The organism is Collinsella sp. OM06-18AC, from assembly GCF_003438785.1.
Lineage (GTDB): Bacteria > Actinomycetota > Coriobacteriia > Coriobacteriales > Coriobacteriaceae > Collinsella.
This window is the reverse complement of sequence record NZ_QSTX01000003.1, coordinates 113199-170869: the sequence shown is the minus strand read 5'-3', so window position 1 is coordinate 170869 and position 57671 is coordinate 113199. Positions and strand designations below refer to the sequence as shown.

Annotated in this window: 47 protein-coding genes (2 of these 47 cut by a window edge); 15 read left to right on the top strand and 32 right to left on the bottom strand. The window is 58.6% G+C overall.

Features of this window, described 5'->3' with window-relative positions; genetic code table 11:
* Positions 1-16, top strand: the end of a protein-coding gene (locus DXB86_RS03200; protein ID WP_117654964.1) for a GyrI-like domain-containing protein. It extends 623 nt beyond the left edge of the window; the window shows 16 of its 639 coding nt (coding positions 624-639); its start codon lies beyond the left edge, outside the window; its stop codon occupies positions 14-16.
* A 185-nt stretch (positions 17-201) separates the two neighbouring features.
* The gene (locus DXB86_RS03195) at positions 202-1446 is read left to right on the top strand and encodes a chloride channel protein (RefSeq protein WP_117736147.1); all 1245 of its coding nucleotides are present in this window, start codon (positions 202-204) and stop codon (positions 1444-1446) included.
* A gap of 69 nt (positions 1447-1515) precedes the next feature.
* Here the strand turns inward: DXB86_RS03195 and DXB86_RS03190 are convergent, their stop codons facing one another.
* The 6 genes from DXB86_RS03190 to DXB86_RS03165 form a co-directional block, all read right to left on the bottom strand.
* The gene (locus DXB86_RS03190; protein ID WP_089572342.1) at positions 1516-2190 is read right to left on the bottom strand and encodes a TIGR00266 family protein; all 675 of its coding nucleotides are present in this window, start codon (positions 2188-2190) and stop codon (positions 1516-1518) included.
* A 166-nt stretch (positions 2191-2356) separates the two neighbouring features.
* Positions 2357-3736 carry a cell wall metabolism sensor histidine kinase WalK gene (locus tag DXB86_RS03185; RefSeq protein ID WP_117736123.1) on the bottom strand — a complete coding sequence of 460 codons (1380 nt, stop codon included), beginning with the start codon at positions 3734-3736 and terminating at the stop codon, positions 2357-2359.
* The gene (locus tag DXB86_RS03180; RefSeq protein WP_117563860.1) at positions 3733-4422 is read right to left on the bottom strand and encodes a response regulator transcription factor; all 690 of its coding nucleotides are present in this window, start codon (positions 4420-4422) and stop codon (positions 3733-3735) included. The genes DXB86_RS03185 and DXB86_RS03180 overlap by 4 nt, the downstream gene beginning before the upstream one ends.
* 228 nt (positions 4423-4650) lie before the next feature.
* The gene (locus DXB86_RS03175; RefSeq protein ID WP_233504128.1) at positions 4651-5229 is read right to left on the bottom strand and encodes a methylated-DNA--[protein]-cysteine S-methyltransferase; all 579 of its coding nucleotides are present in this window, start codon (positions 5227-5229) and stop codon (positions 4651-4653) included.
* Positions 5230-5684: 455 nt separating this feature from the next.
* A complete protein-coding gene (locus DXB86_RS03170; RefSeq protein ID WP_117736121.1) occupies positions 5685-6710 on the bottom strand; it encodes an aspartate-semialdehyde dehydrogenase in 1026 nt (341 codons plus the stop codon).
* Between the two features lie 173 nt (positions 6711-6883).
* Positions 6884-8272: an aspartate kinase gene (locus DXB86_RS03165; RefSeq protein WP_117736120.1), complete on the bottom strand. Its 1389-nt coding sequence runs from the start codon at positions 8270-8272 to the stop codon at positions 6884-6886.
* A 104-nt stretch (positions 8273-8376) separates the two neighbouring features.
* On the opposite strand from DXB86_RS03165, the gene thrC reads away from it, so the two are divergent.
* Entirely contained in the window at positions 8377-9894 is a 1518-nt protein-coding gene (thrC, locus tag DXB86_RS03160) for a threonine synthase (RefSeq protein WP_117736119.1), read from the top strand.
* A gap of 201 nt (positions 9895-10095) precedes the next feature.
* Positions 10096-10977 carry a homoserine kinase gene (gene thrB / locus DXB86_RS03155; RefSeq protein WP_006234874.1) on the top strand — a complete coding sequence of 294 codons (882 nt, stop codon included), beginning with the start codon at positions 10096-10098 and terminating at the stop codon, positions 10975-10977.
* 258 nt (positions 10978-11235) lie between these two features.
* Here thrB and yihA read toward each other — a convergent pair whose 3' ends face one another.
* The 11 genes from yihA to pflB form a co-directional block, all read right to left on the bottom strand.
* The gene (yihA, locus tag DXB86_RS03150) at positions 11236-11826 is read right to left on the bottom strand and encodes a ribosome biogenesis GTP-binding protein YihA/YsxC (RefSeq protein WP_055252447.1); all 591 of its coding nucleotides are present in this window, start codon (positions 11824-11826) and stop codon (positions 11236-11238) included.
* A 38-nt stretch (positions 11827-11864) separates the two neighbouring features.
* On the bottom strand, positions 11865-12605 hold the full coding sequence (gene mtnN / locus DXB86_RS03145; RefSeq protein ID WP_117736118.1) for a 5'-methylthioadenosine/S-adenosylhomocysteine nucleosidase: 741 nt from the start codon (positions 12603-12605) through the stop codon (positions 11865-11867).
* Positions 12606-12683: 78 nt separating this feature from the next.
* A complete protein-coding gene (locus DXB86_RS03140; RefSeq protein WP_117736117.1) occupies positions 12684-13175 on the bottom strand; it encodes a serine hydrolase in 492 nt (163 codons plus the stop codon).
* Positions 13176-13222: 47 nt separating this feature from the next.
* Positions 13223-14041: a pyruvate formate-lyase-activating protein gene (pflA, locus tag DXB86_RS03135; protein WP_117736116.1), complete on the bottom strand. Its 819-nt coding sequence runs from the start codon at positions 14039-14041 to the stop codon at positions 13223-13225.
* A 174-nt stretch (positions 14042-14215) separates the two neighbouring features.
* Entirely contained in the window at positions 14216-15070 is an 855-nt protein-coding gene (locus DXB86_RS03130) for a DegV family protein (RefSeq protein ID WP_117736115.1), read from the bottom strand.
* Between the two features lie 266 nt (positions 15071-15336).
* Positions 15337-16779 carry a glycoside hydrolase family 32 protein gene (locus DXB86_RS03125; RefSeq protein ID WP_117736114.1) on the bottom strand — a complete coding sequence of 481 codons (1443 nt, stop codon included), beginning with the start codon at positions 16777-16779 and terminating at the stop codon, positions 15337-15339.
* Positions 16780-16878: 99 nt separating this feature from the next.
* Positions 16879-18330 (bottom strand): PTS transporter subunit EIIC, encoded by a 1452-nt coding sequence (locus tag DXB86_RS03120; protein ID WP_117736113.1) that lies wholly within the window; start codon positions 18328-18330, stop codon positions 16879-16881.
* Positions 18331-18375: 45 nt separating this feature from the next.
* Positions 18376-19758: a family 43 glycosylhydrolase gene (locus DXB86_RS03115; RefSeq protein WP_055252441.1), complete on the bottom strand. Its 1383-nt coding sequence runs from the start codon at positions 19756-19758 to the stop codon at positions 18376-18378.
* A gap of 184 nt (positions 19759-19942) precedes the next feature.
* On the bottom strand, positions 19943-20953 hold the full coding sequence (locus tag DXB86_RS03110; protein ID WP_117736112.1) for a LacI family DNA-binding transcriptional regulator: 1011 nt from the start codon (positions 20951-20953) through the stop codon (positions 19943-19945).
* Between the two features lie 302 nt (positions 20954-21255).
* Positions 21256-21507, bottom strand: coding sequence for an autonomous glycyl radical cofactor GrcA3 (grcA3, locus tag DXB86_RS03105; protein ID WP_055252439.1), 252 nt, complete (start codon positions 21505-21507; stop codon positions 21256-21258).
* Positions 21508-21592: 85 nt separating this feature from the next.
* Positions 21593-23644, bottom strand: coding sequence for a formate C-acetyltransferase (gene pflB / locus DXB86_RS03100; protein WP_055252438.1), 2052 nt, complete (start codon positions 23642-23644; stop codon positions 21593-21595).
* A gap of 537 nt (positions 23645-24181) precedes the next feature.
* Between pflB and DXB86_RS03095 the strand changes: the two genes are divergently transcribed.
* From DXB86_RS03095 to DXB86_RS03085, 3 genes are read left to right on the top strand one after another with little or no spacing between them, the layout of a single operon-like run.
* Positions 24182-24631 carry a MarR family winged helix-turn-helix transcriptional regulator gene (locus DXB86_RS03095; protein ID WP_117736111.1) on the top strand — a complete coding sequence of 150 codons (450 nt, stop codon included), beginning with the start codon at positions 24182-24184 and terminating at the stop codon, positions 24629-24631.
* On the top strand, positions 24628-26994 hold the full coding sequence (locus DXB86_RS03090) for an ABC transporter ATP-binding protein (protein ID WP_117736110.1): 2367 nt from the start codon (positions 24628-24630) through the stop codon (positions 26992-26994). Before DXB86_RS03095 ends, DXB86_RS03090 begins: the two co-directional genes overlap by 4 nt.
* Entirely contained in the window at positions 26994-28850 is a 1857-nt protein-coding gene (locus DXB86_RS03085) for an ABC transporter ATP-binding protein (RefSeq protein WP_117736109.1), read from the top strand. Before DXB86_RS03090 ends, DXB86_RS03085 begins: the two co-directional genes overlap by 1 nt.
* Positions 28851-29408: 558 nt before the next feature.
* On the opposite strand, the gene DXB86_RS03080 is transcribed toward DXB86_RS03085, so the two are convergent.
* Positions 29409-30440, bottom strand: a complete 1032-nt coding sequence (locus DXB86_RS03080; protein ID WP_117736108.1) for a 3-deoxy-7-phosphoheptulonate synthase — start codon at positions 30438-30440, stop codon at positions 29409-29411.
* Between the two features lie 344 nt (positions 30441-30784).
* Here DXB86_RS03080 and DXB86_RS03075 point away from each other — a divergent pair, with 344 nt between their 5' ends.
* The gene (locus DXB86_RS03075) at positions 30785-31435 is read left to right on the top strand and encodes a GNAT family N-acetyltransferase (RefSeq protein WP_117736107.1); all 651 of its coding nucleotides are present in this window, start codon (positions 30785-30787) and stop codon (positions 31433-31435) included.
* Positions 31436-31808: 373 nt separating this feature from the next.
* Here the strand turns inward: DXB86_RS03075 and DXB86_RS03070 are convergent, their stop codons facing one another.
* From DXB86_RS03070 to DXB86_RS03055, 4 genes are all read right to left on the bottom strand, one after another.
* The gene (locus tag DXB86_RS03070; protein ID WP_199410969.1) at positions 31809-32978 is read right to left on the bottom strand and encodes an ATP-binding protein; all 1170 of its coding nucleotides are present in this window, start codon (positions 32976-32978) and stop codon (positions 31809-31811) included.
* Positions 32979-33229: 251 nt separating this feature from the next.
* Positions 33230-34606, bottom strand: coding sequence for an MATE family efflux transporter (locus DXB86_RS03065; protein WP_117736106.1), 1377 nt, complete (start codon positions 34604-34606; stop codon positions 33230-33232).
* Positions 34607-34710: 104 nt separating this feature from the next.
* The gene (locus DXB86_RS03060) at positions 34711-36339 is read right to left on the bottom strand and encodes an amidohydrolase (RefSeq protein ID WP_158550994.1); all 1629 of its coding nucleotides are present in this window, start codon (positions 36337-36339) and stop codon (positions 34711-34713) included.
* 315 nt (positions 36340-36654) lie between these two features.
* Positions 36655-37647 (bottom strand): helix-turn-helix transcriptional regulator, encoded by a 993-nt coding sequence (locus tag DXB86_RS03055; protein WP_117736105.1) that lies wholly within the window; start codon positions 37645-37647, stop codon positions 36655-36657.
* A gap of 128 nt (positions 37648-37775) precedes the next feature.
* Between DXB86_RS03055 and DXB86_RS03050 the strand changes: the two genes are divergently transcribed.
* Positions 37776-37967: a hypothetical protein gene (locus tag DXB86_RS03050; RefSeq protein ID WP_117640166.1), complete on the top strand. Its 192-nt coding sequence runs from the start codon at positions 37776-37778 to the stop codon at positions 37965-37967.
* A gap of 36 nt (positions 37968-38003) precedes the next feature.
* On the opposite strand, the gene DXB86_RS03045 is transcribed toward DXB86_RS03050, so the two are convergent.
* The 5 genes from DXB86_RS03045 to ptcA all read right to left on the bottom strand — a co-directional run bounded on the left by DXB86_RS03045 (position 38004) and on the right by ptcA (position 44171).
* Positions 38004-39413 (bottom strand): APC family permease, encoded by a 1410-nt coding sequence (locus DXB86_RS03045; RefSeq protein WP_117654946.1) that lies wholly within the window; start codon positions 39411-39413, stop codon positions 38004-38006.
* Positions 39403-39585: a hypothetical protein gene (locus DXB86_RS09885; RefSeq protein WP_117637033.1), complete on the bottom strand. Its 183-nt coding sequence runs from the start codon at positions 39583-39585 to the stop codon at positions 39403-39405. Before DXB86_RS09885 ends, DXB86_RS03045 begins: the two co-directional genes overlap by 11 nt.
* A gap of 367 nt (positions 39586-39952) precedes the next feature.
* Positions 39953-41158: an agmatine deiminase family protein gene (locus tag DXB86_RS03035; RefSeq protein ID WP_117635777.1), complete on the bottom strand. Its 1206-nt coding sequence runs from the start codon at positions 41156-41158 to the stop codon at positions 39953-39955.
* A 367-nt stretch (positions 41159-41525) separates the two neighbouring features.
* A complete protein-coding gene (locus DXB86_RS03030; protein ID WP_117583531.1) occupies positions 41526-42965 on the bottom strand; it encodes an APC family permease in 1440 nt (479 codons plus the stop codon).
* A 132-nt stretch (positions 42966-43097) separates the two neighbouring features.
* Entirely contained in the window at positions 43098-44171 is a 1074-nt protein-coding gene (gene ptcA / locus DXB86_RS03025; RefSeq protein ID WP_117736104.1) for a putrescine carbamoyltransferase, read from the bottom strand.
* Between the two features lie 329 nt (positions 44172-44500).
* Here ptcA and DXB86_RS03020 point away from each other — a divergent pair, with 329 nt between their 5' ends.
* Positions 44501-45466, top strand: a complete 966-nt coding sequence (locus tag DXB86_RS03020) for a response regulator transcription factor (RefSeq protein WP_158555268.1) — start codon at positions 44501-44503, stop codon at positions 45464-45466.
* 327 nt (positions 45467-45793) lie between these two features.
* Here DXB86_RS03020 and DXB86_RS03015 read toward each other — a convergent pair whose 3' ends face one another.
* Together DXB86_RS03015 and DXB86_RS03010 are read right to left on the bottom strand one after the other, a co-directional pair.
* Entirely contained in the window at positions 45794-47995 is a 2202-nt protein-coding gene (locus tag DXB86_RS03015) for an FtsX-like permease family protein (RefSeq protein ID WP_117736102.1), read from the bottom strand.
* Positions 47985-48770: an ABC transporter ATP-binding protein gene (locus tag DXB86_RS03010; RefSeq protein ID WP_117736101.1), complete on the bottom strand. Its 786-nt coding sequence runs from the start codon at positions 48768-48770 to the stop codon at positions 47985-47987. The genes DXB86_RS03015 and DXB86_RS03010 overlap by 11 nt, the downstream gene beginning before the upstream one ends.
* 140 nt (positions 48771-48910) lie before the next feature.
* Between DXB86_RS03010 and vsr the strand changes: the two genes are divergently transcribed.
* From vsr to DXB86_RS02995, 3 genes are all read left to right on the top strand, one after another.
* Positions 48911-49900 (top strand): DNA mismatch endonuclease Vsr, encoded by a 990-nt coding sequence (gene vsr / locus DXB86_RS03005; protein ID WP_117736100.1) that lies wholly within the window; start codon positions 48911-48913, stop codon positions 49898-49900.
* Positions 49901-50397: 497 nt separating this feature from the next.
* Entirely contained in the window at positions 50398-51327 is a 930-nt protein-coding gene (locus tag DXB86_RS03000) for an AraC family transcriptional regulator (protein ID WP_158555267.1), read from the top strand.
* Between the two features lie 56 nt (positions 51328-51383).
* On the top strand, positions 51384-52007 hold the full coding sequence (locus DXB86_RS02995; RefSeq protein ID WP_089572377.1) for an HAD family hydrolase: 624 nt from the start codon (positions 51384-51386) through the stop codon (positions 52005-52007).
* Between the two features lie 322 nt (positions 52008-52329).
* Here DXB86_RS02995 and DXB86_RS02990 read toward each other — a convergent pair whose 3' ends face one another.
* On the bottom strand, positions 52330-53187 hold the full coding sequence (locus DXB86_RS02990) for a class II fructose-bisphosphate aldolase (protein WP_022095149.1): 858 nt from the start codon (positions 53185-53187) through the stop codon (positions 52330-52332).
* 334 nt (positions 53188-53521) lie between these two features.
* Between DXB86_RS02990 and DXB86_RS02985 the strand changes: the two genes are divergently transcribed.
* Positions 53522-54325, top strand: coding sequence for a DeoR/GlpR family DNA-binding transcription regulator (locus DXB86_RS02985; RefSeq protein WP_117736098.1), 804 nt, complete (start codon positions 53522-53524; stop codon positions 54323-54325).
* Between the two features lie 66 nt (positions 54326-54391).
* On the opposite strand, the gene DXB86_RS02980 is transcribed toward DXB86_RS02985, so the two are convergent.
* Both DXB86_RS02980 and DXB86_RS02975 read right to left on the bottom strand, forming a co-directional pair.
* Entirely contained in the window at positions 54392-55552 is a 1161-nt protein-coding gene (locus tag DXB86_RS02980; protein WP_233504127.1) for an FprA family A-type flavoprotein, read from the bottom strand.
* A 129-nt stretch (positions 55553-55681) separates the two neighbouring features.
* Positions 55682-56668 (bottom strand): LacI family DNA-binding transcriptional regulator, encoded by a 987-nt coding sequence (locus DXB86_RS02975; protein WP_117736097.1) that lies wholly within the window; start codon positions 56666-56668, stop codon positions 55682-55684.
* 383 nt (positions 56669-57051) lie between these two features.
* Between DXB86_RS02975 and DXB86_RS02970 the strand changes: the two genes are divergently transcribed.
* Positions 57052-57671: the 5' portion of a galactokinase family protein gene (locus DXB86_RS02970; RefSeq protein ID WP_117736096.1), read on the top strand. The gene runs 586 nt beyond the window's last position; the window shows 620 of its 1206 coding nt (coding positions 1-620); its start codon is at positions 57052-57054; its stop codon lies beyond the right edge, outside the window.

Genomic DNA, 57671 nt, shown 5'->3' with positions numbered 1-57671 from the left:
CAAGCGCGCTGAATAGCGTGGGGCGTCATTTCACGCGCTAGGTTTTAAGCCGGCCAACCAGCCGCCTCCTAGGCCGTCCGGTAATTATCTTGACGCGGCCCGTCGCATCTTATAAGTTTGTTTTGCTAAAGCTGGAAAGCCTCTCAACGATGCGCAACTCCAGCTCTTTTTCTATCAAGAGAGCAAGTGTCGGAAAGCAAAATGTCAGAAAGCAGCGCTTCGAGCAGAATCAAACGCCTGGTCAACACCTATAGCGGTCTCGTGCTCATGGGCGCCGTCGGAATCCCTATCGGCGTTATCGTTGGCGCCATCTGTGCCCTTTTTGGTCGTGTGCTCCTGGCAATCGGCGCCTTCCGTGACGAGCACATCGTACTGCTCCTTCCCTTCCTCGCCCTCATGGGCTTGGCCATCGTATTTGCCTACCTCACCTGGGGCAAAGGCACCGATCGGGGCATGAGCTTAGTATTCGACGTAGGTCACGGACGCGAGGACGCCATCTCCCCGCGTCTGGTGCCGCTCATTATGCTGAGCACGTGGGCCACGCATCTCTTTGGCGGCAGCGCGGGACGCGAAGGCGTAGCCGTGCAGATCGGCGCAACCGTCTCGCATTGGATCGGCCGACGTCTACCTTTCCGAGAACCCGGCAACACGTTTTTGCTTATCGGCATGGCCGCCGGCTTTGCCGGACTCTTCCGAACGCCCCTCGCCGCCACGGTCTTTGCGATCGAAGTACTGGTCGCAGGACGCATGGAATACCGCGCGCTGTTTCCCGCGCTTACAGCCTCGCTCGCCGCAAGCATGACCTCCGGCGCTCTGGGGCTCGAGAAGTTTGAGGTCGCCGTTACCGCCTCGTATGCGCTCGACCTCCCCGGTCTTGGACGACTGGCGTTGTTGGGTATCGCGTTTGGTATGGTAGGTGGAGCTTTTGCCTGGTGCCTTGCCCATGCCAAGACCCTTGCAGCGCGGCTGCTCCCCAGCCCTTACATACGCGTTGCCGTTATGGGCCTTGCGCTGTCGGCGATTCTGTTCGCGCTGTGGCAGGGGCGATACTGCGGCCTTGGCACCAACCTGATATCCGCGGCACTGGGTGACAACGGTGAGGCGTCGATCATGCCTTGGGACTGGGCGCTCAAATTCGTACTCACCATCGCCACGCTTGCCGCAGGATATCAGGGTGGCGAGGTGACGCCGCTGTTCTCCATCGGAGCCAGCCTGGGTGTCGTACTCGCCGGGATTCTCGGCATGCCCGTCGAGCTCTGCGCCGCGCTGGGATACGCCGCCGTCTTTGGCAGCGCCACCAATACGCTGCTCGCGCCCATCTTTATTGGCTGCGAGGTCTTTGGCTTTAGCAGTCTGCCGACGTTCTTTATTGTCTGCGTCGTGGCCTACCTGTTCAACATGGATAAGTCGATCTATGCGCTGCAGGAGCACAGCCGCACCCGATAAACAGGGCGTTTGCCACCAAAAAACGCGCACGACAGGCCGGGCCCGCCGCGCGCGTCATCCTATACACGATTAGTTATTGTTGTTGGTCATCGAAGCCACTGCTGCCGCAAGATTGGAAATGGGCATTGTCTGCAGCCAGATGCGCCCCGGACCGGTGAGCACAGTGTTGAACACGCCTTCACCGCCAAACATGATGTTTTTGACGCCCTTGACCATCTGCGCGTCGATGCTCACCGTCTCCTCAAAGCCGGCCACGTTGCCGGTATCTACAATCATTTGCTGGCCAGCAGCAAGCTCGTACTCAACTAGGTCGCCGTCGATCTCGGCAAAGGCAATACCCGAGCCCGTGAGCTTTTGCATGATAAAACCCTCGCCGCCAAAGACGCCGGTCTTTGCCTTCTTGTTAAAGTGGATGCTCAGCTCAACACCACTTTCCGCGGCAAGGAACGAACGCTTCTGCAAAATCCAGCTCTTACCAGGACCAATCTCGATCGGTATAATGCGGCCGGGGAAGCAAGAGCCAAACGCAATCATGCCATCGCCGTGCGCGGTCCAAATGTTTTGGAACAACGCCTCACCCGAAAAAGCCTTAGAGAACATCTTGCCTATACCACCGCCCGAGGTGGACATCTCCATGTTGGGGGTCATCCAGACCATGGCACCGCTTTCGGTGATCATGGATTCGCCGTCGCTAAGGTTGCACGTAACAACCGGGAAAGCCCCTCCGCCGATCTCGTACTGCATGACCGTCTCCTTTCCTTCGGGAGCCGAACAACGATGTCCATATTTTAGCAGTTAGAGGTGCGTTTATTTGGGTCGGTGGCGTTCATGGCGCCGATCACCGCCAGCCTCCGCTGCCGTCTGCACAGATAAAACCTGCCAAAATAAACCTGTCCCTTTTTGGCAGGTCTTAGAGGCGGACGGTGAAGGTGATCTGATGATCGTGGCCGGATACGGTGGCTGATCCGCCATGGGCTTCGGCGATGGCGCGCACGACGGACAGCCCCACGCCCGAGCCACCTGTCTTGGAGCTGCGCGACACGTCCGCACGATAGAAGCGGTCGAACAGCCGGTCCAGGTCGCCCTCGGGCAGCTCATCAACAGCATTCGATACGACAAGCTCGGCCGAGCCTTTGCCCGCACCGCGCGAAACGGCACGCAGGCTCAGCTCGATCACGCTGTCCTCGCTTGCGTAGCGTGTGGCGTTGTCCAGCAGCAGCTCAACAACCTGCGCCACTGCCGCGGCATCGGCATGGGCCCGCACACCGCTCGCGATCGACGTCGACAGCCGCTTTCCGCGCGAAACCGCCACCGATTCAAACGGCGCCGCAGCCTTGTCCACGGCCTCCGAAAGATCGATCGATGTCATGGTAAAGCCCGCCGAGCCCTCGTCCATACGTGCCAAAAACACCAGACGCTCCGTGAGCGCCGTCAGCCGCGCGACCTGCTCGTGAATGCTCTGCGTCCACTCGCTCTCGCCGCTCTCGATCTCTTGGACCTCGTTGGCGGCGTCAATCACGGCCAGCGGCGTTTTGATCTCGTGGCTTGCATCGGTAATGAAGCGCTTCTGTTTGCTATAACTCTCGACCATCGGCCGAATCACGGCACCCGAGGCGACCGTTACAATTGCCAGCACCGCCAGCCAGCCAATACAGCTGATTGCCACACTCGCGTTCAAAAACGAATGGAAACTTGCAAGCTCGCGCGAACAGTCCACGAACACATAGGTAGTCTTTTCGCCTTGAGCTGTGGTCGTATAGCGGTAGTTACCAGAAAACCCAGAGGTCAGGCCCTTGGAATCCAGCCCCATGGCAATACGGGCGGCACGCTTGGCGCCCACCGCGGCAATGCGGGCGGTATTGACATCGACCACCTGCCCTTCGACAAGCGTCACCGTAAAGTAGCGCGTGTCGAAGGGAGACTCCGCCGTCATGCCTTCAAAATGTCCGGCGTGCACGGCCGCCCGGTCACCTGCAGCGGCCTTACCGGCGCCCACATCCTGGCCGGGGTCGGTCTTAGGCTCATCTGTCCAATCGATGCCATCCTTGCCTGCCAGGATATAGTCCAGTCGTGCATCGGCCATCTTGCAAACATGCGAATAATTGACAATGTTGATGCCAGCGATGATGAGCGTGAGCACCACGGTCACAGCGCCCATGGCAACGAGGATGAACTTACGACGCAGGCGACGGCCCATTGCACTGGCAGCATCGGCGCGCCCCGGATTACCCGAGCCCACACCCATGCCGAGCTTCGCCGCCATGCGCTTGCACCACGTGCGCACGCTCACGCCCGTTCTCCTTCCTCGACAACCTCGAGCGAATATCCCTGGTTGCGCGACGCGCGGATGGCAACGTTGGCACCAAGCGCCGTCAGCTTTTTGCGCAGGTACGAGATATAAACCCACACCACGTTGGCGCCTTCGGGCGCGTCCTCACCCCAAACCTCGAGCATCAGACGTTCAGTGGGCATGCGCGTGCCGGCGTTGCGCATAAAGAGTTCCATAAGCTGAAACTCGCGATTGGCCAGGTGCTCCTCGCCCAAAGGTCCCACAAGCGTGCAAGCCGCCGTGTCGAGGCGCACGTTACCCACGCTGAGCGTCGTGGCGTCAATTGCCGTCGCGGCACGCGTCATGGCACGAATACGCGCAAGCAGTTCCTTGGCGGCAAACGGCTTGGTCAGGTAATCGTTGGCACCGGCATCCAGGCCCTCGACCTTATCGGACACCTCGCTTTTTGCCGTGAGCATGATGATGGGCAGTCGCTTTCCGGCGGCGCGTGTACGCTTGAGCACCTCGATGCCGTCCATGCCGGGCATCATGATGTCCAGGATTGCGGCGTCGTAATCGTTGGTGAGTAGATTCTCGAGCGCCGTCAAGCCGTCGAGGGCGGTGTCGACCTCGTAGTCGCTATGTTGAAGAATCGCGGTGAGGGCGCGGGAGAGACCAGGTTCGTCCTCGGCAAGCATCAGCTTCATAGTTGCTCCTTTGGCGCATGGAAATACAGGTTTCGATACTGCCGATAATAGCGCACCGAAAGCTGCCTTAGCACAGCCCTAGCGGCTCAACCTGCGCGTTTTCAAATACGCAAGATATGGCTTAGCCAAACTTAAAGCGCAGATGCCAAGCGTCTGGACGCATGCCGGCCGTAGAAGGACGGAGGCTCGTCCTTTCGCGGCGTCCTAGTTATGCAAAGCGTTCGAGCGCTATTCCTCGTACGCGCCCTCAAGCCGAAGCAGCCACTCCTTGCGATCAAGGCCGCCAGCATATCCGTTGAGCGATCCGTCGGCCGCGACCACGCGATGGCATGGCACGATAATCGAAATGGGGTTACGCGCAACCGCAGCCCCCACCGCGCGAGGAGATACAACGGGTGCCTCGTTTCCCGGCACATGATGTCGAGCCGCAACACGCTGGGCGATCTCGCCATACGTAGCGACCTCGCCACGCGGGATAGAAAGCAGCTCAAACCAAACCTCGCGCTGAAACGCCGTGCCAATCAAATGCAACGGCGGCGTAAACCGAGGCTCCTGCCCCGCAAAATAAGCATTCAGCCAAGCCCAAGAACGCTCAAGCACCGAAGAAGCCGCGCCATTTGCCGGACTCACCGGCAACATGCCACCGGTACCGGAAACCGCGTCGGCGCCTTCAACATGTTCGGAGTCTTCCCGGAGAAGCGTGGAACCAAAGTGCTCCTGCCCCTCAAACCAAAGCCCCGTCAGACCGCGGCCATCAGCGGCAAGCAAGATTTCGCCCAAAGGCGAAGCAAATGTCGTCGTGACCACCAGCGGCTCCTTTCAAAACTCCGCAACATAATACCGCGAATTGTGCAGACAACCCCAATCGACCCCAAAGTCACCCAAGGCAGCAGGCGCGACAGCGCCCCAGCTGCCGCACGACCCCAAAGTCCCCGCAGGCAGCAGGCGCAACGCGCCGCAGCTGCCGGCCGCGCTCCGCAGCCCCCCCAAGGCGGCAGGCGCAAAGCGCCGAGGCCGCCGCCGGGACTAGGGCCCGCAACAACCACGTGCCCCCACATCAGCCCAGCGGCCCCAACCAGCAACGGCTCCATCGCAGGCCGCTCGCAGCCGAGTCGCCGCAGGCGGGGGCCGGGCTTAGTTTTCAGAACACTCCGCAGACCAGTGTGGCGCCTTGTCCGCAGCTCCGAAGGAGCAGGACAAGGCGCCACACATGGTCGAGGACGTTCTGAAAACTAAGCCCGGACCCCGCCGGACAGGTCGCACTACTCGCAGAGCAGCTTAGCGATCTGGACGGCGTTGGTTGCCGCGCCCTTACGGATTTGGTCGCCGCAGCACCAGAAGGTGATGCCGCGCGCGGCCTCGGGGTTCGAGATGTCGCGACGCACACGGCCGACCCAAATCAAATCCTGGTCGGAGGTGTCCATCGGCATGGGGAAGCGGTCGTGTGCATCCTCGGCGCTCATGTCGTCAACCAGTTTCACTCCCGGAGCGGCAGCCAGCGCAGCACGGGCCTCTTCCACCGTGATGTCGCGCTCAAACTCGAGCGTAACGCTCTCGGAGTGCGAGCGCAGCACGGGCACGCGCACGCAGGTGCAGTTCACGCGCAGCTCGGGCAGGTGCATGATCTTGCGGCCCTCGTTCTGCAACTTCATCTCCTCGGAGGTAAAGCCCTCCTCCTTGACACCGCCGATCTGCGGAATCAGGTTGCTCGCCAGCTGGGCGGCAAACGCGCGCGGCTCGGGAATCTCCTCGCCACGGCCCAGGGCGGCAAGCTGAGCCTCGAGCTCGGCCATACCGGGAGCGCCAGCGCCCGAAGCTGCCTGATACGTGGACACGATCATACGCTTCACGCCAGCAAGCTGGTGCAGCGGCCACGTGGGAACCAGGCCGATGATGGTCGCGCAGTTGGGATTGGCGATAAGGCCGTGATGCCACTTGATGTCGTCGGCATTGATCTCGGGCACGACCAGCGGCACCTCGGGATCCATGCGGAAGGCGTGGCTGTTGTCGACCACGACGGCGCCGCGCTTGACGGCCTCGGGCAGTAGCTCCTTCGCAATATCGTCGCCGGCGGCGCCGAGCACGATGTCGCAGCCCTCAAAGGCCTCGGGGCAAGCCTCCTCAATCACAACCTGCTCGCCGCGGAACTCGACGGTCTTGCCCGCAGAGCGCGCGCTCGCTAGCAGCTTGAGCTTGCCGACCGGAAACTCCTGCTCGTTGAGGCACTCAAGCATCTGGGTGCCCACGGCTCCCGTCGCGCCCAAAATAGCAACCGTGCACTGTTTCATGCTTCCCCCTTTAAAGGCTGTGGCTTTTGCCCGCACGCCGAGCAGGCCGATTATTGTTGCCAGTGTATACAAGAACAGGGCGGGCACGAAACCCGCCCCGTCGAAACGAAACCGAAACGAAACGCCCCGCCGTAGTTTTTGAAGCAAGTCCCAAAAATCTACTGGGATAGCAGCTACTTGTGGAGCGCGGCCGGAGCGGGATCGACCGGCACGGGAGCCTCCAGGTCGGAGACCTTCACAATGCCGTTCTCGTCGGAGAAGGCGCGGTAAATGGTCCGAATCGCCAGGTCGAAGTCCTTCTCCTCTACGCCGATAATGATGTTGATCTCGTCGCAGCTCTGCGAAATCATACGTACGCTCACGCCGGCCTGACCAAGCATGCCAAACAGATGGCCCGAGATACCTGCGCGGCCGCGAAGGTTACGGCCGACGGTCGCGATGAGCGCCAAACCCTCGACAACCTCGATCTCGAGCGGCTCGACCTCCTGCTGAATGTCGCCCACGAGCGAGTACAGCGAGTCGTGCACATCCTGCTCCTGCACCACGGCGCCAAAGCGGTCGACGCCGGTGGGCATATGCTCGACGGAAACGTCATAGCGTTCGAACACCGAAAGTGCACGGCGCATAAAGCCGACACGGGGCTTGGTGCGGTCGCGGGCAACGTTGATGGCGACAAAGCCGCGCTTGCCGGTCACGCCGGTAATGATAGGCTCCGCCTCACCCTCGTCAGCCGTCTCGCTAATGATGGTGCCGGGGTCCTGCGGCGCATTGGTGTTCTTAATGACCAGCGGAATACCCGCCTCGCGCACGGGGAACACGGCCTCCTCGTGCAGGACGCTTGCACCCATGTACGAAAGCTCTCGCAGCTCCTCGTAGGTAACGCGGGCGATGGGCTGAGCCTCGGGCACAATGCGAGGATCGGCGGAATAGAAGCCCGAAACGTCGGTCCAGTTCTCGTACAGATCGGCGCCCAGGCACTTGGCCAGAATCGAGCCGGAAATATCGCCGCCGCCACGATCGAGCAGCTTGATCTGGCCCTCACGCGTCGCGCCGTAGAAACCGGGCATAACAAAGCCGCCCTGCTGACCGTACTCCTGCACCAGCTCGGAGGTGCGGTTCATGCTGAGCGTACCGTCGTGATGGAACGCCACAACTGTCGCGGCGTCCAGGAACGGTAGGCCCAGGTACTCGGCCATCAGGCGAGCGGTGAAGTACTCGCCGCGGCTTACGAGCTCCTCGGTGGAGTAGCCACCGGAGCGAGCACGCTCGGCAAAGGCCGCAAACTCTTCGCGGATGGGATAGGTGAGCCCCAGCTCGTCAGCGATATCAAAATAGCGCTGGCCAATGTCCTCGAGCAGCTCCTCGCACGACACGTGGTACTTAACGTGCGCGTTAACCAGGTAGAGCAGGTCAGTCACCTTGGTGTCGCCCTTAAAACGGCGACCGCAGGCAGAAACCACCACAAAACGGCGGGCCGGATCGGCATCGACGATGGCCTTGATCTTCTTAAAGTGTTCGGCGTCGGCGACCGACGAGCCGCCAAACTTGGCAATCTTAATCATGGGCTGGAGGTTACCTTTCTAAAAAGCCTCTGCGAACCTATTTTGCGCGCTCTGATACCATGGTTACACCGATTGGGACTAAGGCATCCGAGGAGCAGTGTTATATGGGAACTTATCATAGTACACGAGGACGCACTTTATCGTGCTCAAGTAAGGTGGCAATCCGTACCGGCATCGCTCCCGACGGGGGTTTGTTTGTCTCGGACGAGCTGGGCACCCAGCAACTCGATATCAGCTCGCTTGCAGATAAATCGTACTTTGAAATCGCTCAAGATGTGTTGGGAATGTTACTGAATGATTACACGGACGAAGAAATTTCGGCCTGTGTGAATGAGGCCTACCGCGGTACATTTGCGAGCGAAGAGGTCACGCCGCTCGTCAAACTCGACGCCGCACCGGGCGCCGACGCCCCTCAGACCTATGTGATGGAACTCTTTGGCGGCCCCACGAGCGCCTTTAAGGACGTCGCCCTGCAGATGCTCCCCCGCCTTATGGCCCGCACCTCCGCCAAGGACGGCGGCGCCGAGCGCATCATGATCGTCACCGCCACGTCGGGCGACACGGGCAAGGCGGCACTCGCCGGCTTTGCCGACGCTCCGGGCACGGGCATCACTGTCTTTTATCCCGAGGGCAAGGTCAGCCGCGTCCAGAACCTGCAGATGTCCACGCAGGAGGGCGACAACGTCGCTGTCTGCGGCATCCGCGGCAACTTTGACGACGCCCAGAGCGCCGTCAAGCGCATCTTTGCCGATAAGGAGCTTGCCGAGCGCTTGGAGGCCGCTGGCACGGTGCTTTCGAGCGCCAACTCCATCAATGTCGGCCGTCTGGTACCGCAGGTCGTCTACTACTTTGCCGCCTATGCGCAACTGCTACGCGCCGGCGCTATCGAGGCTGGCGACGCCGTAGAGTTCTGCGTGCCCACCGGCAACTTTGGCGATATCTTGGCCGGCTACTACGCCAAGCGCATGGGTCTGCCCGTCGCCAAGCTCGTCGTGGCGAGCGACAAGAACAACGTGCTTGCCGACTTCCTGACCACCGGCGTTTACGACCGTAACCGCCCGTTCTTCACGACCATCTCGCCGTCGATGGACATCCTCATCAGCTCCAACCTGGAGCGCATGCTCTACTTCCTGTCCGACGGCGACTGCGAGCTCGTTGCCGGCCTTATGGAGCAGCTTGCCCAGACCGGCCGCTACGAGGTGCCCGCCGAGCTGCTGGCCAAGATCCAGAGCGTGTTTGGCTGCGGCTGGGCCAGCGAGGACGAGGTCCGCGCTGCCATCAAGAGCTGCTGGGACGCCAACGGCTACGTGATCGACCCGCACACCGCTTGCGGCTATCACGTCTTTGAGCAGGTCGCTTCCGCCGAGGGCGCCAAGGCCCGCGTGCTGCTTTCGACCGCCAGCCCCTACAAGTTCCCGCGCGCCTGCTGCGACGCCTTGGGCCTCGACGTTCCCGAGGACGATTTTGAGGCTATGCATGTGCTCGAGCATGCCACCAACACGGTCGCCCCGGCACAGCTCGCCGAGCTCGAGTCCAAGCCCGTCCGCTTCGAAGACGTCTGCGACGTCGATGAGCTGGACAGTTACGTCGAGTCTGCAGCAAAACGAATGAGCACCAACTAAACCCCTTATTAAGCGCCGGCGAAAGCCGGCGCACCTTCTTTTATCAGAAACCCACCGGGATGATGACGAGCTGACATGCGGGTCTGCCTGTTTAGTTCGTCGCGAGTTCCGCACGAGCCGGAAAGCACTTAATGTGCTTTCCGAGCGAGCCAGGACTGCCCGAGCAGCGAACTAAACAGGCAGACCGCCCAGGAGATTCCCATGATCAAGATCACCGTCCCAGCAACAAGCGCCAACTTGGGCATTGGCTACGACACCCTCGGCATGGCCGTCAGCCTCTACTCACACTTTACCTTCGAGCGCGCCGACAAGCTCACCATCACAGGCTGCCCCGAGGAGTTCCAAAACGAGAATAACCTGGTCTATGTGAGCTTTGTCGATGCTCTGGCCGCCTGGGGCGAGCCAGCCTTCCCCGTCGCTATCGACATTCAGACCGACGTGCCCGTCGCCCGCGGCCTGGGTTCCAGCTCCACCTGCGTCGTCGCTGGCATTATGGCTGCCGCCGCGCTGACGGGCCACACCGTCGACCGCGCCGAGCTCGTCCGCATCGCCACCGAGGTCGAGGGACATCCCGACAACGTCGCCCCCGCCATCCTTGGCGGCGCCGTCTGCTCCTTTACACCGACCGATTCGCTCCCCCAATGCCTGCGCTACGAGGTGAGCGATCGCTTGCGTTTTATTACCGTGATTCCGCCCTACGAGGTACATACGAGCGAGGCGCGCAAGGTCGTGCCGCAGGAGATTCCGCTCTCCACCGCCGTGTGGCAAATGGGCCGCATCGCCGGCATGACGCGCGGCCTGGAGACCGGCGACCTGGATCTGATTGCCGCCGCCAATGACGACCGCATCCAAGAGCCGTATCGCCGTCGCCTGATTCCCGACTACAACGCCGTGCGCGACACCTGCCTTAACGGCGGCGCCAAGACCATCTGGATCAGTGGTTCGGGCTCGACCCTCATGGCTGTGACCGACGACACCATCGTGGCAAAGTTCTTGCAGGTCAAGCTGCGCGAGCAGTTCCCTAAGTGTGATACGCATATTCTGACGTGCGACACCGAGGGCGCTCAAATCGAGTACCTGTAGACATCGCTGGTTAATCCTTTCGGGCCGCCCAAGGGTATCCCCTTAAAAACGTCCTCGCACTTGAGGCCCGCTTATCCTGCTCCTTCGGAGCTACGGATAAGCGGGCCTCGTGCTGCGGATTGTTTTTAAGGGGATACCCTTGGGCGGCCCTACAGCAACGTGGTCGACGATGTCTATAGGAACCCACGCTTTGAAGGGGCGCCGGGCTGATGGTTTGGCTTTTTATTGGTGGGGGCCCTTACTGGGATGGGACCCTTACTAGAGGCAGGCCTCGGCGATGCGGCGTTTGAGTTCGTCGATGCCGGTGCCGGTTTGGGAGCTTGTGATGATTACGTTTTCGGCCGGGACGTTGAGCTGCTTTTTGATGGCTGCTGCTTGGCGGGCCTGCTGGGTGCGGCTGAGCTTGTCGGCTTTGGTGAGGCAGACGATAAAGTTGAACTCGTTGCCCTGCAGGTAGTCGATCATGTCATGGTCGAGCTTACTGGGGTCGTGGCGAATGTCAACCAGCGACACGACCAGGTTAAAGCTGCGCTCGGAGTCAAAGAAGTCGCCAATAAGCTCGGCCCAGCGGTCGCGCTCGGCCTTAGAACGACGGGCGAAACCATAGCCCGGCAGGTCGACGAAGTGCACGTCGTCGGCCTCGAAGAAATTGATGTTGCTTGTCTTGCCCGGTGTGCTCGAAACCTTGACCAAGTTCTTGCGGCCAAAGAGCTTGTTCATAATCGACGACTTGCCCACATTGGAGCGGCCGACAAAGCTCACTTCGGGGCAGGTGGACTCGGGAATCTGCGAAACCTTGCCGTAGCTGGCGACGAACTTGGCAAGTTGGTAGTTAATGGAATCGGCCATGGACACTCCTTGGTCGTAGGTTCTTACAAAAGAGCGCGCTATTGCGCGGCGGCAATGCGGCGGACGATATCGAGCGTGATGTTACTTGCGACACGCGCGTACTCGAACAGATCGAACTCGCGGTCACAAATCGCATCGTACGCCTCGTCACAATTATCGCTGATAGCGCGCAACACCAGGCAATCGACACCATTTTTGGTTGCGACATGGGCAATTGCCGCGCCCTCCATGCCGACACAATCGGCATGCGTCGCCTCGATAGCGTCATTGCGCATGGCGGCGCCCGTCACAAAGCGGTTACCCGTGGCAATCGTGCCGACCAGGAACTGTTTGGTGCCCTCGTTCGAAGCGACTGCATTTGTCGAAGCGTCAACAAACCCACGCTCAGCAAGCACGTCGACGGCAATATCGACCAGCACGGGTGTCGAGCCAAACTCCTCGAGCCCCGGTGCGGACTCGGCGATAAGCGCGGTATCGGTATCCAGATAGCGTAGGCGTTTGCCAATGACCACGTCGTCGATATGGAGCTTGGGGTTCAAACCGCCCGCAATGCCCGAAAACACAACAGCCTGCGGAGCATACTTGCTAATGAGGTGCTGTGTTGCAGCAGCGGCGTTCACCGTGCCCATGCCCGCCGTTGTGGCGACAACTGTCAGACCGTCGAGCTCACCGCTCACAACGGTCAAGCCTGCCTCCCGCGCCTCGCAAACGTCGCTCAGCTCTTCCTTAATCTGCATGATCTCTTTTTCGAGCGCACCGATAATCGCGATGGTAGCCATACCATTCCCCAAACCTATACGAAATTCTCAACCACGGTATGGTATCAGCATTTTGTTTGACCTCGCCAAACGAACACGCTAAGCCAGTGCAGCTCGCGTATCAAACAGAGCCTTTGCAATCGCGGCCGTAACCTCGCTCGAGCGGTCGCTCCACGGCATCGATGTCATGACGCTCATGACATAGGTACGGCCATCGATGTCGATAAGGCCCGCATCGCATGTCGAATAGTAACCATCCTCGCTAATCCAGCCTGCCTTGTTGCGCACCAAAACCTGCTCGTCCGCAATGCCATCGCGAATAAACGATCGCGATGTTGATGCCAGAAGGCCCGACAACCACTGTGAAGTCTCGGTATCCGTGCTCAGATACTCGCTCATCTCGCGCCATAACCTGGCAGAAGTGCGCGGGCAGTAGGTCGGAAGATCACTCATCGGATCCAGTGCTGTTTCGTCATCAACACCCAGATTGGCAATCCAATCCTCATAGCCATCATGGTCAAACGACGCACGTAACGCGATAAACGAATCGTTGTCCGAGTTGACGACGGGACGGGGCTCCTTAGCAATCAACTAGGTGCCCGGGGGCACTCATTTAAGTCTGTCCCCAATGAGTGCCGCTAGCCGATGGCGTTTTTGAGTTCGGCGCGGCGCTTTTTCATGCCGGCCATGACGGCGTTGCGCAGCTCGGGCATGCGCGCGGTATCCATCTGGGGCACGCCCTCGAGCTTATAGGGAATCCCCAGTTGCTCGTACTTGACGACACCCATCGTGTGATACGGCAGCATTTCCAGGCCCACCACGTTGTGCCATGGAGCGATCAGGCGACCGAGCTTCTCGCATTCCTCCGCCGTGTCGGTAATGCCCGGCACCACCACGTGGCGAATAACAACCTTAATCTTGCGACGGGCAAGCTCATCGCCAAACGCCAGGATGCGCGCAGGATCGCAACCGGTCAGCTTTTTATGCTCAACCGGATCGGCATGCTTGATGTCGAGCAGCACCATATCGGTCTCGTTGAGAACAGCATCGAACTTCTCCGGATGCCTGGGATCAAATGCATAGCCACAGCTGTCTAGGCAGGTGTGTACGCGGCCATCGGGGTTGTTGTGCATCACGCGGAACAGGTCGGCCAAAAACTCGGGCTGCAGGAGCGGTTCGCCGCCCGAAACCGTAATTCCGCCGCTGCGGTAAAACTCATGGTTGCTCTGGAACTCGTCCATCAGGTGCTCGACGGTCACCATGGTGCCGCCGTTAACCGACCAGGTATCGGGGTTATGGCAATACGCACAGCGCATGGGACAGCCTTGGACAAACACTACGAAGCGGATGCCGGGACCGTCGACCGTTCCCATCGTCTCGATTGAATGCACGCGGCCAAGGGCAAACGCAGAGTCCTCGGGACGAGCGTCCACACCCTCAAGCGTCATTTCTGCCATTCGCGCTACCTTGCCTCTCCTTGGATGCAACCAATTAAAATGCCAGAGCCATTCTAGCCCATGCGTTTGCGTTTAAACGTCTCGGACTAGAACGGCACGTTTTAATCTATCCCCCATCACCATGGCTGGGGGCTACGTCGAGATGTCAGGCTGGAGAACGCTCGCCTGCGGCATTTACGCCTTAAGCGTGAGCACCGCGCCGAAGGCGGTCGGGCCGCAATGGCTCGAGATGACGCCGCCAACCTGCGTCCAGGTAACGTCCTCAAAGCCCAGGTCGTGCGCATAGACTTCCATGTCGTCGCGCAGCTCCTGGGAAAGGCCCACCGAATACGCCAAGCCAATGTGCGAGTAATCAATATCGCCCTTGGCAACCATGTGGTCAATAAAGGCACGGGCGCATTTGAGCATGGAGCCGCGGAGCTTCTTGGTCGCCACGAACTTGCCACCCGTCACCTCAATGCAGGGCTTAATCTTGAGCAGATGAGCGCCCAGGAACGCGGCGTTAGACAAGCGACCGCCCGCCTTAAGGAAGGCAAGGTCGGTAGGAACAAAGCCCAGCAGCACGCGGTCCATGACGGAGTTCGTAAAAGCAAAAATCTCATCGACGGTGGCATCGGGGTGAGCCTCGATGTATTTGGCGGTCTCGACGGCAACGAGCGACTGGCCAACCGAAACAAAACGCGTGTCCATAGAGAAGACGTAGTCGCGGCCCTTAGCTGCAATCTTGGAGGACTGATGCGAGCAGGTCGTGGCCTCGGAATATGCGAGATGCAAAATGGTCGCGTCGGGCTGCTCGGCATGGATGCGGTCGTACACGTGAGCAAAATCCGCAGGCGCGCAGCCACTGGTCTTGGGCATCACGCCAAACTCGTTGCAGCGCGAATAAATCTCAAGCGGATCGATCGAGCCGTCCTCGACGGTCTCGTCACCAATCGTGACATGCATGGGCACACGCACGATGCCATAGCGTTCGCAGAGCTCCGGTGTCACATCCGAACCAGACTCAACCACGATTACGTACTTGCCCATTATCATCACGACCCATCTCGACGTTGGTTATTTATTACGCGCGCACGCCCGTCGCCCAATTGAACAACGACTCCCAAGCACCAGAGAGACGCCGCCCTTCGCCACAACAAAGGACAGCGTCTCCCTGAAATACTCCGTGCTTGCATGAGATTCTACACGGTTTGGTAATGAGTGTTACTTACTCCGCAAACGGTAGCTATATGCGATAAACGGTAGCCACCAAGAAAGCCTGTGTATCCAAAACGCCATGGTCACTCACAATGCGGCTAGCGAGCCAGACGGTAAAACTCCATCGAGGCGTCGCCCTCGGCGCGCAACTGCATCGCCGGCGCCGCAGACGAATAGGTGCGGCTCGTAAGCGCAACCTCGCCGTCGTTGACAAATACCTCGAGCATCGTGGCATCCGAAAGGACTCGCAGGCAGTAAAGCTCGTCGAGCTCAACCGACCTCTTGTCGCGTCCATAGCCCTCATCGCCCATATCAAGTGTGAGCATTCCGTTGGCAAAGCACACGACAACGCCCTCACGAACTTCCAGCTCAATGGACTTCGTCCCCCGGCACGACACGACGGCATCAAACAGTCGACCAGGAGAGCCGACGGTCTCTCCGGCGGTCACCGAAACACGCTCCTTGCGCAGTTGCTCAACCTCGCGCACGGGCCACTGACAGAGCTTACCGTCGCGCATATTCAGCACCCTCGGCACGGTAAGCGCGCACTGCCATCCGCGTTCCACCGTCGGGTTTTGAGCCGTTGCATCGGGGCAGCCGGCCCAACCGATCATAATCCGTCGACCGTCGGCATCTGCAAATGATTGAGGGGCATAGAAGTCAAGACCCGCATCGACCATCGGGGGCATACCCTGCCCGGCGATTTTAAAGCTAGGCGCCTCCCAATCGGCCTCAATACGAAACCACACGCACTGATGCGGGTTTTGGTAACGCCAACCATCGGCGGGCACGCCCTGCGGACAGCAAACGAGAATAAGCTCGCCATCAAGCTCAAACAGATCGGGGCACTCCCACATAAAACCGAACTTCTCGCCGAGCTCAATACGCGTCGCATATTTCCAGCACTCAAGATCGTGCGAGGTATAGACGAGCACGCAACCGCGGTCGTCTTTCGTACGAGCACCAAGAACCATATAGTAGATACCGTCGTGCTCCAGGATCTTGGGGTCGCGCACGTGCGTACTAATATCGTCGGGGTAATCGACCGGACCAACAGCTATGTGCTTCTCCCCCAATTTATCGGGGTTCTCGGTAACCATGTGAATCTGATTTTGGTCGCGCCCTGTCAGCACATAGTCATAATCATCGCGGTCAAAATGCTTGACGTTACCGGTATAGAAGTAGTGAATCTTGCCGTCGTGCATAAATGCAGACCCCGAATACGCACCGCTCGAGTCTAGATCTGAATCGGGGAATAGCGCGGGACCGCGGTTCTCGTACGTCACAAAGTCCTTCGTCGTCAGATGATTCCACAGCACCGGTCCGCCGTGCGCTGCATCAAACGGATCGTATTGGTGATAGATGTGGTATGTATCACCAACCTGCACCAAACCGTTGGGATCATTGAGCCAGCCAAGCTCGGGCTCCGCATGGAACAGAAGTCTATCGGAGTCAGCCGCGATGCGAGCCGCAGTCTCATCCTGCCCGGCACGCCACAGCTCGTAGTCCGAGCGCGTCACCTTATGTTTTTGATCGAACATTCAATCGTCCTTCTTGTAGAGGAGAAGGACGCCCGGCCCATGCGAGCCAAACGCCCTTCTCCAACAGGTCGACCCGTACATTACCTTGACGGATCTGGATTAGAAGCTGACATCAAAGCCGGCGCCTGCACCCTCTTCATCGGTGGTCGGAACGCCCTTTGCCTTGTTGTAGGCAAAGATCAGGATGATCGGGACGAAGAAAGCGATCAGATTGCCAGCCACATACCACACGAGGGTCTCGGGCGTGACGATGAGCAGGCCAAGTACGCCGGTCAGACCCTGGCCGATAGCGCGCACCTCAAAGAGCTTCACGAAGGCACCGCCGCAGCCTGCACCGATGCAAGCGCAGATGAACGGAATGATCGAGTAGCGCATGTTTGCAGCAAAGATAGCGGGCTCGGAGATTCCGACCAGCGTCGGGATAAAGGACGACATGCAGATGTTGCGCTCTTTGGAATGCTTCTTGTGAATGAGATACATGCCGATGGCGCCGCCGCCCTGGGCGATGATGGAAACGGACCAGATGGCCTGGATGTAGTTGAAGCCGGTCGTGGCAACGAGATTAGCCTCGATACCCTGAATGAACTGGTGCGTACCGGTAACGACGAGCGGCTGCAGGAACGCGGCAAAGACGAAGGCACCAAAGACGCCCATCCTGTTGTACAGGACATCGATTACGCCGGCAAGGACGTCGCCAATCAGGTTGCCGAGCGGGCCGAACACGGTGAACAGGGCGACGTTGGCAAGAATCAGGGTAACGGTCGGGACAAAGACGAACGAGACGACCTCGGGGATGTACTTCTGGGCAATCTTCTCGACCTTGGCCATGAACCAGGCGGTCAGGATTGCGGGGAACACGCCGCCCTGGAAAGCAACCATGGGAATGGAGAGCGGACCAAAGTTCCAATACTCAGCACCCGTCGGGTCCATAACGAACGCGTTGCGGTTCACAAGGCTCGGATGAACCATGACGATGCCGACGAGGATACCTAGGATCGGGTTGCCGCCAAAACGCTTGACCGCGCTGTACATCACCAGGACAGGCAGGTAATCGAAGGTGGTAGCGATAATGGCAAAGAAGCTTGCGAGGTTCTTGAGGAACTCGCTGTGGTCGGCAAGGCTGCCCTCCATGCCAAAGAGGCCGTTGGCAACGATCAGCGACTTAAGGCCGATGATGATAGCAGCGCCGACGAAAGCGGGAATGATGGGGATAAAGATGTCCGAGAATACCTTGAGGACCGAGAAGAACTTGCCCTTCTTGTCCGCCTCGGCGCCCTTGACCTCGGAAGCACTGATCTCCTTAACGCCCGTCAGAGCCATAAACTCATCATAGACCTTGTTTACGGTACCGGTACCGAAGATGATCATGAGCTGGCCGCTGTTGTACAGCACGCCCTTGACGCCATCGATGTTCTCGAGCTCGGCCTTGTTGTACTTGCTCGTATCCTTGAGCACCAGACGCAGACGCGTAACGCAATGCGTGGCACCCTCGATGTTATCCAGACCGCCGACGTTATCGACGACTTGCTGAGACACTACTTTGTAGTCCATGTTCCTCTCCATTCCCTTACGAAATCATAAGACGTTTTGTGGCCATTACAGAGATGCGATCGTTGCATTTGCGCACTTGACCGTACCGTCGGTGACCGTCAGCGCCACACCCTGGCCCTGCTTATTGCAGAAGCGAGCGTTAAGCGCAACATCATCGACAAAGATGGTCGCGATATCGTCGTCAACGACCAGGCGCACATGATGAGTGCCCTCGCCCTTAAAGAACAACGGACGCTCGAGGCCCATGTTGTTGACCTGGAACCACGGATACTGGGGGGCCGCCGTAAACTCGAGCTTGCCCTCACGCAGGTTGGCGCGGAACTCATAGGCAAGACCAGACTCGGCGTCCTCGGCGAGCTTCACCGAGAAGCCGGCAGCGTCACCGGCGAGCTCGATGTCGGCGTCGAGCATATAGGTGGAACCGGCATCCGCAGCGAGCACCTGCTCGACCTTGCCCGACTCGCAGGAAAGCTCAAAGGCCTCGACTGCCTTAGCCTCGCCAAAGGCGCCAAGCATGCTGTCGGGGAGTTTGGTGCCAAGCGTTCCGTCGGCACGCTGAACGATCTCGAGGGGCATAAAGGTGCCACCCCACAGGTAAGAGCTGGGGTCGCCGCCCTCGTCACGCGTAGGAACCCAACCAAAGAGAACGCGGCGCTCGCCATCAAATGCGGTACGTGCGGCATAGTACGCGCGGCCATCGAAGGAATCGTCCGCAGGAGTAATCCAGGGACCGTTGATAGAGCGAGACATGCGGTAACGGGTCTTGTTGCCATCGCTGTACTCAGAGAACACCAGATACCACCAGTCGCCCATCTTAAAGAGATCAGGCATCTCAAACATGGTGTACAGGCCCGGATTCCACCAGTCGCCCTGGAACTCCCAGGTATCCAGGTCCTTGGAGGTGAACTTGACCAGACGACCGGTCATCAGACGCTTGTCCTCGCCCACACGCGTGCCGAGGATGAGCATGTACTCTTCGTTCTCCTCATCCCAAAGCACAAAGGGATCGCGCCAGTTGCGGTCATCGTAACCCTCCTGGGGCGGAAGCAGCGTCTCGGCGATGTTCTTCTCCCACTTGACGGCGTCGTCACTCGTTGCGTGAAGAAGAACCTGCTTCATCAAACGTGCGCGGACCTTATCGCGATTGCAACCAGTGTAGAGCGCATGGTACTTGTCGCCCACCTTAAACACCGTGCCGGCATAAACATACTGGTCGACTTCCTCGTCGCCGCCACGCTCAAGGCTCTCGCCAAAGTCTTTGTAATTGACGAAGTCCTTGGTCGTAGCGAGCGCCCAGCCAAACGGCTCTCCGAAAGGTCCGGGGTTACGCGTGTCACGCTGGTGATAGAGATAGAACGTGCCGTCCTCGCCGTACGGCATGATGTCGCCTACCCAAATTCCCTCAGGCTGGTAATACACCTTGTGCATCCGAGACTTCCTTTCCCGCAAGATACTAACTCGGTACAACTGCAAGATATGTCAATCGTTTTCATATGTCAAACGTTTTCACACCAATACGTCTTTTCGCAGTTCCAGTCGTCGGCAAACGGTTGACATATGCCGGCGAACGGTCATCAGAGGCGTTTGAGGAATTCTATTGGCACGGGATGAACTACGCGGTTTTGCCCTCAATGAGTTCAACGGGGAGTTTGATATTCGATTCGGGCTTATCGCCGTTAATAAGAGCGATGATGGATTGCGCCGCGAGCTCTCCGATGCGATCGATATCTTGGCGTACGGTTGTTAAGTCAGGCATAAACGTCATGGTGCGGCGGGCACCATCCGCGCCCACGACCTTAATATCGTCCGGAGCGCTCAAGCCGCGTTGCTTCATCACGTTGAGACAGATGGCCGCCATCGTGTCGTCTCCCGCAAAGATGCCGTCAATATCGGGGTTCTCATCGAGGATCTTCGCAACGACCGCGCTCTTTTCGTCGTCGGACTTAACGAACTCGACCTCACGGACAAGCGCGGGCAAACCGGCCTGCTCCACAACATCGTGGTAGGCATCGGTACGCTTATTGGCAGGCATACGCATGCGGCTATTGTTGCGCAGGCACAAGATGCGCGAACACCCGTCATCGATCAGGCGACGCGTGGCAAGTTCGCCGATGCTATAGCTGTCGCTCGCAATCTGAACAGAGGCCTCGCCAAGGTCGCAGTCGATACCAACCAGACTCAAGCCCATCTCGGCATACGCCTCGGCACCGATATTAAGCGAGTTGACGATGACGCCATCAACCATATTGCGCCGAAGCATATCGATATAAGAACGCTCAAGATCAGGTCGATTGGCGCTATTGCACAGCAACATCTTAAAACCGTTTTCGGCCAGGGTACGCTCAACGGCTTGGACCGCTTGTGCATGAAACGGGCTGCTGACATAGGGAACGATCATACCGATTAGATTCAGGCGACCGTTGAGCATGGCACGGGCGATATCGTTGGGCGTATAGTTGATACGCTCCATCGCGGCATGGACCTTATCGCGGGTCTCTTGGCTAATATAGCCGCGATTATTAAGCACGCGAGATACCGTAGTAGGCGAAACCCCCGCCACCGCTGCAACTTCCTTGATGCCAGGCTTAGCAGAATCCTTAGAACGAGCACCCTCGCGAGCCATAGCACCCTCCCCTCATCAACATGTCATACGTTTACATACGAACAAAGCATACCCCAACAACAGTGGGAAGACGGTAACAGTACAAGTAAGTAAACGACTCATCCAAATAATTAGGAGAGTTCCGCCTAAAGGGTGACTACACAGGACCCCGCCGGGGCTGTTTGGGCTACCTCCCAAAATATTCCGCAGGACGCAAGAAGCCCTCGCCGCACGAAGTGCGCAGCGAGGGCTTCTTGCATGTCCGAGGACGTTTTGGGAGGTAGCCCAAACAGCCCCAGCGATCCTGCGGGAGTTAAACCCCTTTAGAACTTGTTGTGGAAGGTACGCGAAATGACTTCGTCCTGCTGCTCCTTGGTGAGCGTGTGGAAGTTCACGGCATAGCCGGAAACGCGGATGGTCAGCTGCGGGTACTTCTCGGGGTGAGCCTGAGCGTCAAGCAGCGTCTCACGGTTGAAGACGTTGATGTTCAGGTGGTGGCCACCCTTCTCGGCGTAAGCGTCGAGCATGTGGACCAGGTTATCGGCCTGAGTCTCGGAAACTTCAGAAACCTTCATAATGTGTCTCCTTCGATCGATAGGCGCCGGCCGAAACCGGCGCGCTAATCAGTAATCGTTATTGTTAGTATAGCACTAACAATAGTTACTCGCCCAGCTGATCAAGGTCGATATCGCCAAAGAACACCTGGTCCTCCTTGCCGAGCGCACCCGGGATGATGGAGAAGGTGTTGGAGATGCCGTCCTGAGCATCGCGGAACGGGAGCTTGGAAACCGAAGACAGCGAAGCGATGGCGCCGTGGCTATCGCGCTTGTGCATGGGGTTAGCACCCGGGGCGAACGGCTGGCCAGCCTTGCGGCCGTCGGGCGTGGAGCCGGTCTTCTTACCGTACACGACGTTGGAGGTGATGGTCAGAACCGAGGTCGTGGGCACGGAGTTGCGGTAGGTGTCGTTCATGCGGATGTACTCCATGAACTGGTGCACAACGTCGTGAGCGATCTGGTCGACGCGGTCGTCGTCGTTACCGTACTTGGGGAACTCGCCCTCGGTCTCGAAGTCGACAATGATGCCGTTCTCGTCGCGGACGGGGTGGACCTTGGCGTACTTGATGGCGGACAGGGAGTCAGCCACGACGGAAAGGCCAGCAATGCCCGTAGCGAACCAGCGGTGCACGTGCTTGTCGTGCAGAGCCATCTGGATGCGCTCGTAGCAATACTTGTCGTGCATGTAGTGGATGATGTTCAGCGAGTTGACGTACACGCCAGCGAGCCACTTCATCATGTCGTTGTACTTGGCCACAACGTCGTCGTAATCGAGCGTATCGCCCTCGACGGCGCGATACTTGGGGCCGACCTGCTTCTTGGAGACCTCGTCAACACCGCCGTTGAGTGCGTACAGCAGGCACTTGGCCAGGTTGGCGCGGGCGCCGAAGAACTGCATCTCCTTGCCGATGCGCATGGAGGACACGCAGCAGGCAATGCCGTAGTCGTCGCCGTGGTAGACGCGCATGAGGTCGTCGTTCTCGTACTGAATCGAGGAGCTGGCGACAGAAGTCTTGGCGCAGAACTTCTTGAAGTTCTCGGGCAGACGGGTCGACCACAGAACGGTCATGTTGGGCTCGGGGCTGGTGCCCATGTTCTCGAGCGTGTGCAGGTAGCGGTAGCTCATCTTGGTAACGAGCGTACGGCCGTCAACACCCATGCCGCCGATGGACTCGGTGACCCACTGCGGATCGCCGGTAAACAGGGCCTGGTACTCGGGGGTACGGGCAAACTTGACCATGCGGAGCTTCATGATGAAGTGATCCACGAACTCCTGGATCTGCTCCTCGGTGAAGGTACCGTTGGCAAGGTCGCGCTCAGCGTAGATGTCGATGAACGTGGAGGTACGGCCGATGGACATAGCGGCGCCGTTCTGCTCCTTGACGGAAGCGAGGTAGGCGAAGTACATCCACTGGATGGCCTCCTGCGTGTTGGTAGCAGGGTTGGAAATGTCGAAACCATAGGTCTCGGCCATCATCTTGAGCTCGCCGAGGGCGCGGATCTGCTCCTGCAGCTCCTCACGATCGCGGATGTTGTCGGCGGTCATGACCGTCGGGGTGGAAGCCTTCTGGGCCTCCTTGTCCTTGATCAGGTAGTCGACACCGTACAGGGCGACACGACGGTAGTCGCCGATGATGCGGCCGCGGCCATAGCCATCGGGCAGACCGGTGATGATGTGGGCCGAGCGGCAGGCGCGCATCTCGGGGGTGTAGACATCGAAGACGCCGGCGTTGTGAGTCTTGCGCTCGAAGGTGTAGCGCTCGACAACGTTCTCGTCGATCTTGTAGCCGTGCTGGCTGGCAGCCTGGCAAGCGATGCGGATACCGCCGTTGACGTGCAGCGCGCGCTTGAGCGGCTTGTCAGTCTGGAGACCGACGATGGTCTCCTTCTCGCGGTGGGCGTTATCGATGTAGCCAGCGGGGTGGCTCACGATACCCGTAACGGTCTTGGTGTCCATATCGAGGACACCGCCCTGCTCGCGCTCCTTAAGCAGCAGGTCGAGAACCTCGCCCCACAGCTCCTTGGTACGCTCGGTTGGGCCGGCGAGGAACGACTCGTCGCCCTCGTAGGGGGTGTAGTTCTTCTGGATGAAGTCTCGGACGTCAACTTCTCCCGTCCAGATGCCTTCCTTGAAGCCTTCCCATGCCTCCTGCATTGTGTAACCACGCTCCTAGTTACGTGTAATGCGGCGCTCTCTCACACCGCTGCTTATTGAATTCTTGAATGTTAGACCTGCATGACCGGCTTCATTCGCTTTCCGTCGCGCGTTAGCGCAGGGAAAAACGTTTATTCACCTTGGTCTTGCAACCCTAAACCCAAGATTTCACCCGTTAGTGAAGGATAACATAGCCACCCCCTTCATCAGGGCTGTTATATGTTCCTTTTTTTGTGTCATTAGAGCGTTTTCAACAAATCCGCAGGAAACGCGCCCGCCATCAGCTACCGTTCACCGAATTATTTGATATTTCCCCTTGCCTTTATACGTCCTTCACTCTAGCTGTTATGCCAGCTTTAGCAGGGTAAAGTGCCTCTGAGTAGGCTTTAGGACATGTCTAACGATCTGCCCCCAACTTTGCTGGTACCGACGGTGTACGGAGAGTTTTCTAGGCATGTCCCAAAATCTACCGCATAAGGTGTGCATACAGGGGTATCATCTTTCACCGAAAATAGTTTCTAGTGTTAGGGGTTTTCGGTGGAAGATACCGATTTCCATGAGCTTGGGCGTCAGCTCTTAACTGAGTTTGGCAGCATGCATCAGCGCATTTCGCGCTTTGCGGACAAAGCTCTCGGCGGCGAGATGGCTGTCATGCGCGCTCTCATGCTCGCCGGCGGTTCGCTCACGCCGAGCGAACTCGCTGATCGCGCCTGGGTTTCGAGCGCCCGCATCGCCAACATCCTACGCGCCCTCGAAACCAAGGGCTGGGTCGAGCGCGAGCACTCAAAGACCGACCGTCGTCGCGTACACGTCACGGTGACCGACAAAGGCCGACAAGATCTCGAAATCAAACGTCGGGAATTCGAGAAACGCACCGCGGCCTTCCTCGAGCAGCTCGGCGAAACAGATACCCAAGAGATGGTGCGCCTTCTAAGGCGTGCCAACGAAATTATCGACCGCAACCAAGAAAGGAGAGATGCCGAGTGAGGATTCTCAAGCTCTTTAAAAAACATGTCCTGGCACTGTTCGCAGCTATCGTACTTATCGTAATCAGCTGCAACGCCGATCTGGCGCTGCCTACCTATATGAGCGACATCGTCGACGTGGGCGTGCAGCAAGGCGGCATCGCCTCGCCCGTACCCGACACCATTCGTGCCGAATCGCTCGACGACCTCGAACTCTTTACGAGCGCCAAGGACGCCAAAGCCGTGGAGGCCGTGTTTAGCAAGGCTGGCAAAAACGGCATTCGAACGTACAAGGGCACCGAGGAAGAGCGTGCCGACGGCGGCAAGATTGCCGACATTATGAGCCTGCCCGAGACCGTCGTCCTTTCGCTCAATCAGGGCATCGACGCCAGTTCCATGGGCGACATGATGGGCACGTCCAGCGAAAAAGACAACAGCGCCGCCCAGGCCATGCCCGCCCCCGAGCAGATGGCAGCGATGACGCCCGAGCAGCTCGCCGATATGCAGCAGAAGGCCGCAGCGGCGCAGAGCATGCAAAAGCAGATTGATGCCGACGGCGGCAAGATCACCATGAAGAGCCTGCGCCTGGGCGTTGAAGGTGGCTTGATCGACCAGGGCAAGCTCGTCGAAGGCGCCAACGAAATGGCGGACAAAATGGGCTCCATGTCGGGCTCTATCGTCACGCAGCGCGCCGTGACCTACGTGCAGGACGAGTACAAGGCGCAGGGCATCGACCCCGCCGACGTGCAGAACGCCTACCTGGGCCGCATGGCGACCACGATGTTTGGCCTGTGCCTGGTGTCGCTCGTTGCCACCATCCTGACCGGCGCTGTGGCGTCGCGCACCGCCTGCTCCATCGCCCGCGACCTGCGCCGCGAGACCTTCAACAAGGTCATGCACTTCTCGCCGGCCGAGGTGGGCAAGTTTAGCCAGGCCTCGCTCATCACCCGCTGCACCAACGACATTCAGCAGATCCAGATGGCAGCGACTCTGTTCATTCGCATGTGCCTCATGGCGCCTGTCATGGGTATCGTCGCGGTCATGCGCGTCCTGGCCAACCACACCGGCCTGGAGTGGACCATCGCCGTGGCCATCATCGCGGTCTCGGCCGTCGTCGGCGTGCTCATGGGCCTTACCATGCCCAAGTTCAAAAAGATGCAGAGCTTTGTGGACCGCGTGAACCTTACCGCGCGCGAGCTGCTCGACGGTCTTATGCCCATCCGCTCGTTCAACCGCGAGGAGCACGAGCTCGAGCGTTTTGACAAGGCATCGCTCGATCTGATGACCACGCAGCTCTACACCAACCGAGCTATGAGCTTTATGATGCCGCTCATGATGCTCGTCATGAACTGCATCACCGTGCTTATCGTCTGGTTTGGCGCGCAGGGTGTGTCCAACGGCGTGATGCAGGTCGGCAACATGATGGCGTTTATCTCCTATACCATGCAGATCGTCATGGCGTTTATGATCCTCACCATGGTTTCGGTTATCCTGCCCCGTGCCGAGGTCGCAGCCGAGCGCGTGGAAGAGGTCATCACTTGCCCCACGAGCATCAACGACCCCGCCTCGCCCAAACTGCCCGCGGCCAGCGCGCCGCACGGTGAGCTCACTTTCCGCGACGTGAGCTTCCAGTATCCCGATGCCCGCGCCGACGTCATTAGCGGCGTGAACTTCACCACGCATGCCGGTCAGATGCTCGGCATCATTGGCTCCACGGGCTCGGGCAAGTCCACGCTCGTGCAGCTGATTCCGCGCCTGTACGACGTCACGGGCGGCAGCATTTCGCTCGACGGCATCGACGTGCGCGACATGACCCTTTCCGAGCTGCGCCGCCGCATTGGTTACATCCCGCAGCAGGGTCGTCTGTTCTCGGGCACCGTTGAGAGCAACCTCAAGTTTGCCGGCGACATGGTGAGCGACGAGGACATGCACCGGGCCGCGCGCATCGCCCAAGCCGAGGACTTTATCGCCGAGCGCGAGGACGGCTACGACTCCCCCATCAGCCAGGGCGGCTCCAATGTCTCGGGCGGTCAGCGCCAGCGTCTGGCCATCGCACGCGCGTTGGCCAAAAAGCCCGAGGTCGTGGTGTTCGATGACTCGTTTAGCGCCCTCGACTACAAAACAGACGCGCGCCTGCGCGAGGAGCTTGCCAAAAACGTTACCGACGCCGCGCTCGTGGTCGTGGCCCAGCGCATCGCGACCATCATGCACGCCGACCAGATCATCGTGCTCGACGACGGCCACGTGGTGGGCACCGGTACGCACGAGGAGCTGCTACACAGCTGCCCAGCGTACCTGGAGATCGCACAGTCGCAGCTTTCCGCCGAGGAGCTGGGGCTCACCCAAGAAGAAATTGAAGCCGTCATGGAAGGAGGCGAGCGCTAATGGCAGACAAGACCAAGACTCAGATTCCCAAGCCCACCCGTCGGCGCGGTCCCATGGGCCGCATGGGTGGCATGGGCCGCGGCGAAAAGGCCAAGGACTTTAAGGGCACCATGAGGCAGCTACTCGGCTATATCGGTCAGCACAAGATTGCCGTGTTTGCCGCCGTCGCCTTTGCCGTGTGCTCGGTCATCTTTAACATTGTGGGACCCAAGGTGCTCGGCCAGGTTACGACCAAACTGTTCGAAGGCCTGGTTGCCAAGGTCAACGGCACCGGCGACGTCGACTTTGCCTGGATCGCCAAGACGCTCGGCTTTTTGCTCTGCCTGTACCTGGCAAGCTCTGTCTGCAGCCTCATCCAAGGCTGGCTCATGACCGGCGTCACGCAAAAGATCTGCTATCGCATGCGCAAGGAGATCGCCGCCAAGATCGCCGTCGTGCCGATGAGCTATTTCAACGGCCACAGCAAGGGCGACGTGCTCAGCCGCATCACCAACGACGTCGATACGCTCGGTCAGTCACTCAACCAGAGCGTGACGCAGCTCATCACGTCAGTGACGCAGATTATCGGCGTGCTCGTCATGATGTTGTCGATCAGCCTGCCACTTACCGGCATCACCGTGCTCACGCTGCCGGCAGCCGCGATTATCCTGACCGTAATGATTCACTTCTCGCAGCCGTACTTCCGCGAGCAACAGCAAGTCCTTGGCACCGTCAACGGCATTATCGAGGAGGACTTTGCCGGCCAGAACGTCATTCAGGTGTTCGACCGCGCCGAGGCCTCGATCGAGGAGTTCGACAAAGAGAACGACCGCCTCTTTATGAGCGGTTGGCGCTCTCAGTTCCTGTCGGGCCTGATGATGCCGCTTATGAGCCTGGTGGGCAACATGGGCTACGTGGGCGTCGTCGTGGTAGGCGCGCAGCTCGCGCTGACCGGCAATGCCACGCCCGGCGACATCCAGAGCTTTATCCAGTACGTTCGCAACTTTACGCAGCCGGTGCAGCAGCTGGGCAACGTGAGCAACACGATGCAGTCGATGGCCGCCGCCACCGAGCGCGTGTTTGAGTTCCTGGCCGCGCCCGAGGAGGAGCAGAAGGCCGACGCGCAGATTCCCGAGAAGCGCCCCGGCCACGTGGAGTTCGACCATGTCAAGTTTGGCTACACGCCCGACAAGACCATCATCCACGACTTTAGCTGCGAGGCGCAGCCCGGCCAAACCATTGCCATCGTCGGCCCCACCGGCGCCGGCAAGACCACGCTCATTAAGCTGCTGCAGCGCTTTTACGACGTGGACGGCGGTTCGCTGCGCGTCGAAGGCGTCGACGTGCGCGACTGGGACCGCGCGGCGCTGCGCGGCGAGTTTGCCATGGTGCTGCAGGACACCTGGCTGTTTAACGGCACCATCCGCGAGAACATCCGCTACGGACGCCCCGATGCGACCGACGCCGAGGTCGAGGCCGCCGCACGCGCCGCACGCTGCGACCACTTTATCCATACGCTCGCCGGCGGCTACGACTTTATGATCAATGAGGAGGGCACCAACCTCTCACAGGGCCAGCGCCAACTCGTGACCATCGCCCGCGCCATTTTGGCCGACCGTCCGGCGCTGATTTTGGACGAGGCGACTTCCAACGTCGATACCCGTACCGAGGAGCTTATTCAGCGCGCCATGGATGCGCTGATGCAGGGCCGCACGAGCTTTGTCATCGCGCATCGCCTGTCCACGATCCGCAACGCCGACGTGATCTTGGTGATTCGCGACGGCGACATCGTCGAGAAGGGCACGCACGACGAGCTGCTCGCCCAAGGCGGCTTCTACGCCGACCTGTACAATTCGCAGTTCGACGAAGCGGCGTAAAACCGGCGGCAAACAACCGCAATACCCAAAAAACGGGGGCGCAGGTTCATCCTGTGCCCCCGTTTTTCGTTCTGTGGCCCTTGGACCGCATCCCCTGGAGCCGAATTGACGGTCCTTTCCAGCCCCTGTGGGCAAAAAATGGCAAATATGAGTACTGTTACCTTTTTAGTAACAGCCAAAACAGCCCCATATGCTGCCCGCACGGCTTGCAAGCGCCCCTAAATTACTCAAATAGTTCTATAGCAGGCTTATATGTGTTAAGGTTAATGAACATATTTTCTGTTATGTCTATTATCTTATGCCGGCAATATGACACTACGATAGCAACAGTACTCATATTTGCCATTTTTTGTCCACAGGGCCTGGAAAAGGCCAACAGGGTAGTCATTGGGGACGTTCTTAAACGACCAGTCAAACAAGAACGTCCCCAACGACTACTTAAAAACGGGAGATTATCCACTCTCATTCTGCGAGCACTCATTTAAGTCTGTCCCAAATGAGTGCCCGGCAGCAACGGGACCGCCGATGTCTTGGCAGAGTCAGCGAAAACCCGCGTAACTAAACCCGCTCCGCGATCTCGTGAATGAGATAGTCGGTCTTTTCCCAGCCCAGGCACGGATCGGTGATCGACTTGCCAAAGACACCGCCGTCGACCGGCTGGTTGCCGTCCTCAAGGTAGGACTCGATCATAAAGCCCTTGACCAGCCTTGAAATGACTTCGTTGCGGCGGCAGCTGTCGAGCACCTCCTTGCAAATGCGATACTGCTCCAGCGGACGCTTGCCCGAGTTGTCGTGGTTGCAGTCGATGACCGCTGCCGGATTGGCATAGCCGGCGTGCTCGGTATAGCGCTCGGCCAGGCGCTCGAGGTGCTCGTAGTGGTAGTTGGGGTAGGTGCGCCCATCGAGACCGATGTAGCCACGCATAACGGCGTGCGCGAGCGGATTGCCGTCGCACTCGACCTCCCAGTTGCGGAAGATGAAACTCTGATGCGCCTGAGCGGCGTAGATGGAGTTGAGCATGACGGTGGTGGAGCCGGCAGTGGGGTTCTTCATGCCCACCGGCACCGAAATGCCGCTCGACACCAGACGGTGCTCCTGGTTCTCGACCGAGCGCGCGCCCACAGCGACGTAGCTCAGCAGATCGACAAGGTACTGATAGTTAGAGGGGTAGAGCATCTCGTCGGCGGTAAAGAAGCCGGTCTCCTCGATGACGCGCAGGTGCATGTGGCGAATGGCCTTGACGCCCTCGAGCAGGTCATCGGGCGCCTCGGGGTCGGGATTGTGCAGTAGACCCTTGTAGCCGGTACCCTTGGTGCGCGGCTTGTTGGTGTAGACACGCGGGATGATGATGAGCTTGTCCTTGACCTCCTCGGCGGTTTTGGCCAGGCGGTTCATGTACTCGAGGACCGAATCCTCGCGATCGGCAGAGCACGGGCCGATGATGAGCACCTTGCGCGCGTCCTCGCCGGTAAAGACCTTGGCGACCTCGGCGTCGAATGCCTGCTTCTTAGCGGTAAGCTCGGCGGAAAGCGGCATTTCCTCGCGGATCTCCATGGGGATCGGCAGCCTGCGTTTGAAATCCATGGCCATAGGGGCCTCCTCAATCTATAGAGAGAGCAAAAAGCGTATTGTTGAGTGCTCGGCATTATCCGCTGTCGCACGCTAAAGTGCAAGCACAGCCTACTAAAAAGGGAATGAATCGACACAAGGGCCCGCTCACCACGAGAGTGGATAATCTCCCGTTTTTGGCCCATGTTCGCGCTCAAAGTGGGAGATTATCCACTCTCGTCGGGCAAGCGTCCGAAAATCCTCACTCGTGACCCCTTTTCCTCCGTCCCCGAGGGATCGGGGCTCGCCTGCCGAATGATTGATGCGGCCGCCCTGCGTCCATGTCACACTCAGAGGTGGCCTGACCCAACTTGGAAGGAGCCTTCATGAGCCTTGACAACGTAACCCTGCGCGCCGCCACGCTCGACGACCTGACCGGCATCGCCGCCATCTACAACCAGCTGTGGTGCAACACGCTGCGCAACCGCGGCGACGTCGAAGCTGCCGATTTCTGCGCGCGCTTTAACATCGCTATGCAGCTGCAACGCTCACCTATCGCGCTTGTCGCCGAGGCCGAGGGCCGCATTATCGCCGCCTGCTGCATCGGCATCTTCGAGGACGGCAAGCCGCGCACCAACCCCACGTGGGAGTCCTGCTACAACGAGATGCTCGCCCAGGCAACCGAAATGGCAAAGGCTGCCGACGCCAAGCTCGAGGGCTCGCTCTTCGGCGACAGTCGCGAAAAGGCCACGGCGGATCGCTTTGCCGCCACAGGCAACGAGTATGCCCAGGGCCAGCTCAACCTGATCATCATCGTGCCCGAGTGGCAGGGCAAGGGGCTCGGCCGCGCGCTTATCGACCTTGCGCGCGCCGAGCTCGCCAAGGCAGGCTGCACCAAGTTCTTCCTGATGAGCGACTGCAACTCCGACTGGCAGTTCTACGAGCACCTCAACATGAAGCGCATCCTGGAGGATCACAGTCAAGACACCGGCGACGGTTTTATCGTCTACATGTACGGAGGCGACACGCAGGATTAGCCTGAGTGCCACCTCATGGGCTTTCTCCAAAACAGCCCAAACCAATCAGCCACGCCAAAAGGGACATGCCAAAAAGGGACAGGTTTATTTTGGCAGGTTTTATCTGGGCAAACGCCAACCGCCGCGAGGAGAGCTGCTTGCCCTTGCGGCGGCCTTCTCGCCGAAAAACCAAGTGAGTAGACCTTTTGCAGGAGGCCGAGCACACTCCAAAACGCCACAGCTCTGACCTGCGGTTTTATTTAGCGTTTGTCGCGGTGTGCTCGACAGATCCAAAAAAGCCTACTCACTTGCATCTGAGGCGCACCGGATCGGCAAAAAACCGCCGCGAAAGGGGTCCGGACCCTTCGCGGCAGTTGTTAATACGCCGAACTTGTTATCGCAAAAGCCAATCACGCGCCGAGACCACGCTACAGTCTTTCGACTCATACGTTGAATCCACGCGGGCCACAACATAGCGCGCATCTTTTGCAATGTCGATCTCATCGCATACAGCCTGTAAATGGCGGGCGTACTTATCGTGATACGTTCTGGATGATTTTATTTCGATAGCCTTGGGACTCCCTGAGTTTGTGCAGTCGAGCAAATCGATTTCTCGCTTGCCGTCGTCCCTATAGAAATACAACTCGGGATTCTCGCCCACGTTGAGATGGCTCTTCGCCGTTTCGGAAACGATGAGGTTTTCGAAAACTGCCCCCAGATAAGGGCTCTCCAAAAGTTGCTCCAGTGATCCAATTTTGAGCAAGTAGCAGAGCAGCCCCGTGTCGTAAAAATAAAGCTTGGGCGTTTTAGTCAAACGTTTCCTGGCATTTGCATAATAGGGCTGCAGTGAAAACGTCAGGTAGCTCTGCTCCAGGATAGACAACCAGCTTTTAATGGTCGATACGTTCACACCCGTATCTCGAGAAAGCGAAGATATATTAATGAGAGCACCGGCGCTCTGGGCAATTATGGACAGAAACTTATGAAACTCCGCTTTATTGCGCACATCAAGCAAGCCCACAACATCGCGCTCAACATAGGTATCAATATAGCTGGGGAAATAAACCGAGGACGGCATTCCGGCGGAACGCAGGCGAGGGTATCCCCCTTCGAGCGCAAACAAATCCACTTCCAACTGCCCCTGCTGGCCCCTCTCCGCTTCTCGAAACGAAAATGGCAGCAATTTTAAGATCCCGACTCGCCCGGCAAGAGACTGGCCGATGCTTTTCATCATCAAAAAGTTTTGCGATCCCGTAAGGATGTATTGACCGGCGTCTCCCCGCTCATCCGAAACAACCTGAATCATCGAGAACAAATCCGGGGCGTATTGCGCCTCGTCGATGATGAGTCCGCCCTTTCGGTTGCGGATAAAACTCACCGGATCCTCCAAGGCCGCGCGCCTCGTTTGGGGGTCCTCAAGCGTAACATAAGAATAGTCGGGAAAGGCATGCCGAACCAGCGTAGACTTACCGCTCTGCCTAGGCCCCGTCAACGACACAACAGGAAACCAACCCGCCATGCGAATGAGCAACTCATGCAAATCCCTGTTAATGTACTCGGCCATATCAACGCCCCTTATAACGCTGTTACCATAATCGTATAGTATCATTTGCCATAATCTTGCAGTAGCGTTTTCCATAATCTTGTAGTAGTGTTTTCCACAATCTTATAGTAGCCCAGTTCAAAAACGTTATTTATAGAGCCGAAATCTCAGACCCTAAATAACAATAGCCACCACAATGGGAACTGTCCCCATTGTGGTGGCTTGCAGGCGAGTTGACTTATTCGACTATCGCGCGCCGGCCGTGTCCGAGTCTAGAGCGTGGCAAGTCGCTTGGATTCGCGGACGGCGAGGGCGATGGAGATAAGGCCAGTGATGGCGTCAGCCGCCACCAAGGCAAACCAGACACCCTGAACGCCCATCATGTTGCCAAGCAGGTACATAAGCGGCACGGAGCAGATCACGTAGCGGAGCAGACCGGTGAACGTGGCGATACCCACCTTCTCAACCGCCTGGAAGTACATCGACATGGTCATGGCAAGATAGCCCAGGGCCACGGCCAGGATAACGATGCGCGTGGCGTTGGCGGCAACCTCGACGAGCGCCGGGTCGCTACCAGCAAAAAAGGCGCAGACCGGCGTTGCGGCCACCCATAGCACAGCAGACACCGCAGCAAGCGTCACGACCTGGTACTTAAGCGTGCAGGAGAGCGTTTCCTTGAGGCGCGCCCACGCCTTGGCGCCGGCGTTGAAGGCGGCAATGGGCTGCAGGCCGTACGAGAAGCACTGGGCGACCATCATGGTAATGTAGAGGATGTAGCCGTTGATCACGCCAAAAGCCGCGATGTAGAGCGAACCCATATCGCCGCCGAGCTGGCCAAGCAGCGAGTTGGCAACGGTGTTGAAGATGAACGTGGCAGCCTGCACCAAAAAGAACGGGAAACCGATCTTGATGATCTGACCGCAGATGCCCATGTCGAGTTTGAGATCGGCGGCGCTGATCTGGAGCTGCGACTTCTTACCGCCGATGAACCAGAAGACACCGATGGCCCAGATACCGATGGAAAGACCGTAGTACACGCCGGCTCCCATAACGCCGAGCTTGAGCACAAACGTGGAAAGCGCAAGCCAGCAGATAGCGACGATGGCAGACACGGTCATGAGGTTGGCCTGGATCTGAACCTTCTCGTCCACACGCATGACGGCGGTGACCATTTGACCAATGACCGTGAGCGGCAGCAGCACGGAGAAGGTGCGCACGCCGGCAACGGTATCGGCCATGATGTCGGGCGTGGCGCCGAAGAATGCGCAGATGGGCTCGGTAAACACAGCCATCACCACAGCAAGCAGCACACTCACAATCGTGGTAAGCCAAAAGCCCTGGCTAAACGCCTTGCTGGCGCCCTTAATGTCGCCGGCACCCAAAAGGTTGCCCACCACGGCGGGCACGCCGGTACCAAACAGGTTGCCAAAGGCCAGGTTAATGTACTCGACCGACATGATGATCGAGACGCAAGCCAGGCCGTGTGCACCCAGGCCCCAACCCATCACGAGGCCCTCAAGGACCACCATGATAATCTGGGCGAGCATACCCTGGCCGGTGATGATGGTGTACTTGCGCACCAGGCCGGGAATCGGCTGCGAGGCAAGCTCACGCTCCTCCTCAACAGCGGCGGTTGCTTCTTCTGCCATTGTTCTCCCCTTTCCATGAGAGATTGATGAATGGATGAATGGATGAATGGATGGATGGGCGGCACGCACGGGCTGTGGCACCGCCCGGCGATGCAGCAGCCCCGCTAGGCCTCGTAGACCACCTTGCCGGCAATCATCGTGAGAGACGCCGTGGCCTCGAGGACCTCAGCCGGTTCGCAGTCAAAGAGGTTGCGGTCGAGCACACAGATATCAGCCTGTTTGCCGCATGCGAGCGTACCGATGCGATCCTCGGCATGCATGGCGTAGGCGCTGCCGTAGGTGTAGGCGCGCAGGGCCTCGGCCATGGTGATGCGCTCCTGCGGGAACCACCCTTCTGGGTTGGAGCCGTCCTCGAGCATGCGGAAGACCGCGCCGTACACCTCCTCCATGGGCTCCAAGCCCACAACGGGGAAGTCACTGCCCAGGTGCACCACGGCACCGCTGGCAAGCAGGCTATGCAGGGGCCACGAAAGCGCAGCACGCTCGGGGCCCACGGCATCGTCCTTGGCAAGGTCAGCCATATCGAGCAGCATGTGCCACGGCTGCATACCAGGGCATATACCCAGCTCGGCATAGCGCGGCAGATCCTCGGGCTGAACCGTCTCGTTGTGCTCCATGGAGTGGCGGCAACCCCGCTTACCATGCAAGCGCTCGCCCTCCTCAAAGCAATCAAGCACAAAACGCACCGAGCGATCGCCGATCGTATGGACGCGCGTGTCAACGCCCCATTCCTGCGCCCTGACAATGGCGGCACGGATGCGCTCTGGATCCTCCGCGGGCTCACCGCAGGTATCGGGCGCGTTGGAATAGGGTTCAAGCATCCAAGCGGTGTGGTCGGAGCACACGCCATCAAGAAACTGCTTAAAGCCGTGCCACTCGACCTGCGTACCCGAGAAGGCGTATTTCTCCTTGATCTGCTCGAGCGTTAAGGACTCGTTTTCGAACAGATCGGTGTACAGGAACACGCGCAGTGGCAAGTCGCCCTTGGCATTAAGACCTGCCAACACCGCATACGGGTTTTCCATGCTCACAAACGTAGGATTGACCATGCCGACCGTAGTGATTCCCAGGGCATTGGCGCGCCGGGCGGTTTTTGCAAACGACGCGTCAACAACCTCGGGCGCTGGGTCGTAGACCTCGTCCATAAAGAAGACGCCGGCGTTGTTGGAAAACACGCCCGTCAGATTGCCCTCGGCATCCTTAAGGATCTTGCCGCCTGCGGGATCGGGCGTCTGCGAAGTTACTCCCACCTTGTTGATGGCGCAGGTATTGGCACTAAAGGTATGCAGGTCAACCTGCTGCAGAAAGACCGGGCGGTCCGAGATGTACTCATCGATCATCGCGGCTGTGGGCATCTCGGGGACATCCCACTGGAACTGGATAATCTGGCAGCCCAGAATCCACTCGTTATCGGGATGGTCGGCTGCAAACGCCACGACACGTTCCATCGCCATCTCAAAACTGGTGCAGTCGATGAGGTTGACGGCAAAATCGGGGTCGGTCATAAACGCGCCCTGGGCAAAATGCGTGTGCGAGTCGATCAGGCCGGGCATGACGAGCTGGTCGCCAAAGTCGCGCACCTCGGTATCGGGACCGATAAACGGTGCCAGGTGAGCATCGTCACCGCAGGCAACAATCTTATCACCGCGCACGGCAACGCCGCCCTTAAACGGCTCGAGCCCATCGCCGGTAAAGACGGCGTTGCTCTTGATAACTACATCAGCCTTGTCCATGTGAGCCTCCTCAGGCATCTTTGGTTGCAACGCGGACGCACCGCCCGCGTGGGCACTCGGTTGGGAGCGTAGCGCTCCCGCATCGGCGCGTGCCTACAAGCCGTGCTCGGACGTCTGTCCCACGTCCGCGGCTTCGCGCTACACCCATTGATACACAGGGGCAAATCCGTGCCAAGGCCAGGGATCGCAAACGGTCAGTTTAAGCAGGTTTACACGCTTTACCTGCAGGTTTATTGTCTGAGATTATTACCGCGTCATTACGCCCAACGGCGTGCCCGCCCACACGGCAAGACCCGCATGCAAGGAAGAATAGGACTAGGAACGCCAAAAGGCATCTATGAGGTCATCTCGGTTGGAGACACCGCTTTTAACGTAGATGCGATGCAAGTGCGCCTTGACAGTGCCAGGGCTGATGACCAACTCGCTGGCGATGTTTTGGGCGTCGTTGCCCTTCAGCACCAGCGTGAGCACCTCCTGCTCGCGCCGCGACAGCTTATGGGCATCGGCATAGATCACAACGCGTGATGCTAGATCGTCCCCAGAGCGTGCGCTCTCGGCCGCCACGTCCTCATCGGCACGCGGATGACGGGCATACACGCGCAGGATATGGCTAAACTGGCAAAAGAGTTGGACCGCGCATGCCATGAGCAGCACGTTTTCGGAGATATTGCGCTCGGACAGATACCACAAAAAGAGGCTGATGACGGGGTTTTGAGAGTCGGGGCGACAGAGCAAAATCATGTAGGTGTCCTCGGCGATTACGCAAAACGCAAGAACGAGTGCCACCTTCCAAAAGAGCTTTGAGCGGTCGAGGTCGAGTTTCTCAACACGCGTGGCCCTGTGCCGGTAATGCCAGGCGGCATAGGCAAGACATCCTACATTGCCCAGGTCACGCGTGAGCCAAAAGAGATACTGCTGCATCTCTCCGGCAGCACCGCTGCGAGGCACCAGCACCAATTGCAAGATTGAAAACGGCACGATAGCAAGTCCGAGCATGCGCGACGTCGGCCTTTTGCGCAAGCGCGCAAACATCCACAGTACCACGCAGGCATAGATGGCAATACCGAGCACGCAGCGCAGCAAGGGGTGCTGCAACGGCTCGCTAAAGGTAACAGCGTAGTCGTATTTGAGCCGATTGTACTCGTCAAAAAAAATGACCGACATATCGAGCATGTAGAGCAAAAAGCCCGCCGCGGCCACCAGGCTGTCGCGACGGCGCGTCATGAGCCAAACCACCAATGCCACGGCACTGGTCACCAGAGCCACACCCATGATAATCGTGGTGTAGATATAGAACGCGAAACTCATGCCCGCCTCCCCTGCCTAGATGCCGTGAGGATGTTGACAGATTCTTTGCCGCAAGATTAGACTCACCGATTAAACGTACTGTATCGTTTAGATAAACAAGCTGTGTCTCACCGATGAAAGGAGATGCCATGGCGCCTATCGCACCGCTCAAAATACTCGTTGCCCCTGCCGCCAAGGCCATCGTCCACCTGTGCGACTCACTTACCTACAATGACGTCCCCTGTGTCGTCGAAGAGCGTTCGGACAGCTGCCCCTATCTGGGCCACGTCCCCTTCTTTGCGCCTAAGCTCGTTTCCGATCCCGAGCACCGCGAACAGTAATCCAAGATGCACCAAGCGCTGCGCAACTCGCGGCGCTTACTGTTTTGGTGCAAAGTAACCTGACCCCCGTGCACCAACGCCGGGATTGTCGACGCTTCGGCCGCGGCGCGATATGAGGCGCGAAACCTCGCCCAATAACAGGCCAATCACTACGCCCGCGAGAATCGGCAACTTTGCCATCTCGGCAGGTGAGCTGTTGAGCGGCACAATCGTAGCAACAATCGAAAGCACGAGCTCCACCACGGGAATCGCAAGCGCCACCGCGAGCACCTTGCCCTCGAAAGGCGCACGGAACACACGCGAGCGATTATCGTGCTTGCGCAGACGCCAAAACGCTGGGAACATGGGGATATAGCTCATGAGCAGAAAGACGACGTTCATCGAGAAGAAGACCCAAAAGACGTCGGAACCCTCACCCAGCGGAATCTGGAGCAGCAGCACCAGGCTGGCAAAACAGCCGTTAATGAGCGCCGAGCCGTTGGGCATGCCGGTCTTTTTGGACACCAACGCAAAGGGACGCGGCATGTTGCCATGGCGCGCGGCATAGCTCGCTACGTTGTTGACGCCAAAGCTCCAGCAGATCATATTGGCGAACAACGTCACCAAAAAGGCCACGCCCACGACCATCGTCAGCGGGTGGGTGCGCCCCACCATAGCGGCGACTGCGTCCACAATGCCCGAATCGAGTGAAAGCTGCTCGGTGGGAACCGCGGCTCCGATGCCAATGCCACAGATGATGTAGATCGCCGCAATGGCCACGCCACCGGCAATAACCGCCTTGGGGATATCACGCGACGGGTTCTTCATCGTGCTGGCAAAGGTCGCGACCACTTCGAAGCCCATAAAGTTGAACAGGATAATCGATAGGTACGTCAACGAATTGGTGTCGCCCAGATCTGGAATGAAGGTCTTAAACGACATGTCGTTGGCAAAGCCGTTATTGCAGGCAAACCAAATGCCGACGATTCCCACCACAGCGGTAATGAGCACCTTGATGACGGCGCCGCCGTCCATGACCCAATCTGCCTCGGCCACCGGCTGCATTGCCATGACCGTGACGCCCCACACAAAGACAATCTCGATGGCGATTCGGATCCCGAGTGAAAACTCGATACCCCACACCGCATTAATGACACTGGGGAACATGCAGGCGATACTTGCCACCCACAGCGGAAAGTTAACCCAGTAGCACCAAGAGCAACGAGCGCCCCAACGGTCGCCCAGGCCCAAGCGAACCCAATCGTACAGGCCGCCCTCGGAATCAAACGCCGTACCCAGCTCGGCCACCACCAGACCATAGGGAAGCAAAAACGTAATGATAAGGAAGATCCACCAGAAGAACTGCACGTTGCCCATGGCAGATGCCGGAGCCGCCGCCTCGATGGTAAACACGACGCAGATAACCGAAAGGATGACCTCGATCAGGGAGAACTTTTTACCTGCCATGGCGCGCTCCCCCTACAGCAAAAAGGATGGCATCTGTACCGAAGGCGCAGCCCAAGGTAGGGTTGCAGGCCGCGTCACCGGTGCAGGTGCCATCCCAGAGAGAGGAGAGGATGCATTTGTTGGACCAACGCTCGCGGAACAGGCGCGTGTAGATAACGATACGCTGGTACATAGATACTCCGATCAAAACGGCCGCGTTCACGACCGATAACTTTCGGCAATTGAAGACGCGTCTGACCTGGGAAATTCAAGCGAACAATTGGCCTAACCCGCAAAAAATCCCAGGCCAGACGCGTACTCAATCAAAGAAAAGGGCACTCCGAAGTGGAGGCAACGGAGTGCCCAAAGAAAACCCAACCGACCAAGACATCGGGCAAGCCGACCATCAATGCCCCAAGATGGTTCGATTCGCCGATTGTCCGATTGATCGGCTGGGTTTTCGAGGTGCCCCAGGTCGCCGCGAAAGAGGAGCGAAGCGTACTTTGGTACGCGAGCGACGGTTTGAGCGGCGAGATGGGGTGCCTCGGAAAGTCAGACGATTAAGCGGACGGCTCCTGCTGAGTGATGCAGTGGATATTGCCGCCGCCGAAGACGACCTGCTCGGACTGAACGCCGACGCACTTGTAGACGCCCTCGCCCCAGACCTCGTCATAGATCTTCTGGAGCGTGTCAACGGCCAGCTGGTCGTTCTCGTCGCCGTACTGCGGGACGATAACGCCGTGGTTGGTGACCAGGTAGTTCATGTAGGAGGCGATCAGCGGCTCGTCGGGAACGCGCGGCTCGGCGTTCTCGTCGGCGTCGATGGTGTCGCAGGAAGCCTGGTCCATGAACAGCGGGTTCACGGGCATGCAGAGCTTGTAGACCTTCATCTTGCGGCCCTTGGCGTCAACGGCGTTGGAGAGGGTCTCGTAGGCAGCGTGGCACTGCTCGTAGAACGGATACTCGGGATCGTCGGTCCAGATGCAGGCCATGACGCCCGGAGCGATGAACGTGGCAACGTCGTCGATATGACCGTTGGTCTCCTCGGGGTCGATGCCCTCCTTGACCCAGATGACCTTCTCGACACCCAGGTAATCCTTGAGGTGCTCGTCCATGTAGGCGCGAAGCTCCTCGCTCCAGGGCTCAAACTTCTTGTGGAACTTGGGCCAGATGGACTCGGGATCCTCTTCCTCCTCCAGAACCGCAGAGCAGGTGCGGCCCGGGGAAAGCAGGCACTGGTCGGTCACGACAAGGGTGCCCTCGCCGTCGACGGTGATGGAGCCGCCCTCGAGGATCATGTCGTCGGGACGATAGCGACGGCAGCCGGAGAGCTCAGCCATCTTGAGGGCGATCTGCTCGTCCTTGTCCCACGGGAAGTACAGGCCGTCGACGAGGCCGCCGTAGGCGTTGAAGTGCCAGTGGTTGGCGCGCTTCTCGCCCTTGCCGTTGATGACGTAGGTGGCGGCGGTGTCGCGGAACCAGGCGTCGTCGGTGGTCATCTCGATAACGGTGACGTTCTCGTCGTTCTCGAAGACGGCCTTGCAGTTGGCATAGTCGACCTGGTTGGCGCACATATAGACCGGGGTGAACTCGGAGATGGCGCGGGCGATGGCGGCATACTGCTTCTGAGCAGGCTTGGCGCCGTGGGCCCAGGTGTCGGTGCGGTGGGGCCAGCCCATCCACACGCGATCCTGCGGAGCGAACTCGGCGGGCATAAAGAAGCCGTCGGCCTTGGGGGTGGACTCGGACTCGGTGATCGTACGCATAAGATTTCCTCCAAATCGAACGACCGTTTGCCGCGGGCGGATTGCCCGCAGCCTAAAACCAAGAGATAGTGGGCGCCCGTCCCCCGGCAAAGGTCGGGGCGCCCGGTGCCGGTTTTCACGGAGCCGCACCGACGAGCGGCAACGTAACCAAGTGCGTGGAGACAAACGCACGAAGGATACGAGAGAGAGGTTGGGGCGGGCGGTGGTTACCGGAGCTATCGCTCGCACCCGCCCCAGGAAATAGTGAGCATATTTGTCGCTTTGGGCACGTCTCCGAAGAGGCTAGAGTGCCCGGAGTCGGGAGCGACAAGCCCGACGAAGCGCACGTTGGTACGCGAGGAGGGTTGGAGCCCCAGAACCGGGTGCTCTAGTTCTCCTCGGCCTCGGCGGCCTCCTCAGCGAGACGCTGAGCTGCCAGCTCGGGAGTGAGGCCCTTGTACTCGGTCTCGCGGCCCTTGGCGCTGACGACGCGGACAACCTCGCCGATGAGCAGAAGCACGATGAAGATAACGATCATCGGGAGCTTGTCGCCAATCTCGGCGGCGGAGAGCGGCACCAGCGTTGCAACGATGGCCAGGATCAGCTCGATGCAAGGGATGGCCAGCATGACCTTCATCATGGCACCCTTAAACGGGAACGTGAAGATGCGCTCGCGGTCGGGGTCGTTCTTGCGAAGGTTGAGGAACGCCGGGAACATCGGGATGTAGGTCAGCAGCAGGAAGACGACGGAGGTGCCGAAGAGCATCCAGAAGACGCCGTTGGAGATGGCGTCGATGGGAACGAGCTGCAGGCACAGCACCAGGGAGGCAACGACGGCGTTGACCAGGTTGGCGCCGTTGGGCATGTCATCATCCGAAATCATCGAGGCGAAGACCTTGGGCATGTTGCCGTGCTCGGCAGCGTAGCGGGCGACGGAGTTGACGCCGAAGGACCAGGCGGCCATGTTGGCGAACAGGGTGATCAGGAAGGCGATGCAGATGACCTTGAAGATCATGGAGTCGCCCACCATGGTCTGGACTGCGACAATCATGCCATAGTCGGGGTCGATGGAATCGGCCGGCACAGCAGCGCCGATGCCAAAGCCAGCGAACAGGTAGATCACGGCGATGGACAGGCCACCGACGATGATAGCCTTGGGGATATCGCGAGCGGGATCGGCCATGTCGTCGGTCATGGTGCAGATGACCTCGAAGCCCATGAAGTTAAAGATGATGATCGACAGGTAACCGAGAGCGTTGGTGTTGGTGAGCTCGGGCAGGAAGGTGGCAGCGGACATGTCGTTCGCAAAACCGTTCTCCATGGCATACCAAATGCCCAAAGCGCCAACGATAACGGCGACGGCGACCTTGATGATGGCGCCACCGTTAAGGACCCACTCGGAGTCGGCCGCCTTGGAGCGGCCCATGAGGTAGACGATCCACACAAAGGCAAGATCGATACCCATCTTGGCGATCAAGTTGAACTCAACGCCAAAGACCATGCCCAAAATGTCGGGGAACATGGTAGCCAGCGAGGCAATCCACAGCGGGTAGTTGACCCAGTAGTAATACGAGATGCGGGCGCCCCATTTGTCGCCCAGGCCATCGCGTACCCAGTCGTAAATGCCGCCCTCGCCGTCATAGGTGGTGCCGAGCTCGGCAACAACCATGCCATAAGGAAGCAGGAAGGTCAGGATCAGGAAGATCCACCAGAAGAACTGCTGGTTGCCAATGGCAGCAGCAGGAGCGGCGGCCTCGCAAACGAAGACGACGCAGATGATGGTCGAAATGACCGTCAAAAAGGAAAGCTTTTTCTTTCCGTCGCTCATGATGAGCTCCTTCGCTCAGTCTTGGACAGATCCGAGGCCCAAGGTACTAAGGCAATTGCCTGAGCCTCGGTGAGCGGGCGACAGGAGACGAGCATCCGCCGCCCGCAAACGTGCGTTTAGCAGGCTTAAGGCTTAGAGCTGCTCGAGAGCCTCGAGAGCGGCGTGAAGCTCGGCCTTGGCGGAGTACTCGACACCCTCGTCGTTGAGCGGGGTGCGCTTGCCCAGGGCAGCGAGGAGAGCACGGATGGAGTGCTTGCGGTTCTCGGCCTCGACCCAGCACAGGGAGCGCTCGGGATCGTCCATAACCTCGTCGACGACTTCCTCGTTGCGAGTGGCCGGCAGGCAGTGCATGAACTTGGAGTTGGGGCCGGCGAAGTTCATCATGTCCATGGTGACCTGATACTTGGGGTAGAACACGTCCATGTAGTTCTCGCCCGAGACCTCCTCGTCGTACAGGCCATACCACACGTCGGTGTAGATGAAGTCGGCGCCCTTGATGCACTCGATGTCGTCGGAGATGACGACGGAGCCGCCGGAGACCTTGCAGTTCTCCTCGGCGATGGCCATCATCTGCTTGCCGAACTCGGCGCGCTCCTCAACGGTGCCAACGTGCAGGCCGCCGTCGGGGATCTGGTGGCCCTTGGGTCCAAACTGGACAAACTTCATGCCGACCTTGGAGGCGATGAACATGAGGGAGACGCAGACCTGGGTGGCGTCGCCGATGAAGGCCAGGGTGCAGTCCTCGATCTTCTTGCCCTCGGGGAGGTTCTCGAGCATGGTCATGAGGTCGCCCATCTCCTGCGTGGGATGGTTGAACTCGGACATGCCGTTAATGACGGGCACAGCGGAGCCCTCGGCGAGGCCGACGACGTCCTTGTGACGGTCAACGCGAGCCATCATGATGTCGAGCAGCGAGCCCATAACGCGAGCGGTGTCGCCCAGGGACTCGTGACCGCCGAGCTGGATGGTGCCAGGGCCATAGAACTGAGCATGGCCGCCGAGGTCGGTCATAGCGGTCTCGAAGGAAAGACGGGTGCGGGTGGAAACCTGCTGGAAGATCATGCCAAGGCTCTGGTTGCGGAGCAGGTGCGGATAATAACCGTCAACCTTGATGGCCTTCTTCATTGCCAGGCCAAGATCCTCGATAGCCAGGATCTGCTCTTTGGTGAAGTCGTTGGTGTCGATGAAATCCTTAGGCAACGCCATGTCGATTCCTTTCCGCCGGTCGTGCCGACTATTGCTATGAGGCGCTCGAACATCACGCCTCGTGTTGACAAGACCATCATTCACCCGTATGCATTTTTTACCTAGTTTATTCGGGATTAAAGACCGTTCACGGAGTTACACCCCCTCTAAACCAATATAAACCCGCAGGTAGCCAGCTTGCAGGGGGTTTACTACCTAGAACCGCGAACGGTATACGGCTATGCTGTATCTCGGCGCCTAATCCGCAATGGAACGAAGGGTTGAGACGTCTATATCCCACAAGGTATACAGGGCTCGACCATAGATGAAATGAGATGGGACGGTGGCAGATGAACACCCTGATGTTCTTCTATACCCTAGCGATACTCGTGATCTGTATTGTGACGGCAGTGCTTTCGCTTGCCGCCTATGCCTCGTCTCGTCGACGCTTCTTTATCTATGGCAGCGGCGTTTTTATTTGCTATGCCATCGAGATGACCGAGATCTTCTTTTTTGAATACACGTTGCAAAACCAGAGTTTTCCAGCCAGCGACTATTACTCAATTACCATGCCTGTGTTGCGGACCCTTGTGGCGACCGCTTCACAAGCTTTTATCTGGCTCATTGCCATGGACTTGCTCGACAAACATTCAAAAAAGCAGTTTGTTATTCCCGTCGCAACGTTCTTCCTGAGCGAGCTGCTGATCATTGTCGCTGTCCCCTACGGCCCCATGCATCAATGGCTCTACTACACGATGCGTCAGGTATTCCTTGTATTTGTGGGACTGTATATCTTTTGGACGGCGCATAAAAGCACGCAGGTCGAGCTTAAGGCGCGCGTCAACAATCAACGAAAGCACCTCATTATCGGCGCCATTCTGGTCGGGTGCATCGTTGCCGAGGATTTCTACAACATCCTTGTTGTTCCCATGAGCCTGGCACCCTCTTGGCTGCAGCTGTACCTGTCCGAGCGCAACTTTAGCGAGAACATCTTTGCGTGCTACTTTGCGATTCTGCTGATCATCTATGCCTATCACGTGCTTTCGATTCGCATGCAGGAGGCGCCCGAGGAAAAGAACGTCAGCGATCTTGATCGACACATCGAAGAGCAGATGCCCTTCTATCGCAACGCCTACAAGCTCTCCAACCGCGAAACCGAAGTCATGCGTCTGGTTGTGTTGGGCAAATCGAACCAAGAGATCGCTGACGAGCTCTTCCTTGCCGTGGGTACCGTCAAGACCCACATCCACAACATCCTGGTCAAAACCGAACAGCAAAACCGCACGACGCTCATCCTCCACTTTTGGAAGCGATAACCTGCCAAAAAGGGACAGGTTTATTTTGGCAGGTTTTATCTGGGCGAACGCCAACCGCCGCGAGGAAGTTGCCTTCCCTCACGGCGGTCTTCTAGCAGCCAAAACCAAGTGAGTAGACTTTTTGCAGGAGGCCGAGCACACCCCGAATCGCCACAGCCCTGACCTGCGATTTTATTGAGCACTTGCCGCGATGTGCTCGGCAGATCCAAAAAAGCCTACTCACTTGCATCTGAGATGCTCTAGATACGCAAAATACCGCCGCGAAGGGAGCTGGACTCCCTTCGCGGCGGTTATTCGCTCTGATTTTGCGACGGTTTTGCCCGCTTGCTACTCGCTGTAGCGGGTGGCGATGGCAGCTCGCACCATGCCGGTGCTCATGAGGTACGTTACCAGGAAGTAGCCGCCGTAGGCTGCCAGGAAAATCGCACAGGTGAGGCCCACCGTGCCGCCGATGCTCATGTTGCCAAACGTGCTCACCAGCTCGATGATCACCTTGAGCGCCACAAAGGAGTGCGCCAGACCCACTGCCAGCGGGAACAGGAAGAACACCGCTTGCTGTGCCATCACCGAATGGCGAATCTGGCGGTCGTCACAGCCGATCTGCGCCAGCACGCGATAGCTGCGGCTGCCATCTGCCACGTTGGAGAGCTGCTGGATCGACAGAATTGCCGCGCATGCAACGACCAGTACAAAGCCGATGTAGATAGCCAGATAGCTAATCATGCCGTTCATCTGCGCTGCCTGCGTATATAGCTCGGAGCGTGTCATGAAGACTCCCCACGAACCCGGCTCCTTGCCGTCAACGAGCAGGTTGTCGAGCATAGTGTATTTAATGAGCTCATCGGCCTCGGCAACATCCATCCCTCGCTTGTAGTTAACGAGTAGGTTGCTGGCATACGGCTGCAGATTAAGCTGGGACAGCAGCTCATCGGCAACGACCACGGTACCGGGATTGCTACCGAGCCCCGAGTTGGCGATGGCCGCCGTGTCCTTGTCCGACTTATCGGTTGCGGGCTTGAGCTCATGCCCACCCAAGGTGAGGGTATGGCCGCCGGCCATATATTTGGTGTACAGGTCGCCCAGCTCACCGCCCATATCACACGTAAGCACGTACTGGTCGCGGCCAATGCTCACCGGCTCCTCGCCCATCATCTGGCGCAGCTTGTTGTACTGGCTCGCCGGCGTCACAAACAGGCCCATATCATCGGCATTGCTACCCTCGAGCACCTTGGGGAGCTTTTCGCCCATGGCCTTGCACATCTCGCCTGCAGCTACCGAGGGACCCGAGCCGCCAAGCGGGTAACTCAGATACGAATCGATCTGCACATGCTCACCGGCAACATCGGCGATATTGACCTTTTTGCCGGTCTCGTCGTTGTTGTCCGCCGACTTGCGCTCGCCATGCCATGCAGCGTACAAATCGACCGTTGCATCGGCCAGCACCATGCGATCGGCCTCAGACGGATTGACATACTCCTTGTAGTAGTCGAGCGTTTCGGGCGTGTAATAGACATACGTCTGAGACACGTCAACAGGGTTATAGCGCTCCAGGTTTTCGTTCATCACGTTGGCGATCGACATACCGCACGTCACCGAGGTGATGGCCAAAAACAGGATCATCGCGATGACGCCCATCGAAAAGCACACCGTATTGACCTTGGCCGCAAGCTGGCGTACGGTAAACATATTGAGGCCGCGCCAATAGACGCTGCGCAGGCCCTGCAGCAGCTTGATAAGCATGCCCGAAAGGCCCCAGAACAGGGCAAAGGTACCCACCGTAACCATGGCCGTGGTGATACCAAACTGGTTCATGGCCTCCTGCAGCTTGGTATCGGTCGCGGTGAGCGGGAACCCGTCGCGCAGCAGACGGTAATAGGCCACGCCCACAAGCACCGCGCCCACAGCAAAGATGGCAATCGCGATCCAGGGGTTGCGTGTCTTGATACTCTCGTTGCGACGCTCGGCACCCATAAGCTCGATGAGTTTGGTACGACGCACGGCGCGAAGGTTCAGCAGCAGCGTGAGCACAAACATTACGAGCATGCAGGCAAGGGTCAGGTTGAACGCATGCACCGAGAAGAAGAAGTGGAAATTGGCGATCTGCGTCTTGAAGAGTGAAGCCGTAAAGAACGTCATGAGCTGGGAAAGCCCCACGCCCAGCACAATGCCGGCGACAAAGGCGCCGACCGAAACGATCACCGTCTCGAGCGCCATGATCGTGGCGACGCGCCCGCGCCCCATGCCGAGCACCTGGTACAGGCCAAACTCCTTCTTGCGGCGTTTCATGATGAAGTTATTGGCATACACCATCAAAAAGGCCATGACACCGGCCAAAAAGTACGTCAGGTAGCCGAGCATGCTGCCCATAACCTGCGCCAAGCCCTCTTCATCGATGCCGGCAATGTCGACCTGCATCGAGACGGTGTTAAAGGCATAGAAGACGGTGACGCCCAGGGTGAGCGTCAAAAGGTAGACGAGGTAGTCGCGGCCGGCGCGGCGGACGTTGCCCCAAGCGAGTTTACAGAGCATCGGAGCCCTCACCGCCCATCATGGCAACGACCTCCATAATGCGGTCGAAGAACTCCCGGCGGTCGGTGTCGCCGCGGCGCAGCTCGGTGAAGATCTTGCCGTCGCGGATAAACAGCACGCGGCTCGTGTAACTTGCAGCAAAGCTATCGTGCGTGACCATGAGAACGGTGGCGCGCAGGCGGCGATTCAGGGCCTCCAGGCTCTCGAGCAGCAGGCGGGCGCTTTTGGAGTCGAGGGCGCCGGTGGGCTCGTCGGCCATAATCATAGTGGGGTCGGTGACGAGCGCGCGAGCCGCGGCAACGCGCTGCTGCTGACCACCGGACATCTGGTAGGGGTACTTGTCGAGTACCTGGCTAATAGACAGACGCGCGGCCACATCCTGCACGCGGGTCGAAATTTCGGCCGAGCTTGTGCGGGCGATGGTGAGCGGCAGGGCGATGTTCTCGCGTGCCGTGAGCGTATCGAGCAGGTTGGAGTCCTGGAAGATAAAGCCGAGCTCCTCGCGGCGGAACTGCGAAAGCTTGGCCTGCTTCATGCGCGTCACATCCTGGCCGTTGATGCGGATGGTGCCACTCGTGGCGGCATCGATGGTCGACACGCAGTTGAGCAACGTCGACTTGCCCGAGCCCGAAGCGCCCATGATGCCGACGAATTCACCGCGGTTGACGGTAAAGCTGACGTCGTTGAGCGCGCGGGTCACGTTGCCCAGCGCTCCATATACCTTTTCGAGATGCGCGACCTCCAGTACCGGGGTCGCCATGTGCGTGGTTTGCATACCGAGTCCTTTCTTGCGATTAGTCTACGGCATCTATAGTCGCAAGAAGCCGAGTCGGCTACCATCGATATGGCTTACGCTTGCCTTACCGTTGTGTAAGGTAGTGCAGGGAACGTTTTGATGTTGAGAAAGGACTCCTGTTGAAGACTGTTCATGTTGCCGCTGGGATCATTCGCAAGGATGGATCTGACGAGCTGCTTGCCGTGCAGCGCGGCTACGGCGACATGCAGGGACTATGGGAGTTCCCAGGTGGCAAGCTCATGCGCGGCGAGACACCCGAAGACGCCGTGCGCCGCGAGCTTATGGAAGAGCTGCAGGTAAACGTCACCAACCTGCGTGATTTTTACACCGTTGAGTATGACTACCCCGATTTTCATCTCTCAATGGAGTGCTATTACTGCTCGCTGGCTAAAGAGTCCGGCGAGCCCCAGAAGCACGACCGTCAGCTCGATATCCGCTGGATTCCACGCACCTCGCTTGCCACGGTGGAATGGATGCCCGCCGACAAGGGGCTTATCGATTCGCTGATTGAGCTGAAGGAAGATCGGCTTGAGGCCAACGGCGCCGTCAACGATGCCGAGACCACCACAGCCGACGAACTTGCCACCAAACCCAAACACAAACCTAAGCGCCGTAGCAAAAAACGCCCCAAGCCCGGCCTGCTCGACGGCATCGATACCTCAGACCTCTCCGCCGACGAGCGCGAACTGGTGCGCCGTCGCGCTGCCATCAAAAAGTCCATGAAGGGCAACAAGCGTGCGAACACCAAACCCGAGCTGCTCGTTCGCCAGCGCCTGCGCGGCGCGGGCCTTACGGGTTATCGCTTGGAATGGAAGGTTCCCGGCAAGCCCGACATCGCCTTTCCCGGGCGCAAGATCGCCATCTTCGTCAACGGCTGCTTTTGGCACCGCTGCCCCAAGTGCAACCCTAGCCAGCCCAAGCGCAACGTTGAGTTTTGGGAGGCAAAGTTCCGTCGCAACGTCGAGCGCGACCGCACTGCCGTGGCAGCACTCACTCAAATGGGCTGGACACCCATAACCATCTGGGAATGCGAGCTTAAAAAAGACCGCATCGACGCCACGATGGAAAAGGTCATCGAGCAGGTGCGCGCCGCAGAGCCGCAGCGCTAACAGCGTGCATTCACACGCTCCGTACGTCCGCGCCACATCCACGTCACAAACCTTAGAAAGCCCTTAAGCCCAAAACCTTTCAAGAGTGTTACTCAATACCTCTGACCTGCAGTTTCATCGTAACACCAAACCAGGTTAAGCCTTTCTTTAGCGCTTCTTTGCGGCAGCCGCGGCATAATACTGCCAACGCACGGGACCTAGCAGCACGCCCCGTGCGCAACCTTTTGGCGGACATCGAGGAGGCCGCATAAGCATGCATTCTTCCAATGACGCAGCACAGCAGCCATCCCTAACACATGCAGACCTTTTCTCCTTCCCCCCGACACAGAGAAACAGCCCCCTCGACTCCCCCACCACAAAAACCAAGCGCTCAGCCGATCAGAGCCTCAACTTACGAGCATCCTTCGAAAAGCTCCAAGCATCCCTAGACAAGGCGTTCCCCGAACAGGCAAGAGCAATCTAAGCCCATCGCGCTTTATACTGATGCCATGCGAAACATGGATCACATAGAATTGCACCGCGGAGGACGCGAGGAAGCGTTTCCCGAGACCGCCGAAGACTGGCCCTATATTGCCGAACGCGCAGAATTCGCTCGCTATCCGGGCAATTCCGTCCCCTGGCACTGGCATTCCGAAGTTGAGCTTTTCTACATGGAGCAGGGAGCGATCGACTATCGAACGCACGCGGCTCATGAGCACGTACGCTTTGAGGAAGGGTCCGCCGGCTTTATCAACGGCGGCGTTTTGCACAGCACGCTGCAATCACCCAATTCGGCGCCAGCCATTCAAATGCTGCATATCTTTCAGCCGTCGATGCTCGGCGATCCCGCGGGGCGTCTCCAAAAGCGCTACATCAACCCATTGCTTCAATGTCGAGGCGTCGATGTGCTCAAATGGTCGCCCACCAATCCCGACGATATGCCCTTTATCGATTTGCTGAAGAGCTCCTTTAGCCACGACCTTCAACGGCCGCAGAACGAGATGGCGCTTCGAAATAGTTTGTCAGAGCTCTGGATTCAGATTAACGCCAAGACCGAACCGCTCTTTTCTTCCGACGGCGCCTCTTGGATGACCCGCCGCGACGTACAGTTCAAGGCAATCCTGGACTTTATCCGCGCAAACTATGCAGCCGCTATAGATGTGCCCCAGATGGCATCTGCAGCCGGCGTAAGCGAAAGAGAGTGTTACCGCATTATCGAAACTTGTGCAGGAACGACCCCGGCGGCATATCTACGCGCATACCGCATAAACCGTGCTTGCGAACTTTTGGCACACACCACGCGAACGGTACAGACAGTCGCGCGCCAATGCGGATTTATAACAGCAAGCCATCTTGGCCAGGTATTTAAAGAACAAATGGGGTGCACTCCTTCGAGCTATCGAGCAGCGAGGCAGAATCTCGATAGCACCAGGCAGAAATCCCGCTAACCCTTCTTCTGTCACTGCATCAAACTTGCAGGCAAACAACAGAGAGGAGCAATCATATGAAGCACTTTGACCATATCGTATTTGACGTTGATGGGACATTGGCAGATACAGAAGAAAGCGTTCTGTCATCGCTTGTCCAGATTGTCCAAGAAGAGACCAGCAAAACGCTTCCCCGACACGAGCTTGACTTTGCCCTCGGCATACCCGGCAAGGATGCCCTTGAGAAACTTGGGATCTACTCGCAGGCAACGTTGGATCGCTGGTGCCAAGTTGCCGCCAGCTTTAAAAGCACCATCAGCGTGTTTCCAGGTTTGCTTGAAGTCATCGCAACACTCGCCGATAGCGGCTGCAAACTTGGCATCGTCTCCTCACGTGCGCGCGACGAATACGCAAAAGAAATTGCACCCCTTGGTTTCGATAAGTATTTTGAGCACATCATCCTTGTCGAAGACACAACCGAACATAAACCCGCACCCGCACCCATGCTCGAATATCTCCGACGTGCGGGCGCGAATCCTGGCAACGTCGTCTACGTTGGCGACACCGTCTACGACGAACAATGCGCAACTTCAGCAGGGGTCAGTTTTGCCCGAGCAGCATGGGGATCACACCAAGATATCCCAAACGCCACCTACAACCTCAAAACCCCCAACGACCTACTAACCCTAACAACCAAATAACCCACGCGTCCCACCCTTTCAGCCCCAACACCACAAGGGCGATTGAGCAGAACGGCTTGGGCGGGTCCCCGTACTTAGTTTCCAAAATCATTCCGCAGCGCGAAGGCTTCTTATTATTTTCCGCCCTAACGCCACAAGGGCGACGACCTCGAGTAGGTCAACCTGGGAGGGACGAGGGCTTAGTTCCCCAATCTTTCCGCAGGGGGCAAAAAGCCTCGCCGCACGAAGTGCGCAGCGAGGCTTTTTGCATGCCCGAGGACGATTGGGGAACTAAGCCCTCGTCCCTCCCCGGGATATGTAGCGAGTCGGAGTACCCTTGCTGTTACTCTGCTTTGCCCACAGAGTTGAGGTTGGTCATGCGGATCTTAACCAGCTCGGTGATCTCGCGCATGCCCTCCTTGGCCGGCTTCTTAGGATCGAAGCAGGCGGGGTTCTCGGCCATGTAGGCCATGAAGCCCTTAGTGTAAGCCTGACGCAGCTCGGTGGCGTAGTTAACCTTGCAGATGCCGTTCTTCACAGCCTCGGCAACCTGCTCATCGGGCACACCGGAGGTGCCGTGCAGGACCAGCGGCACGTCGACGGCGTCGCGAATGGCCTTGACCACGGACTGCTCGATGTGAGGATCGCTCGTGTACACGCCGTGGCTGGTGCCAACGCCAATGGCCAGCGAGGTGCAGCCGGTGCGCTCAACAAACTCCTTGGCCTCGGCAGGATCGGTGTAGGGGCTCTCGCCCTCAACCGCAGGACCGTCGTCCTCCTTACCGCCGACCTTGCCGAGCTCGGCCTCGACGGGCACGCCCATGGCGCGGCCAGCGTCGGCGACGGACTTAGTCAGGGCAATGTTGTCCTCGAAGGACTCGTGCGAACCGTCGATCATGACGGAGGTGTAGCCCGTGCGGAAAGCCTGCATGCAGCGGTCATAGCCATCGCCGTGATCGAGGTGCAGGGCGACGGGCACGGAAGCGCGCTCGGCGGCAGCCTTGACCATGCCGTAGAAGTAGTCCAGACCAGCGGTCTTGATGGTGCCCGGGGTGGTCTGCATGATGACGGGGGACTTGGTCTCCTCGGCAGCAGCCAGAACGGCCATAACGAACTCGAGGTTCTCGACGTTGAACGCGCCAACAGCGTAGTGGCCGGCCTGAGCGTCCTTGAGCATCTTTTCGGTGGTAACAAGTGCCATGAGCGTTTGCTCCTCTCCCTCGCCCGCATCTGGACATCGGGCGTAGTTGTTCACAAGGTGTTTTACCTTGCGTTTTGCTGCGCTCATTGTATGAAATTCAGCGGGTATGCATGTGCGAGATATTGAGCCCATGCAGGTCAATACAGTCGTTTTTGAAAAGTAAACGGAAGGAATTGGAGCCGAGCGGGCGTGTTCGATATTGAATTTTGGGCGTTCAGCGTCTTTCTTTTATAGAAAAGATAAGTAATCGAAAGGTGTTTTCTTACTCAAAAAGAAAATGAACGAAAATGGAGTCAACACAATTCCTGCAAATTTAGCCGAGAATGGAGCAACCATGGCCCAAGCTACCAACCGTGCATTTGCCGACGAACGCCGTACCGCCATTATGGAAATGCTCGAGCACAACGCCTCGGTGCAGGTAGCAGAAATCGCCCAGACCTTTAGCGTGTCCTCCGTCACCGCCCGCGCCGACCTGGACGCGCTCGCCGAAGCAGGCAAGCTGCGCCGCACACATGGTGGTGCCGTATCGCTCCACAAGCGCCTGACCGTCTCCACGCAGGATCGCCGCATCAACGTCAACGTCGCCGCCAAGCAGGCCATCGCGCAAAGCGCCATCGAGCTCGTCAATGACGGCGACACACTGCTTGTCGACTCGGGCACCACCGCGCTCGAATTTGTCCGCTTGCTCGACCAGCGCGACGGCATCACCGTCATCACGGCCGACATCACCATCGCCGATTACATCGACGAGAGCATGCCCTCGGTCGATGTCGTCATGCTGGGCGGGGCACTGCGCAAAGGTCATCGCTATCTGTACGGACCGCTCACCATGCAGGCGATCCAAATGGTTCATGCCGACCTTGCCGTCATGTGCCCCGGCGCTTTTGTTCCCGGCTGCGGCTTTACGACCGACTTTCCGCAGATGGCCGAGACCAAAACAGCCATGATCTCCGCCGCCCGTCAAGGCGTTGCCCTCATGGACGCCAGCAAGGTCAACGGACGCGGCATGTACCGCTTTGCCAAACTGACCGATGTCGGCACCATCGTGATGGACCGTGACCCCGACCATGCCGTCGCCACCTCGATCGCCGAGTTAGCCAACGACGCTCGTCCAGCCCTCATCATCGCCGGCGCTTAAACAAAAACCACCACAAAGGTGCCTGTCCCCTTTGTGGTGGTTTGAGCGTTAAAAGTGAACGTATCGCTACTTGGAGAGCTCGTCAGCGAGGGCCTCAATCTGGGCGCGCGAGGCGTCGTTGAGCGAACCCAGCACGGTCACCTTGTTCTGCGCCAGGGTAATGTCCTTCATGCCCTCGAGTTCCTTGGTCATAACCTTGGCAGCTGCGGGCGCCCAGGAGCCGCCCTCGACGAGCGCCACCGTACGGTTCTGGTAGGCATGCTCGGCAAGCGTGTGGATAAAGGTGCTCATGAACGGGAAGATCTCGCCCTGATAGGTAATGGAAGCGAGTACCAGACGATCATAGCGGAACGCATCCTCAACGGCCTCGGCCATGTCGTCGCGAGCCAAGTCAAAGACGGAGACCGTCTGGCCGCGAGCCTCGAGTGCTGCGGCGAGCTCCTCGACGGCGGCCTTCAGATGGCCGTACACGCTCGCATAGGCAATCGTGATGCCCTCGTCCTCGGGCTGATAACTCGACCAGGTGTTGTAGGTGTCGAGGTAATAGCCCAGGTTCTCGGTAAGAACGGGACCGTGGAGCGGGCAGATGATCTGGATGTCCAGATCGGCGGCCTTCTTGAGCACGGCCTGCACAAACTTGCCGAACTTACCGACGATGCCAAAGTAGTAGCGGCGAGCCTCGCAGGCCCAACCTTCCGGATCTTCGATGTCGTTGGCGCCAAACTTACCAAAGCCGTCGGCACTAAAGAGCACCTTGTTGGTGGCCTCGTAAGAGAACAGCACCTCGGGCCAGTGCACGTTGGGAGCGCCGACAAACGTTAGGCTATGACTGCCCAGATCGAGCACGTCGCCCTCTTTGACGACCATCTTACGCTCGGGGAAGTCGGTGCCAAAGTAGTTGACCATCATGCGGAAAGCGCCCATGCTGGCCACAATCTGCGCTTGGGGATAGCGCTCCATAAAGGCGGCGATGCCAGCAGAGTGATCGGGCTCCATATGGTGAATGACCAGGTAGTCGGGCGTGCGGCCGTTGAGCACGGATTCGAGGTTACCAAGCCACTCATCGACAAAGCCGCCATCGACCGAATCGGCGACGGCAATCTTCTCGCCCAAGATAACGTAGCTGTTGTATGCCATACCGTTCTCGGACACATCGTACTGGCCCTCGAACAGGTCAATGTCGTGATCGTCGACGCCAACGTAGCGGATATCCTTGGTGATCTCCATCAGGCAAAGCCTCCTAGATAGACAAAAGAGCCCGTCTATCATAGCACTCGGCTGCATCCCAACAGCTATCTGCCGGCATCCTTACCGATTGTTATTGAAATGCGATAAATCGCCGTTTATCAGCACAAACTATGCGCGCGGTATCGCCGTGCTATGTCGAATGATGAGTTGTCCGGGAATACGAATGGCAACGGTTTTGTCCGCCGCGCCCGCCTCGGGAACCGCATGCTCGAATACCTCGCGTCCGCGCTGATGTAGATCGAATCGCACGGTCGTGAGCTCGTTGTGTGCGACAAAATCATCGAGCGAATCGTCGACGCCCACCACGCTCACGTCCTCGGGCACGCGCAAGCCGCTATCGCGCAGCGCTGCAATAGCGCCGTTTGCCATCTGGTCGTTTGCCGCGTAAATCGCCGTCATGGCGCGGTCATGCTCGGCCAGGTACCTGCCGGCCTCGTAACCGCTGTTAGCAGACCAGTCGCCCTCGAGCGGCTCTGCCGGCTCGATGTGTTTACGCTCGAGCGCATCCTGCCAACCGGCGCGACGAAATTGCTCGTCGACCGAGAACGACGGGCCGCCAATATAGCGAATCTGCTCGTGCCCCAGCTCAAACAGATGGTCCATAAGCAACAGCGAGCAGCCGTAATGGTCGGAATCGACTGTGGTCACGCGCGGATGCGCATACATGGTGACGATAACCGTGCCAATGCCCGGCAGTGGATCAAACGTCTCAAAATCGGGCGCCATACGACTCATGCCGATAATAATGCCGTCGACGGGTAACGCGGCCATACGGCGCGTTGCCTCGGCAAGCGAGAACTCCTCGGTCTTGGACATCTCGACCAGCGTGATGGCGCAATTATGCTCGCGAGCAGCGCTGGCGATGCCGTCGATCATTGAGAGGTTGCCAAACTTGGTGACATCGTTGACGCACAGACCGACCGAATGGTAGCGGCCGTCGCGCAGCGAGCGACCGGCATAACTCGGACGAAAGCCGAGCTCTTGCATAGCGGCCTGCACGCGCTGGCGCGTCTGCTTGTTGACGTTAGGGAGGCCGTTGGCGACGCGTGAAACCGTCTGCTGCGAAACGCCAGCAGCGCGGGCGACGTCCGCCATGGAGACCGGACGCGTACCTGTATCGTTGGACGGGCGCCTTGCCACAGGATCACCTTCACACTTGCGAGATCTGAATAGCGTGCATGCCGGCCCGGGCAGAAACACACCCCGCGCCGAAGCCCGCTATCGTCGGACGCATGTTAACGTACTCTACTTTTTCAATCCGCAACTCTTCTGCTCTATAAGTCCATACGGCAGTACCGTTCACGGCTGAATTTCTACCGATTACCAGATTCTCAAAAAGTGACAAGCGATGTGTTATGAGTACGTTAACATAGCCCGTAACGTGCGGCATTGTGAATACTTGGTTCATGCCGCTTTAAGTTGTTAACGTACTCATAACGACGCAAAACCCACCCGTGCGCGCCAAGGAAAGGACCCCCATGACCACCCCCGACGAAAAGACATTCGCCACGCTCACCAAGCTGTTTGAGGAGGAGTTTGGCCCCATCGGCGACCGCCAGGTGCTCTACGTGCACGCGCCCGGGCGCTCCGAGATCAGCGGCAACCACACCGACCACGAGGGCGGCCACGTTATCGCCGGCTCGCTCGATGTCGCTGTTGACGGCATCGCCGTGGCAACCGATTCCAACAAGGTCCGCGTTGCCGACGAGGGCTACCCCACGCTTGAGATCGCGCTCGACACGCTAGACGTTCAGGAGTCCGAGAAGGGCACGTCCGCGAGCCTCGTCCGCGGCATGGCCCACGAAATCGCTGCTCTGGGCGTTGAGCCCCAGGGCTTCGACTTCGCCTTCACCTGCTCCGTCCCTTCGGGCGGCGGTCTTTCCAGCTCTGCCGCTGTCGAGGCCGCGTACGGTCGTGCCATGGAAACCCTCTGGGGCGCACCCGCCATCGAGCCCGTCGCGCTCGCCCAGATGAGCCAGCGCACCGAGAACAACTATTACGGCAAGCCTTGCGGTCTGATGGACCAGGCCGCTGTGTGCCTGGGCGGCCTTGCCTACATGGACTTTGAGGACCAGGCTCAGCCTAAAACCCAGAAGCT

Coding starts and splice junctions, on each gene's coding strand:
- mtnN (WP_117736118.1), bottom strand. CDS start 12,605: ATGGCTACCATCGCGATTATCGGTGCGCTCGAAAAAGAGATCATGCAG.
- DXB86_RS03110 (WP_117736112.1), bottom strand. CDS start 20,953: ATGGCTCGCGAGGGTGCTCGTTCTAAGGATTCTGCTAAGCCTGGCATC.
- DXB86_RS03055 (WP_117736105.1), bottom strand. CDS start 37,647: ATGAGTTTCGCGTTCTATATCTACACCACGATTATCATGGGTGTGGCT.
- DXB86_RS03035 (WP_117635777.1), bottom strand. CDS start 41,158: ATGCGTACGATCACCGAGTCCGAGTCCACCCCCAAGGCCGACGGCTTC.
- DXB86_RS03120 (WP_117736113.1), bottom strand. CDS start 18,330: ATGGACTACAAAGTAGTGTCTCAGCAAGTCGTCGATAACGTCGGCGGT.
- DXB86_RS03015 (WP_117736102.1), bottom strand. CDS start 47,995: ATGCTCTGTAAACTCGCTTGGGGCAACGTCCGCCGCGCCGGCCGCGAC.
- pflB (WP_055252438.1), bottom strand. CDS start 23,644: ATGCAGGAGGCATGGGAAGGCTTCAAGGAAGGCATCTGGACGGGAGAA.
- DXB86_RS03000 (WP_158555267.1), top strand. CDS start 50,398: ATGGATCACATAGAATTGCACCGCGGAGGACGCGAGGAAGCGTTTCCC.
- DXB86_RS03085 (WP_117736109.1), top strand. CDS start 26,994: ATGGCAGACAAGACCAAGACTCAGATTCCCAAGCCCACCCGTCGGCGC.
- DXB86_RS03165 (WP_117736120.1), bottom strand. CDS start 8,272: ATGATTAAGATTGCCAAGTTTGGCGGCTCGTCGGTCGCCGACGCCGAA.
- DXB86_RS03180 (WP_117563860.1), bottom strand. CDS start 4,422: ATGAAGCTGATGCTTGCCGAGGACGAACCTGGTCTCTCCCGCGCCCTC.
- grcA3 (WP_055252439.1), bottom strand. CDS start 21,507: ATGAAGGTTTCTGAAGTTTCCGAGACTCAGGCCGATAACCTGGTCCAC.
- DXB86_RS02995 (WP_089572377.1), top strand. CDS start 51,384: ATGAAGCACTTTGACCATATCGTATTTGACGTTGATGGGACATTGGCA.
- DXB86_RS03070 (WP_199410969.1), bottom strand. CDS start 32,978: ATGGCCGAGTACATTAACAGGGATTTGCATGAGTTGCTCATTCGCATG.
- DXB86_RS09885 (WP_117637033.1), bottom strand. CDS start 39,585: ATGTACCAGCGTATCGTTATCTACACGCGCCTGTTCCGCGAGCGTTGG.
- DXB86_RS02985 (WP_117736098.1), top strand. CDS start 53,522: ATGGCCCAAGCTACCAACCGTGCATTTGCCGACGAACGCCGTACCGCC.
- DXB86_RS02990 (WP_022095149.1), bottom strand. CDS start 53,187: ATGGCACTTGTTACCACCGAAAAGATGCTCAAGGACGCTCAGGCCGGC.
- DXB86_RS03125 (WP_117736114.1), bottom strand. CDS start 16,779: ATGTTCGATCAAAAACATAAGGTGACGCGCTCGGACTACGAGCTGTGG.
- DXB86_RS03065 (WP_117736106.1), bottom strand. CDS start 34,606: ATGGCAGAAGAAGCAACCGCCGCTGTTGAGGAGGAGCGTGAGCTTGCC.
- DXB86_RS03130 (WP_117736115.1), bottom strand. CDS start 15,070: ATGGGCAAGTACGTAATCGTGGTTGAGTCTGGTTCGGATGTGACACCG.
- ptcA (WP_117736104.1), bottom strand. CDS start 44,171: ATGGCGTTGCCTAAGGATTTCATCGACACCAACGACTTCACCAAAGAG.
- DXB86_RS03195 (WP_117736147.1), top strand. CDS start 202: ATGTCAGAAAGCAGCGCTTCGAGCAGAATCAAACGCCTGGTCAACACC.
- thrC (WP_117736119.1), top strand. CDS start 8,377: ATGGGAACTTATCATAGTACACGAGGACGCACTTTATCGTGCTCAAGT.
- DXB86_RS03020 (WP_158555268.1), top strand. CDS start 44,501: ATGAACACCCTGATGTTCTTCTATACCCTAGCGATACTCGTGATCTGT.
- DXB86_RS03060 (WP_158550994.1), bottom strand. CDS start 36,339: ATGGACAAGGCTGATGTAGTTATCAAGAGCAACGCCGTCTTTACCGGC.
- DXB86_RS03080 (WP_117736108.1), bottom strand. CDS start 30,440: ATGGCCATGGATTTCAAACGCAGGCTGCCGATCCCCATGGAGATCCGC.
- yihA (WP_055252447.1), bottom strand. CDS start 11,826: ATGGCCGATTCCATTAACTACCAACTTGCCAAGTTCGTCGCCAGCTAC.
- thrB (WP_006234874.1), top strand. CDS start 10,096: ATGATCAAGATCACCGTCCCAGCAACAAGCGCCAACTTGGGCATTGGC.
- DXB86_RS03115 (WP_055252441.1), bottom strand. CDS start 19,758: ATGCACAAGGTGTATTACCAGCCTGAGGGAATTTGGGTAGGCGACATC.
- DXB86_RS03030 (WP_117583531.1), bottom strand. CDS start 42,965: ATGAGCGACGGAAAGAAAAAGCTTTCCTTTTTGACGGTCATTTCGACC.
- DXB86_RS03190 (WP_089572342.1), bottom strand. CDS start 2,190: ATGCAGTACGAGATCGGCGGAGGGGCTTTCCCGGTTGTTACGTGCAAC.
- DXB86_RS02975 (WP_117736097.1), bottom strand. CDS start 56,668: ATGGCGGACGTCGCCCGCGCTGCTGGCGTTTCGCAGCAGACGGTTTCA.
- DXB86_RS03050 (WP_117640166.1), top strand. CDS start 37,776: ATGGCGCCTATCGCACCGCTCAAAATACTCGTTGCCCCTGCCGCCAAG.
- DXB86_RS03045 (WP_117654946.1), bottom strand. CDS start 39,413: ATGGCAGGTAAAAAGTTCTCCCTGATCGAGGTCATCCTTTCGGTTATC.
- DXB86_RS03075 (WP_117736107.1), top strand. CDS start 30,785: ATGAGCCTTGACAACGTAACCCTGCGCGCCGCCACGCTCGACGACCTG.
- DXB86_RS02980 (WP_233504127.1), bottom strand. CDS start 55,552: ATGGAGATCACCAAGGATATCCGCTACGTTGGCGTCGACGATCACGAC.
- pflA (WP_117736116.1), bottom strand. CDS start 14,041: ATGGCAGAAATGACGCTTGAGGGTGTGGACGCTCGTCCCGAGGACTCT.
- DXB86_RS03170 (WP_117736121.1), bottom strand. CDS start 6,710: ATGAAACAGTGCACGGTTGCTATTTTGGGCGCGACGGGAGCCGTGGGC.
- DXB86_RS03010 (WP_117736101.1), bottom strand. CDS start 48,770: ATGCAAACCACGCACATGGCGACCCCGGTACTGGAGGTCGCGCATCTC.